This is a genomic window from Methylophaga marina, from assembly GCF_030296755.1.
In the GTDB taxonomy this organism is placed as follows: domain Bacteria; phylum Pseudomonadota; class Gammaproteobacteria; order Nitrosococcales; family Methylophagaceae; genus Methylophaga; species Methylophaga marina.
Window position 1 is genome coordinate 2,710,344 of record NZ_AP027741.1, and the last position, 57,671, is coordinate 2,768,014.

Annotated in this window: 54 protein-coding genes and 2 pseudogenes (2 of these 56 cut by a window edge); 39 read left to right on the forward strand and 17 right to left on the reverse strand. The window is 43.4% G+C overall.

What is annotated here, in order from left to right:
- A protein-coding gene (gmtY, locus tag QUE24_RS13720; protein ID WP_286304360.1) for a gamma-mobile-trio recombinase GmtY crosses the window boundary here: on the reverse strand, window positions 1-246 show its beginning. Its footprint begins 1,071 nt before the window's first position; 246 of the gene's 1,317 nt are visible here — the first part of the coding sequence; it begins with the start codon at window positions 244-246; its stop codon lies off the left edge, out of view.
- A 277-nt stretch (window positions 247-523) separates the two neighbouring features.
- On the opposite strand from gmtY, the gene QUE24_RS13725 reads away from it, so the two are divergent.
- The 13 genes from QUE24_RS13725 (at window position 524) to QUE24_RS13785 (ending at window position 12,224) form a co-directional block, all read left to right on the forward strand.
- Window positions 524-682: a GreA/GreB family elongation factor gene (locus QUE24_RS13725; RefSeq protein WP_286306126.1), complete on the forward strand. Its 159-nt coding sequence runs from the start codon at window positions 524-526 to the stop codon at window positions 680-682.
- Between the two features lie 111 nt (window positions 683-793).
- Window positions 794-1,171, forward strand: a complete 378-nt coding sequence (locus QUE24_RS13730) for a MerC domain-containing protein (RefSeq protein WP_286304361.1) — start codon at window positions 794-796, stop codon at window positions 1,169-1,171.
- Window positions 1,164-1,568, forward strand: a complete 405-nt coding sequence (locus QUE24_RS13735; RefSeq protein ID WP_286304362.1) for a TraR/DksA C4-type zinc finger protein — start codon at window positions 1,164-1,166, stop codon at window positions 1,566-1,568. Before QUE24_RS13730 ends, QUE24_RS13735 begins: the two co-directional genes overlap by 8 nt.
- Window positions 1,552-2,760 carry a zinc metallochaperone GTPase ZigA gene (gene zigA, locus QUE24_RS13740; RefSeq protein WP_286304363.1) on the forward strand — a complete coding sequence of 403 codons (1,209 nt, stop codon included), beginning with the start codon at window positions 1,552-1,554 and terminating at the stop codon, window positions 2,758-2,760. Before QUE24_RS13735 ends, zigA begins: the two co-directional genes overlap by 17 nt.
- On the forward strand, window positions 2,757-3,413 hold the full coding sequence (locus QUE24_RS13745; protein WP_286304364.1) for a DUF1826 domain-containing protein: 657 nt from the start codon (window positions 2,757-2,759) through the stop codon (window positions 3,411-3,413). Before zigA ends, QUE24_RS13745 begins: the two co-directional genes overlap by 4 nt.
- A 128-nt stretch (window positions 3,414-3,541) precedes the next feature.
- A complete protein-coding gene (locus QUE24_RS13750) occupies window positions 3,542-3,994 on the forward strand; it encodes a Fur family transcriptional regulator (RefSeq protein WP_286304365.1) in 453 nt (150 codons plus the stop codon).
- Window positions 3,995-4,097: 103 nt separating this feature from the next.
- Entirely contained in the window at window positions 4,098-4,799 is a 702-nt protein-coding gene (locus tag QUE24_RS13755) for an ABC transporter ATP-binding protein (protein WP_286304366.1), read from the forward strand.
- Window positions 4,800-4,865: 66 nt separating this feature from the next.
- Window positions 4,866-5,825 carry a TonB-dependent receptor plug domain-containing protein gene (locus QUE24_RS13760; RefSeq protein WP_286304367.1) on the forward strand — a complete coding sequence of 320 codons (960 nt, stop codon included), beginning with the start codon at window positions 4,866-4,868 and terminating at the stop codon, window positions 5,823-5,825.
- Window positions 5,822-6,778: a TonB-dependent receptor domain-containing protein gene (locus tag QUE24_RS13765; RefSeq protein WP_286304368.1), complete on the forward strand. Its 957-nt coding sequence runs from the start codon at window positions 5,822-5,824 to the stop codon at window positions 6,776-6,778. Before QUE24_RS13760 ends, QUE24_RS13765 begins: the two co-directional genes overlap by 4 nt.
- An 11-nt stretch (window positions 6,779-6,789) precedes the next feature.
- On the forward strand, window positions 6,790-8,202 hold the full coding sequence (locus QUE24_RS13770; RefSeq protein WP_286304369.1) for an ABC transporter permease: 1,413 nt from the start codon (window positions 6,790-6,792) through the stop codon (window positions 8,200-8,202).
- Window positions 8,199-9,563, forward strand: a complete 1,365-nt coding sequence (locus QUE24_RS13775; protein WP_286304370.1) for a DUF3526 domain-containing protein — start codon at window positions 8,199-8,201, stop codon at window positions 9,561-9,563. The genes QUE24_RS13770 and QUE24_RS13775 overlap by 4 nt, the downstream gene beginning before the upstream one ends.
- Window positions 9,553-10,368: a CobW family GTP-binding protein gene (locus QUE24_RS13780; RefSeq protein WP_286304371.1), complete on the forward strand. Its 816-nt coding sequence runs from the start codon at window positions 9,553-9,555 to the stop codon at window positions 10,366-10,368. Before QUE24_RS13775 ends, QUE24_RS13780 begins: the two co-directional genes overlap by 11 nt.
- A 194-nt stretch (window positions 10,369-10,562) precedes the next feature.
- Window positions 10,563-12,224 carry a formylmethanofuran dehydrogenase subunit A gene (locus tag QUE24_RS13785; protein ID WP_286304372.1) on the forward strand — a complete coding sequence of 554 codons (1,662 nt, stop codon included), beginning with the start codon at window positions 10,563-10,565 and terminating at the stop codon, window positions 12,222-12,224.
- A gap of 49 nt (window positions 12,225-12,273) precedes the next feature.
- On the opposite strand, the gene QUE24_RS13790 is transcribed toward QUE24_RS13785, so the two are convergent.
- The 7 genes from QUE24_RS13790 to QUE24_RS13820 form a co-directional block, all read right to left on the reverse strand.
- Window positions 12,274-12,924: a TonB-dependent siderophore receptor gene (locus tag QUE24_RS13790; RefSeq protein ID WP_286304373.1), complete on the reverse strand. Its 651-nt coding sequence runs from the start codon at window positions 12,922-12,924 to the stop codon at window positions 12,274-12,276.
- Between the two features lie 7 nt (window positions 12,925-12,931).
- On the reverse strand, window positions 12,932-14,716 hold the full coding sequence (locus QUE24_RS13795; RefSeq protein ID WP_286304374.1) for a TonB-dependent receptor: 1,785 nt from the start codon (window positions 14,714-14,716) through the stop codon (window positions 12,932-12,934).
- Between the two features lie 77 nt (window positions 14,717-14,793).
- Window positions 14,794-15,777, reverse strand: coding sequence for a FecR domain-containing protein (locus QUE24_RS13800; protein ID WP_286304375.1), 984 nt, complete (start codon window positions 15,775-15,777; stop codon window positions 14,794-14,796).
- A gap of 1 nt (window position 15,778) precedes the next feature.
- Entirely contained in the window at window positions 15,779-16,297 is a 519-nt protein-coding gene (locus QUE24_RS13805) for a sigma-70 family RNA polymerase sigma factor (protein WP_286304376.1), read from the reverse strand.
- An 83-nt stretch (window positions 16,298-16,380) separates the two neighbouring features.
- Window positions 16,381-17,505, reverse strand: a complete 1,125-nt coding sequence (locus tag QUE24_RS13810; protein ID WP_286304377.1) for a PQQ-dependent sugar dehydrogenase — start codon at window positions 17,503-17,505, stop codon at window positions 16,381-16,383.
- Between the two features lie 21 nt (window positions 17,506-17,526).
- The gene (locus tag QUE24_RS13815; protein WP_286304378.1) at window positions 17,527-19,143 is read right to left on the reverse strand and encodes a protein adenylyltransferase SelO; all 1,617 of its coding nucleotides are present in this window, start codon (window positions 19,141-19,143) and stop codon (window positions 17,527-17,529) included.
- 66 nt (window positions 19,144-19,209) lie between these two features.
- Window positions 19,210-20,229 carry a metal-dependent hydrolase gene (locus QUE24_RS13820; RefSeq protein ID WP_286304379.1) on the reverse strand — a complete coding sequence of 340 codons (1,020 nt, stop codon included), beginning with the start codon at window positions 20,227-20,229 and terminating at the stop codon, window positions 19,210-19,212.
- 145 nt (window positions 20,230-20,374) lie between these two features.
- On the opposite strand from QUE24_RS13820, the gene QUE24_RS13825 reads away from it, so the two are divergent.
- The 3 genes from QUE24_RS13825 (at window position 20,375) to QUE24_RS13835 (ending at window position 24,290) form a co-directional block, all read left to right on the forward strand.
- Window positions 20,375-21,967, forward strand: a complete 1,593-nt coding sequence (locus QUE24_RS13825; protein ID WP_286304380.1) for a tetratricopeptide repeat protein — start codon at window positions 20,375-20,377, stop codon at window positions 21,965-21,967.
- 258 nt (window positions 21,968-22,225) lie between these two features.
- Complete coding sequence (locus QUE24_RS13830) at window positions 22,226-23,659, forward strand: PglL family O-oligosaccharyltransferase (RefSeq protein ID WP_286304381.1); 1,434 nt, start codon at window positions 22,226-22,228, stop codon at window positions 23,657-23,659.
- Between the two features lie 220 nt (window positions 23,660-23,879).
- A complete protein-coding gene (locus QUE24_RS13835; protein ID WP_286304382.1) occupies window positions 23,880-24,290 on the forward strand; it encodes a pilin in 411 nt (136 codons plus the stop codon).
- 66 nt (window positions 24,291-24,356) lie between these two features.
- On the opposite strand, the pseudogene metG reads toward QUE24_RS13835, so the two are convergent.
- Window positions 24,357-26,383 (reverse strand): annotated as a pseudogene (metG, locus tag QUE24_RS13840) (methionine--tRNA ligase).
- A 176-nt stretch (window positions 26,384-26,559) separates the two neighbouring features.
- On the opposite strand from metG, the gene QUE24_RS13845 reads away from it, so the two are divergent.
- The 22 genes from QUE24_RS13845 (at window position 26,560) to QUE24_RS13955 (ending at window position 46,864) form a co-directional block, all read left to right on the forward strand.
- Window positions 26,560-27,063, forward strand: a complete 504-nt coding sequence (locus QUE24_RS13845; RefSeq protein WP_286304383.1) for a hypothetical protein — start codon at window positions 26,560-26,562, stop codon at window positions 27,061-27,063.
- 2 nt (window positions 27,064-27,065) lie between these two features.
- Window positions 27,066-27,650, forward strand: a complete 585-nt coding sequence (locus QUE24_RS13850; RefSeq protein ID WP_286304384.1) for a succinate dehydrogenase/fumarate reductase transmembrane subunit — start codon at window positions 27,066-27,068, stop codon at window positions 27,648-27,650.
- Complete coding sequence (locus QUE24_RS13855) at window positions 27,650-29,590, forward strand: fumarate reductase/succinate dehydrogenase flavoprotein subunit (RefSeq protein WP_286304385.1); 1,941 nt, start codon at window positions 27,650-27,652, stop codon at window positions 29,588-29,590. Before QUE24_RS13850 ends, QUE24_RS13855 begins: the two co-directional genes overlap by 1 nt.
- Entirely contained in the window at window positions 29,587-30,315 is a 729-nt protein-coding gene (locus QUE24_RS13860; RefSeq protein ID WP_286304386.1) for a succinate dehydrogenase/fumarate reductase iron-sulfur subunit, read from the forward strand. Before QUE24_RS13855 ends, QUE24_RS13860 begins: the two co-directional genes overlap by 4 nt.
- A 54-nt stretch (window positions 30,316-30,369) precedes the next feature.
- Window positions 30,370-30,882 carry an ATP-dependent zinc protease family protein gene (locus tag QUE24_RS13865; RefSeq protein ID WP_286304387.1) on the forward strand — a complete coding sequence of 171 codons (513 nt, stop codon included), beginning with the start codon at window positions 30,370-30,372 and terminating at the stop codon, window positions 30,880-30,882.
- Complete coding sequence (gene rimK, locus QUE24_RS13870; protein ID WP_286304388.1) at window positions 30,882-31,787, forward strand: 30S ribosomal protein S6--L-glutamate ligase; 906 nt, start codon at window positions 30,882-30,884, stop codon at window positions 31,785-31,787. Before QUE24_RS13865 ends, rimK begins: the two co-directional genes overlap by 1 nt.
- Before the next feature lie 4 nt (window positions 31,788-31,791).
- Window positions 31,792-32,844, forward strand: a complete 1,053-nt coding sequence (locus QUE24_RS13875) for a succinylglutamate desuccinylase/aspartoacylase family protein (RefSeq protein ID WP_286304389.1) — start codon at window positions 31,792-31,794, stop codon at window positions 32,842-32,844.
- Window positions 32,845-32,961: 117 nt separating this feature from the next.
- Entirely contained in the window at window positions 32,962-34,911 is a 1,950-nt protein-coding gene (gene speA, locus QUE24_RS13880) for a biosynthetic arginine decarboxylase (RefSeq protein WP_286304390.1), read from the forward strand.
- 22 nt (window positions 34,912-34,933) lie between these two features.
- Window positions 34,934-35,635 carry a saccharopine dehydrogenase family protein gene (locus QUE24_RS15960; RefSeq protein ID WP_286304391.1) on the forward strand — a complete coding sequence of 234 codons (702 nt, stop codon included), beginning with the start codon at window positions 34,934-34,936 and terminating at the stop codon, window positions 35,633-35,635.
- Window positions 35,608-36,132, forward strand: a complete 525-nt coding sequence (locus QUE24_RS15965; RefSeq protein WP_286304392.1) for a saccharopine dehydrogenase family protein — start codon at window positions 35,608-35,610, stop codon at window positions 36,130-36,132. Before QUE24_RS15960 ends, QUE24_RS15965 begins: the two co-directional genes overlap by 28 nt.
- Before the next feature lie 5 nt (window positions 36,133-36,137).
- Window positions 36,138-37,304 carry a carboxynorspermidine decarboxylase gene (gene nspC / locus QUE24_RS13895; protein ID WP_286304393.1) on the forward strand — a complete coding sequence of 389 codons (1,167 nt, stop codon included), beginning with the start codon at window positions 36,138-36,140 and terminating at the stop codon, window positions 37,302-37,304.
- Window positions 37,305-37,314: 10 nt separating this feature from the next.
- Entirely contained in the window at window positions 37,315-38,181 is an 867-nt protein-coding gene (speB, locus tag QUE24_RS13900; RefSeq protein WP_286304394.1) for an agmatinase, read from the forward strand.
- A gap of 151 nt (window positions 38,182-38,332) precedes the next feature.
- A complete protein-coding gene (locus QUE24_RS13905; protein WP_286304395.1) occupies window positions 38,333-38,740 on the forward strand; it encodes a ketosteroid isomerase-related protein in 408 nt (135 codons plus the stop codon).
- A 10-nt stretch (window positions 38,741-38,750) separates the two neighbouring features.
- Window positions 38,751-39,338: a GNAT family N-acetyltransferase gene (locus tag QUE24_RS13910; RefSeq protein ID WP_286304396.1), complete on the forward strand. Its 588-nt coding sequence runs from the start codon at window positions 38,751-38,753 to the stop codon at window positions 39,336-39,338.
- A gap of 65 nt (window positions 39,339-39,403) precedes the next feature.
- On the forward strand, window positions 39,404-39,676 hold the full coding sequence (locus QUE24_RS13915; protein ID WP_286304397.1) for a hypothetical protein: 273 nt from the start codon (window positions 39,404-39,406) through the stop codon (window positions 39,674-39,676).
- Window positions 39,610-40,284: a carbon-nitrogen hydrolase family protein gene (locus QUE24_RS13920; protein ID WP_286304398.1), complete on the forward strand. Its 675-nt coding sequence runs from the start codon at window positions 39,610-39,612 to the stop codon at window positions 40,282-40,284. Before QUE24_RS13915 ends, QUE24_RS13920 begins: the two co-directional genes overlap by 67 nt.
- A gap of 225 nt (window positions 40,285-40,509) precedes the next feature.
- The gene (gene apbC, locus QUE24_RS13925; RefSeq protein WP_286304399.1) at window positions 40,510-41,502 is read left to right on the forward strand and encodes an iron-sulfur cluster carrier protein ApbC; all 993 of its coding nucleotides are present in this window, start codon (window positions 40,510-40,512) and stop codon (window positions 41,500-41,502) included.
- A gap of 86 nt (window positions 41,503-41,588) precedes the next feature.
- Window positions 41,589-42,152 (forward strand): dCTP deaminase, encoded by a 564-nt coding sequence (gene dcd / locus QUE24_RS13930; protein WP_286306127.1) that lies wholly within the window; start codon window positions 41,589-41,591, stop codon window positions 42,150-42,152.
- A gap of 5 nt (window positions 42,153-42,157) precedes the next feature.
- A complete protein-coding gene (locus tag QUE24_RS13935) occupies window positions 42,158-43,207 on the forward strand; it encodes a WD40 repeat domain-containing protein (RefSeq protein ID WP_286304400.1) in 1,050 nt (349 codons plus the stop codon).
- Between the two features lie 347 nt (window positions 43,208-43,554).
- Window positions 43,555-46,215, forward strand: a complete 2,661-nt coding sequence (pepN, locus tag QUE24_RS13945; protein ID WP_286306129.1) for an aminopeptidase N — start codon at window positions 43,555-43,557, stop codon at window positions 46,213-46,215.
- Entirely contained in the window at window positions 46,215-46,628 is a 414-nt protein-coding gene (locus QUE24_RS13950; RefSeq protein ID WP_286304401.1) for an HIT domain-containing protein, read from the forward strand. Before pepN ends, QUE24_RS13950 begins: the two co-directional genes overlap by 1 nt.
- 11 nt (window positions 46,629-46,639) lie before the next feature.
- On the forward strand, window positions 46,640-46,864 hold the full coding sequence (locus QUE24_RS13955; protein WP_286304402.1) for a DUF2835 domain-containing protein: 225 nt from the start codon (window positions 46,640-46,642) through the stop codon (window positions 46,862-46,864).
- On the opposite strand, the gene QUE24_RS13960 is transcribed toward QUE24_RS13955, so the two are convergent.
- The 7 genes from QUE24_RS13960 to QUE24_RS13990 form a co-directional block, all read right to left on the reverse strand.
- Window positions 46,861-48,099, reverse strand: a complete 1,239-nt coding sequence (locus tag QUE24_RS13960; protein ID WP_286306130.1) for a putative bifunctional diguanylate cyclase/phosphodiesterase — start codon at window positions 48,097-48,099, stop codon at window positions 46,861-46,863. The two genes, QUE24_RS13955 and QUE24_RS13960, sit on opposite strands and share 4 nt — an antisense overlap.
- A 23-nt stretch (window positions 48,100-48,122) precedes the next feature.
- Window positions 48,123-48,707 (reverse strand): PAS domain S-box protein, encoded by a 585-nt coding sequence (locus QUE24_RS15880; RefSeq protein WP_350226618.1) that lies wholly within the window; start codon window positions 48,705-48,707, stop codon window positions 48,123-48,125.
- The gene (locus tag QUE24_RS13970; protein ID WP_286304403.1) at window positions 48,668-49,687 is read right to left on the reverse strand and encodes a cache domain-containing protein; all 1,020 of its coding nucleotides are present in this window, start codon (window positions 49,685-49,687) and stop codon (window positions 48,668-48,670) included. Before QUE24_RS13970 ends, QUE24_RS15880 begins: the two co-directional genes overlap by 40 nt.
- An 8-nt stretch (window positions 49,688-49,695) precedes the next feature.
- Window positions 49,696-49,833: a hypothetical protein gene (locus tag QUE24_RS13975; protein ID WP_286304404.1), complete on the reverse strand. Its 138-nt coding sequence runs from the start codon at window positions 49,831-49,833 to the stop codon at window positions 49,696-49,698.
- Entirely contained in the window at window positions 49,830-50,939 is a 1,110-nt protein-coding gene (locus QUE24_RS13980; protein ID WP_286304405.1) for a hypothetical protein, read from the reverse strand. Before QUE24_RS13980 ends, QUE24_RS13975 begins: the two co-directional genes overlap by 4 nt.
- On the reverse strand, window positions 50,936-51,364 hold the full coding sequence (locus QUE24_RS13985) for a type 2 periplasmic-binding domain-containing protein (protein ID WP_286304406.1): 429 nt from the start codon (window positions 51,362-51,364) through the stop codon (window positions 50,936-50,938). Before QUE24_RS13985 ends, QUE24_RS13980 begins: the two co-directional genes overlap by 4 nt.
- An 88-nt stretch (window positions 51,365-51,452) precedes the next feature.
- A complete protein-coding gene (locus QUE24_RS13990; protein WP_286304407.1) occupies window positions 51,453-51,878 on the reverse strand; it encodes an RDD family protein in 426 nt (141 codons plus the stop codon).
- 86 nt (window positions 51,879-51,964) lie between these two features.
- Here QUE24_RS13990 and purL point away from each other — a divergent pair.
- Window positions 51,965-55,848 (forward strand): annotated as a pseudogene (gene purL, locus QUE24_RS13995) (phosphoribosylformylglycinamidine synthase).
- A 57-nt stretch (window positions 55,849-55,905) separates the two neighbouring features.
- On the opposite strand, the gene QUE24_RS14000 reads toward purL, so the two are convergent.
- Window positions 55,906-57,671: the 3' portion of a methyl-accepting chemotaxis protein gene (locus tag QUE24_RS14000; RefSeq protein WP_286304408.1), read on the reverse strand. The gene runs 247 nt beyond the window's last position; the window shows 1,766 of its 2,013 coding nt (coding positions 248-2,013); its start codon lies beyond the right edge, outside the window; the stop codon is at window positions 55,906-55,908.

Genomic DNA, 57,671 nt, shown 5'->3' on the forward strand with positions numbered 1-57,671 from the left:
CTCTGTGAAACTCTTTAGAAGCTTTGTTGCTTTATCAATATCTGGTGCTGCTTCAATGTAATCAATTAGCAGTCTTACTGCATAAATGGACTTTTCTCTCCATGAGTCACTTTTTTCTGAGAACCAGGCCAAATATCTCAGATGTGAAATCAGAATACCATTACGAGTGTAAATAGCAGGAAGATGATGGCTGTTACCGCTTGTTATGTCTGTATATGTGGTGGCAAGTTTTATAGTGTGCTTCATTAATATGATACTTAGTACGGGGTCTTTTTCATAATATTTAGTATAAAACCTATCAAGTTAAAGGGTAATTTACTACTGAAATAGTATATTTAATAGTAGGGTTCTAATATATCTATCGTAAAAAAGAACTACGTGAGATCGATCGCCGTATTCGTTATCTGCAAAAAAGGCTGCCTGATTTAAAAGTCGTGGATGAAGCACCGGATAATCAGTCACAGATTTTTTTGCCGCTTGGGTAACGGTCGAGACAGAGGCCGGTGATGAAAAAGAATATCGCATTGTTGGGCCCGATGAGATTGATGCCTCAAAAGGTTATATCAGTATCGACTCGCCATTAGCTCGTCAGTTATTGGGTAAAACGCTGGATGATGAAGTCGTGATAGAGGTCGCAGGCCAGAAAAAAGTCTACTTTGTCTTAGCTATCCGTTATTCCTAATATTCGCTGTTTTATCTGAATCTATGATTCGTTATTAGAGGTTTTTGTTTTTTCTTGCATCATTCAATCTTTGGTAATATGATACGATATATCATTAATTGTGAGGTTAAGATGAAAGATAATATCGCTATCGCCTGTTCAGGATTGTGTCTGCTGCATTGCTTAGCGACACCGATAATCATCAGTTTGGCTTTATTTGGTGCTGCAAGTAGTGCATTTGAATCACCTTGGGTGCATTTAGTGTTATTGATCCCCGTCATCATTTTAGCGCTATTGAGTTTGCCTTTTTCATACATACAGCACGGTAGTTATTTACCCATGACTTTAGTGAGCTTGGGCATTAGCGCCTTAGTTTCAACCTTTTTCTTACCAGAACAATATGAGTTCTGGATCACCGTTCCGGCAGCACTTTTCATTATGAGTGGGCACTTCTGGAATCGCCAATTAATCACAAAAAACGTGCAGATGATGGAGCCTAGCAATGGATGAGAAAGCACTACTGGCTATGTCAGATGATGACTATATGAATGAAGAGCAATTAGCTTTCTTTGATGCCAGATTGGTTGAATTACGACAAGAGACATTAGACGAAATTGAAGCCTCAAAACAAGAGATTAACTATGGCAGAGTCAGCGATGTGTCTGATAGAGCCACACTCGAAGAAGAGGCGCAGATAGCATTAAGACTGGCAGACCGTAAACGTCAGCTTATTCCTAAAATTGATAAAGCCCGGCAGCGAATACGTCAAGGAGAGTATGGCTATTGTCTGGAAAGCGGTGATCCTATTGGTATAAAACGCTTACTGATTAGGCCCACAGCGGAATACAGCACGGATATCAAGAACATAAATGAAAAAAGAGAACGACGTTATGAAGACAAACGATAATCGACTGCCGGTAACTGTTTTATCTGGTTTTTTAGGGGCAGGTAAAACGACCGTACTCAACCACATTCTGAATAATCGTGAAGGTAGAAAAGTGGCGGTTATTGTGAATGATATGAGTGAAATCAATATTGATGCACAACAGCTTAACAATGAAGTTGATTTCAATCGTGCTGAAGAAAAGCTGGTGGAAATGAGTAACGGCTGCATTTGCTGCACTTTGCGTGAAGATTTGTTAATTGAAGTCAAACGTCTGGCAGATGAAGGCCGTTTTGATTATCTCGTGATTGAATCAACTGGCATTTCAGAACCCTTACCCATAGCAGAAACGTTCACGTTTGCGGATGAAGAGGGTGAGAGTCTCTCTACCATAGCTCGTCTGGATACCATGGTCACGGTGGTCGATGCTATCAACTTTTTGAAAGATTTTCGTGAAGCTGAACTTCTTCAAGATAAAGGTGAGCATCTCGGTGAGGAAGACATGCGAAGTGTGGCCGATCTGCTGATTGAGCAGGTTGAGTTTTGTGATGTCATTCTTGTTAGCAAGACTGACTTATGCAAAAAAGAGGATCTGGAAGAGTTGACTTCAATATTGAGAAGTCTGAATACACTAGCAGACATTATTCCCTTAGAACACGGAAAAGTGTCGCTGGACAAAGTCTTGGCTACGCATAAGTTTGATTTTGAGAAAGCCTCACAAGCACCAGGCTGGTTAAAAGAGGCCAGGGGTGAGCACGTACCTGAAACCGAAGAATATGGCATCAGTAGTTTTTCATATGTCGCACGTAAGCCATTTCATCCTGAGAAGTTTTATCACTTTTTGCATCAGGATTGGCCTGACGGTAAGTTGATTCGTTCCAAAGGCTATTTCTGGTTAGCCAGCCGTCCACAATTTGCTGGTCACTGGAGTCAAGCTGGTGGTATTGCTCATCACGGTTTTGCTGGCATGTTTTGGAAAGCCGTGCCAGAAGATCGCTGGCCTGAAGATGAAGAGTCTAGAGAAGTCATCATGGAACATTGGCAAGAACCATTTGGTGACATGCGTCAGGAGTTAGTCTTTATTGGCCAGAACCTGAATGAGTCACAAGTTAAAGAGCAGCTTGATGCCTGCTTATTAACAGATGAGGAACTGCTCGCAGGCAAAGCTCTATGGCAGACATTACCTGATCCTTTTCCTTCATGGCAATCACAATGACAGCATTAGCAATCAACAAAACCGAATCAATTAATCACATTAAGTATGCATCAGATACCATTGATTTAGCAGATATTTATGATCAGTTCGTGAATCTGGTTGTTTGGCAAAGACAACTGAATGCGGCCATAACAGAAGATGTGTCCGCTTTACTCAATACCCACACCAGCTTTGCATTCCGAGCGGTACTTAAACCCTCTGAAGTTCATGAATGGTTGAGAGGCTCTTTAAAGCAGCAGGCATACACTGCTTTAGAAAATGACATCGCCTCCATAGCGGAAATCTTTGCAGACTTATTTGATTTGAGTCATGTAGGCTTGCGACTGGAGTTATTGAATAAAACAATGTGTCCACGCTTTCATGTCGATAAATTAATGTGTCGGTTGGTTTCTACCTATGCGGGAAATACCACGCAATGGTTAACTGAAGATAATGTTGACAGAACCAAGCTGGGTGCTGGAGCCAATGGTCTGCCAGATGAAACGTCGGGCATATATATCAACGAAGAAGCGATTCAACAGGCTTCTCCTGGTGATGTTTTATTGATGAAAGGGCAGGCATGGCCGAACTCATCATTGCCAGCACTGGTGCATCGATCGCCATCGGCTTCGGCCCTTTCACCACGTTTACTGCTCGGTATAGACTTTGCCTGAGCGAGGAATACTAGTGATTTTATATGGTGCATTACAGAGTGGATGGGTTAACTGTTAAAATTCCGTTATCATTAGTCGCTCATCAATGATGATAGCGAGTGATGAACCTTACTCTCCAAAGTGACGATATGGATACAAAAAAAGCAATTAATCAAGCCGAAAAAAGTTGTATTGAACATGGAGGCAAGCTAACACCCAAGCGTAAGGTGGTCCTGGAGCTTTTACTAGAAAACGCTCAGCCACAGTCAGCCTATGAACTTGCTGATTTGTATCAACGTAAAATGGGTGAAAAAATACCAGCTATGTCAGTGTACAGAATGCTGGAATTTCTTATTGAGCAAGGCTTAGTGCATAAGTTGGCTTCAACGAATAAGTTTCTGGCCTGCTCACACATCACGTGTAATCACAAACACGAAACACCGCAGTTTCTGATTTGTGACAATTGCCAATCCGTGAGTGAAGTGGGTATTGATACCAAGCTGATAGAAGCCTTGGAAAAAAGCATTCAACAGAATCATTTCCAGCTTAATAGCCCACAGTTAGAACTTCACGGCTTGTGTGAAAACTGCCAAACCAAATAAAACCCAGAAAGACTGGGTTTTATTTGGTGTACATAATGATATGATACATCACTATTTTACGATTGATTCTCATTAAAAACTGCCTCGAGGAACCGAATTAGACATGCTAGAAGTCAGTAATTTAAACAAGTTTTATGGAAAAAATCATGCGGTTAATGATTTAAATTTTACTGTCGCTTCAGGTGAAATTCTATGTCTTCTTGGAGCAAACGGTGCAGGAAAAACAACTACACTCAATATGTTACTGGGTTTTATTAAACCTGATTCTGGAAGCGCGATTTTAGATGGGTTGGATATGTATTACCAGCGTTCGGCTTGCCGCGAACAGATGATGTATATCCCAGAAAATGTGCATCTCTATCCTAGTTTCACTGCAATAGAAAATATCGCCTATCTAGCTGAACTCGCCAAAATGCGTGTCAGTGATGGTGAGATTAAAGATGTTTTAATCAGAACTGGCATCACAGAAAATCAACTTGATCGCAAAGTTGGCAGCTTCTCTAAAGGCATGCGCCAAAAAGTGGCTATTGCCTTTGCTTTACTCAAGCACGCCAAACTGGTGTTGATGGACGAACCCACTTCAGGCCTTGATCCTGTCGCAACACAAGAGTTTATCGATGTGGTTAACACCATTAAAGAACGGGGCACAGCGGTATTGATTGTGACGCATGACTTGCTCTGTGCACATCAGCTATCTGATCACATCGGCATTATGAGTCAGGGGCAGTTAAAACAATTCATAAAAAACGAACAACTGACGTTACCTGATCTAACAGAACACTATTTCAACCAATTTTCAGCTTAAAGGTTTTACTGTGAAAAAAACCTTATAACCAGCCTCGTCTTATCAGCATTATTTCCTGTCGGAGTCTTGGCTGATGAGAGCTCATCGGCAACAATTTCTCCCATGATTGTGGTGGGCGATGCGCCAGATTATAGCGATACGAATTTAGCAGGATCTGTCGATAGTATTTCACGTGAGGAATTGGCTCAAAGTCACATCAATAACACGATGGAATTATTCACCAAAGTCCCCGGCGTTTATTTTGCTCGTTATAACCAAGGCATTATTAATACCGATATCGGTATACGTGGATTTGCTGCTGAAGGTTCATCACCACATGCTAAGTTACTGATTGATGGTATCCCTACCAATTTACACAATGGTTACAGTGAAATGGATCAGTTATTTCCTGGAGATATCAGTAATATCACCGTCTTCAAAGGCACCAGTGATCCACGTTATGGTTTGTTGAATGTTGCTGGTAATTACAACATCGAAACACGTTCAGATTTAGGGCGTGAAGTACAAGTTACTGCAGGCAGTTATAACGCGCGTGAAGTACAAGCCTATGTGGGAGAACAAACCGGAAAGTTGAGACATAATTATTTCTTTGGTTACCGTCAATCTGATGGTTATCGTGATAATTTTGAGCTGGATAAATATTCTGTCTCTGGTCGTTGGTTTTATGATTTTTCAGATGATACCTCCTTAGGCTTGATTGTTCGTGCGTCAGACTATGATGCCGATGCCCCAGGCTACTTAACGCAAGAAGAGGCTAGAAAACACCCAACTCGCTCAGCAAGCTATGCCAGACAAGATGGTGGTGATAAAAACACACAATCCTATAGTTTGCACTTTGACCATGCTTTTTCCGATAGTGTGGACTGGTCGTTAAAGTCCTACTTTAATCATTATGAAAGAGAGCGTTGGGTCAGATTTACTGCAGGTGACTCCTTACAAAATCGTTATGATGATCAAGATCATTATGGCGTTATTTCTTCTCTTAACTGGCAGTTAAACCGTGATTGGACACTGAACTGGGAGTGAATGTAGAGAAACAGAAGGTCATCGAGCAACGATTTGGCACAGTTAATAACGCTCGGCAACGTGATAACTCAAATGTACTCAGAGATTATGAGTTCGATTTTATCAACTACGGTAGTTATTTAGAGCTAGCCAATACACCATTAGATTGGTTTGCCTGGAATGTGGCAATTCGAGCAGACAGATTTACTGGTGATGGTAAATTTGCCGGTACGAAGAGAGATATTTATGATTTTGGCACCATAATGCAGCCAAAATTAAACTTGTTCTTTTACCCATCAGACAGCGTTACCGTATTTGCAAACTATGGCAGAAGTTTCCAAACGCCAACGAGTGCAGCAGCCTATACCGCAGGTGATCGCTCGGAGCGTGATGTTTCGTTGAATGATGGCTGGGAAGTGGGCACTAAATGGTTGGCACTCGATAGTCTGGAATTACGTTTATCGTATTGGCAACAGAAAGCCAGTGATGAATATGTCACTATTGACAATACCTCACAAAATGTTGGTGAAACCATGCGAAAAGGTCTGGACTTTGGCTTTAATTGGGGAGTAACTGACCTCGTCACGCTTTGGGGTAATTTTACTACTGCGGATTCTGAGATTCGTACAGAAGGTGAGAATAAGGGGAATGAATTACGTAGTATTCCTTCTTACACTGCCTCGATGGGAGTGAGTTATCAAGTGACCCCAGCCGTTACTTGGCGAGTGCATTATGATGCTCAGGCTAGTGCTTATGTAAATAAAGCCAATGATGGAGGCAAGTACGGTAAGTTTAATCTGGTTAATACCAGTGTTTACTACGATGCTGGCTGGGGAACGATTAATCTGCAAGTAAATAACTTGTTCAACGAATATTATGAATATGTCTATGATAATTCTCAGAATGGTTCAGACATTAATTATTCTCCTGGTGATGGTATCAATGCCTCTGTTTCTGTCCTGTATCGCTTTTAATGGGTGTGGACATGCTTTTTACGATAGCGCGTCACGAGTTAGTGGAGCAATGGCGTCATAAAACGCTGAAAATTTTATTACCCCTGATGCTTATGTTGACTGTGCTAGTGGCTTTTAGCCACTGGCAACAGCAGCAAGATTTTATTGCGGTACAACAACAATGGCAGGAAACCAATGATGCCAAGTGGGAAGCTCAGCCGGACCGTCACCCGCACCGAGCTGCACATTATGGTGCCATGGTGTTTCGTGTTATCTCACCATTAAGTTTCATTGATGCTGGAGTAAACCCATTTGTGGGTAATGTGTTGTTTTTAGAAGCACATCGACAAAACAGCAGTCAGTTTAAGCAATATCTAAGTAGCCATAGCTATATGCAGTTGGGTTATTTATCTGGCGCAACACTGATATTGGTCGTCTGGCCTTTAGTGTTGATTGCCTTAGCTTATAAAAGTATCAGTGGTGAGCGTCAGCAGGGCACATTACGACAGGTAATTGCGCTTGGCGTCAGTTTTCGTCAACTGATTGTCGGCAAAGCATTAGCGTTCTTATTTATTTCACTACTCTTTCTGGCACTGGTCTTTTCTGTGGCCGCAATGTTTTTGGTGCTGGGCGAGGCAAGTGGCGATGTTTATGCACGCTTTGCCATGTTATTTTCACTGTATTTTCTGTATTGCATGATATGGATCGGTCTGACTTTATTGGTATCGACCTTAGCACAAGGGAATAATCAGAGCCTATCCTCATCTCTATTACTGTGGCTGGTGATGGTAGTGGTGTTACCAAAGCTGGCTTATGCGGTAGCAGAGTGGCGTTATCCTTTACCGGATAAAGCAGTGTTTGATATTCAAACAACACAAGCTGTTGCCAAAGTCGGGGACTCTCACGATCCTGATGATCCGTATTTCAATGATTTCCGAGAGAAAACACTACAAGCGTATGGCGTTGATCGTGTTGAAGACTTGCCTGTGAATTGGAAGGGATTGTTGATGCAGGAAGGTGAGAGAATTACCAGTGAAGTCTTTGAGCAGCAATATGAGCAGCTTTTAGCTCAGATAGCCAAACAAAATGCCTGGGTTTCTGGTTTGTCCCTAATATCGCCTTACCTGGTAACGAGTCGACTATCCAACCAACTCAGTGGTACCAGTTATGAGCATATCAGAGAGTTCGAACAAGCAGCTGAAGCCTACCGTTATCAATTAATTCAGTCTTTGAATGATATCCATATCCATGAAGTCGATCTGGCTAAGGACCGTGAGACACGTATATCTCAGTCACATTGGTCTGAACTGGCCAAGTTTGATTATGAAGCGACGAAGTTAAAACAAGAATGGCCAACCATGGCCGCTTCTGTTGCCGTTATTATGGTTTGGTTCCTGTGTTTGTTGGCGGCCATTACTCTTACCAGACCGAAGGTGAGTCTATGAATCTGTTTGCTATTGAAATGAAACTGTTTTGGGCGAACAGGCTAAATAAATGGTTGTTGTTGACCTATCTTGTTGCAGGCGTTGTTGCCATTAGTCTAAGTCAGGTCACCTATGAGCGTGAATTAGAGCATTATCAGTTGGCTGAAACTTTTTATCAGAATGAGATTGAGCACTATCAAGAGCAGTTTGATAAACAACAATTACAGCTTGGCTATATGGGCTATTACTTATTTCATCCTGTTGCTCAGCTACCGCAGGCATGGTCAGCCTTGTTTCGGGGGCAACGTGATGAGTCTGCCAATCATTTACGTGTCAGATTGTTAGGTCTACAGAGTCAGGTGAATGCTAACGCGCTTGGCAATACTGACGCTCAGCGTTTTGGTCAATTTGATTTATCCTTTTTATGGTTATACCTGATGCCACTATTGATTGGCGCAATGACTATCAATCTATTGGCCGATGAAAAAAGTAGTGGTCGTTGGCCAATGTTAGTGGCTCAGGTATCGAAGGGTACACAGTTAATTTTCAGAAAGATGGCTGTACCCGCTTTGATGGTATTGACCGTCAATGTGACTTTATTGGTGTTAGCCACATGGATGACATCGGTCACAATAGATAGCAGTTGGTTGGCAGTCTTACTACAAGTTGTTTTGTATCAACTGTGTTGGTGGCTGATTTGTGGCTGGATTGTATTTTTGAATAAAGAAGCCAGTTTCAATTATCTGTCACTCATTAGTATTTGGCTGGTGTTTACATTTATTGTGCCGGGTATGGCTTATCTCTATCAAATTCAACAACAAGAAGCTGGGAAAGATGCAGCGATCGTGTTTGAGCAGCGTCAATATATGAATGATAGCTGGGATAAAGATAAGAAAGCTGACTTTGAGGCTTATCTCGCGAAGTTTCCACAATGGACGCCTACCGCCCCGTTGGGTGATGAATTTGACTGGCGTTGGTATTACGGGCAGCAGCAGATGAGTGATGTCGTGGTTAGTGATCTAGTCGAAAAACGTTACCAGAGTCAGTTAGCCAGTCACCAGCAAGGCCAGGCTTTTTCATGGTTTTCCCCAGTAATGACAATGCAATACAGTTTTAATCGCTTGGCGAATAGCGATATGTTGGCGAATGTTGATTTCAATCAGCAAGTTGCAGAGTATCAACAGTCATTACGTGATTTCTTCTGGTCATTTTATTTCTTCGATACCGCTTTTGAAAAAACAGATTTTGCTGATATCCCCAGTTTTAATTACCAGCCTGATAATGCTGCATTTATCTGGCAGGGTTCTCTGAAACTGTTGTTACTGAGTTTGGTGTTTGGGGTGTTACTGTGGCGCAAGGTAAGCGCTTTTCATGAACGCTGACACCATGCAGCCAATTCCGACAAATATCATCACCGGTTTTTTGGGAGTAGGGAAAACAACGGCGATTATGTCCTTACTCAAGAAAAAGCCAGAAACTGAGAGGTGGGCCGTTCTGGTGAATGAGTTTGGCGAGGTGGGGCTGGATAAAGCGTTGCTATCGTCAGATTCTTCAGAATCTGATGGCTTAATTATCAAAGAAGTACCGGGCGGATGCATGTGCTGCACGGCAGGCTTACCTGTCACCGTAGCGTTAAATCAGATCCTACGGGAAGTGCAGCCAGATAGGTTATTGATTGAACCTAGTGGCCTCGGTCATCCTAAAGAAGTATTGGATATCCTCACAAGCAGGCAATATCGAGACTGGATTGATTTAGCGGCGACCATTACCTTAGTCGATGCTCGTCATTTTAGTGATGAGCGTTACATCACTCATGAGATATTTTTGCAGCAATTAGAAGTGGCCGATCTGATTGTCGTGAATAAGTATGATGATCAGCAACAAGCAGACTTAGTATCAATGCAGAATTTTCTCCATCAGTTCGATTCTCATTGCACACCTACGCATCATACAGAATGGGGGAGCTACCACTTTCATTTCTGGATAAGCCTTCTTCATTCAAACGCGCTGTTTGGCAAAAGGTGCCCGAGCCCAAACAGGATCAGAAAAGTAATCAACAGGCTGAAAGTGGCCCGGATATTTATGAACATCAGGATGATGGTTGGCAAAGCCTTGGTTTTCGTTTCGACAATACGTATCAATTTGATGAGTCGGCTTTATTACAGTTTTGCCGTGAATCGGAAGTAGAACGGCTCAAAGCGGTTGTCAGTACCGAGATGGGCACACTTTTTATCAATCAGGTCTACACTGAGCTTCATTTTAGCCAAAATTCGGTGCCAGTGAAGGAGAGCCTGATCGAGTTTATTAGTGCGACACCGTTTTCATCAGTGGCCATCCAAGCTGCTTTATCAGACTGTGTTATCAAGCGTCAGTGAGGTTTTATGTATTCTTGTATCAAAAACGCCCGTGCCTTTGACCCTGTTCAGAATTGGAATGGCGAGATTCGTGATATCTGGTTCAAAGAGGACAGAATTTCTGACACACCAGACTTAGAGCAACAGCAGAAAGCCAGCATTTATGATGTGAAGGGTGATATTGTGATGGCCGGTGGCATTGATATACACAGTCATATTGCTGGAGGTAACGTCAACACAGCTCGGTTATTGCTGCCAGAGCAGCATCGTAATCATTTGATGCGACAAGCTGTCACACCTTTCTCTAATGCGCGCTGGTCGTCGTTCGAAACCGGTTATAAATACACTGAGATGGGCTATAGCATGGTTGTTGAACCAGCGATGTTGCCTGTTAATGCACCACAAGTGCATGCCGAATTTGCTGATATTCCCATTATTGATACGGCGGCTTTAGCCATCCTAGGTAGTGATGATTTATTGGTGAGTTTAATCCGTGCTGGTGCGGGCCAGTCACAAATTAATGATTATGTGGCCTGGACGCTACATAAAACAAAAGCCCTAGGCTTAAAAGTGATTAACGCCGGTGGATCACAAGCATTTAAAGAGGGTGCAGAAACCTTTGATTTAGATGATGTTTTAAGTGATTACGGCATTTCGTCACGTCAGTTATTACAAACCTTGCAGACTGCTGCTGTACAGACTGGATTACCACATCCTGTTCACGTTCATTGTAATAATTTGGGAACGCCAGGCAACATCCAGACGATTGTCGATACGATGGAAGCGGCGCAAGGATTGCCAATGCATTTAGCGCATGTGCAGTTTTATGGCTATGGCAATGAAGGTAAGTTTGGTTTTTCTTCCGCTGCAGCTCAGTTGATGGCAGCATTTAATCGTTATCCGAATATTACGATGGATGTCGGGCAGGTGCTATTTGGTCAAACGGTGACTTTGTCAGCTGACGTCATGGCACAGTTTGCTCGTCGTGGCGATGCCAGTCCCAATAAATGGCACGTCTGGCATGCAGAGAATGAGGGCAGTGGTGGTATCGTGCCTTATCAATACAAACAAACCAGCTTTGTGAATGGCTTGCAGTGGGCGATTGGCCTGGAGATATTTTTACTATCAGAAGATCCATGGCGATTATTTTTTACTACTGATCATCCAAATGGTGCGCCATTTACCCGTTATCCAGACTTATTACATTTATTAATGAGTTATGAGTATCGCATGGCTTGTTTGGAAAATCTGCATCCTGAAATCACCGAAATGACCTTATTAAAAGATCTGAAAAAAGAATTCAGTTTGTATGAGATAGCGATTATGACCCGAGCGGCGCCTGCCCGTTTACTGGGGCAGAATGACAGAGGGACGTTACAACCAGGGTCAAGAGCTGACATTGCTGTTTATCGTGAACAAGACGACAAATCGATTATGTTCCGCCATGCTGAAAAAGTGTTTAAAAATGGTGAGCTTGTACTGAATGATGGTCGAGTAACACAACGCACTAATGGCAGTACTGTCACCGCTTCTGTTGGTTTTAATCAGGAAATTGAACAGACGGTGCAAGATTATTTTGATCGTTTCTACACAATGAAACTCAGTCATTACGGTATCACTGATGCCTTTATGGAAGAGCAGCGCAGAGATTATTTAGCAACTCAGTTATCAGGCCAACATTCAGCCTGAGCTGAATAAAAAGGGCATGGTGTGATGCCATGCCCTTTGATTTTTGTCTTTAGAAGTCTAAACGCAAGCCAGCAAATACCGTTCTTGGTGCACCGACAGAGATGCGGTAATCACCACCAGAAGCGGTGTAATACTCTTCATCGGTGATATTCTTCACACCTAAATCCACTCTGAGCGTTGAATTGCCAATCGCTGGGAAGTAATACCAAATCCCTGCATCAACCAATGTGTAGTCGCCCAAGTCGAAGCTGTGCTCGCTATCACCATAGCGATTACCCACATGAGTAATACCACCCCCCATACCAAAACCACTCAGAGGATGATCGGCTCCCTGGAATTCATAACTCGTCCATAGATTGGCGGTATGCTCTGGTACATTTCTAGGACGGTTACCATTGGTGTCAGTGTCTTCACTGACAATCTCAGCATCCAGTAAGCCAAGTGATGCCCGGATATTCCAGCCACGGACGGGGCTACCAGCAAGGCTGAATTCGACACCATTGGTCTCAATGCCTCCGGTTAATTCGGCTTCACCATTGACACTTTCATAGACATTGTCTTGTTTTATATCAAAATATGCCATCGTCAGCAGTAGTCTGTCATCAAACGTTGACCATTTCACACCGGCTTCATATTGTCGGCCTTGCTGTGGTGACAACTCAGTTTGTTGCTGCTGACCGGTATAAATATTTTGCGCCATGAACGTATCAGCATAAGAGGTATATTAAAGAGACTTCTGGAATAACATTCCAGACAATTCCGGCACTTTTGGTAAATTTGCTATCACGTGGAGTATCTGCTGTGATGACGGCACCGGAACTGAGTATGCGACGTTCAAAGTCTGCAGAATAAAATTCTTCGCGTAAGCCTAGGGTGATGGTGATGTCATCAGATGGTTTCATATCAAGTTGAGCAAAGGGGCCATATGACTTCATATTGACATCACGATCATCTCGACTTGCTGTCGTAATATCATTGATTAAGCCATAACTGTTTGGATTGGTGACGGTACCACCAGTTTGATCGCTACCGGCAAAGTTGATCCATTCTTCGTCTTGCTTGTGATATTCAACACCCGTTACAAGCTTCATTGGCAGGAATAAATCAAATTCTCCCCGGGCCTGTAAACGAGCGAAGAAAGTATTTAACTCACGGTCTATGTTGCCTTGAACCCCTCGTGTTATTGTTCCATCGCTTGCTACACCCCCTACTTCAACATGAGTATCGTCCGCTTTTTCACTGTTGTAAAACAGTTTAGACTCAATATTCCAGCCGCTTTGTTTGATAGGAAAAACGGTATCAATTTCTATGAGGTTGGATTCCACTTCATTAAAGCTGAAGCCGGCATCATAGCTTGTATCACTTGAAACATCCGCAATGGTTCGTTTGCCATTGGCCAGCGGAACCGTAATAACACCACGGTCAAATGATCGTTTTTCTTTGCTGTATTCATAATTTACATTGATATATTCGCCTTGATCACCAAACCAAGAAAGCGAGGTGGATAAAAAGCGTCTGTCGATATCTGAGTTGTCGCGAAAAGTCTCACTGTCTTCCCATGAACCGGTGACGCGGTATGCCAGATTATCGCTATCAGCGATTGCCCCTGTAGAGTCAAACACTGCACGGCGCTGACCATGCTCATCAAAGCTGGTAGAAAGATGATGTTCATTCTCTAACTGGGGTTTTTTAGTGATAATGTTAACAAGACCACCGGGCATCATTTGTCCTATATCTGCCACGGGGCCTTTGATAATTTGAATATTGTCCACAGTTGCCGGATCAATACGTCTGTTTGTTTTGAGGCGAACGCCATTACGATAAATATCAGCAGGCCGTCTGAATCCTCTAATCAGATAGTCTTCTCGTGTGCCACCATAACCATCGGAGTTGACCACATTAGGTGCCAGCTTATAGACATCTTCCATTTCACGTGCTTGTGAATCCAAAAGTAATTGTTCTGGAATAATATCGACACTGCGGGCCACTTCGGTGATATCTTTAGCTGTGCGAACTCCTGTTTTTACTTCACGACTGTCATAACGAAATTGTGGTGTGCCCATGACCATTAAGGCATCTAACTCCACTGATTGAGAATGATTATCTAGCGTGACATTTTGTTGTTGCTTTGGCGACGGGATTTTTTGTAAATAATAGCTATTATCGGCAGATTTGATATACCTTAATCCCGTACCGGCCAGAATTATTTCTAAGCCTTGTTCAGTATTGAAATCACCAGATAAGCCTGAGCTATATTTTCCAGTCGTCAGGGTGGCATCTGCTGAGAGTAAAATACCTGAACGGCTGGCAAACTGGGTTAATACAGTGGCTAAATTTCCTTGTTGAATTTCATAATGCTGTTCAATATTGTTGGCATAAACGGTAAGGGGCTGATAGAGCAAACTACTACTCAGCACAATTGAACTTAATAATAGTTGGCGAGTTTTACGTCGTTTGTTCAATAGTGCTTTTGTGCTTTGTTGATTTCTCATTTTTTCCTCATCTGCTTTAGTGTCTTTACTAGCTATGCCGGATAGCAGAAGGAAAAGGGAAGTAAATCGTAAAAAAGTTAATGTCTTTTATCGATACGCCATACTTTTTTGTTGACCTGCCAGATATGAACGGGCAGAGACGTTTCAACCGCTGTTAATACTCTAGGTATATTGTTGATGGGATAACTGCCCATGAGTCGAAAGCTATTGAGTTCGTCTGGACAGATTATCACCGGCTCTTGATAACGATTTATCTCAGCAATAAACTCACATAAAGGTATGTCATTGGCGAGTAAAATGCCTTTGGTCCAAGCTTCCTTGATTGGATCCACAGGTAATGTATCTTTGAGTATGGTTTGTTGATTAAATAGGGTTTGTTTGCCTGCGGGCGTAATGGTCGATGTCGTTTGATGGTTGGGCTCTGTTTTCACTGCACCGTCGAAGACACTCAACGTGGTTTTCTGATTGTCATATTGCACGTTAAAGCGTGTTCCTAATGCAGTGAGCCGGCCATCTTCTGTATCAACCAGCAGGGGACGGTGTTGGTAGGCCGTATCGGGGCCACTACTAATGAATACCTCACCTTGCAGCAAATTGATTTGACGTAAATCAACACTGAACTGTGTTTCCACTTTACTATTGGTGTTAAGCCAAAGTTGAGTGCCATCGGCAAGTGTAATCTGACGTGTTTCCCCAATGGCTGTTGCGTACTGTGTTTTATCGCTTGTTACAGGATAAAGTGTAAAAACAGACAGCGTGATCAATGAGACGATGACCAGAATAGCGATACTAAAAATAGACGTTGTTCTAGAGGTTCCTGACTTGGCAGTTGTCCGCCTTAGAACGTAATGAGATGTGGATGAGTTTGCTGCCTGATTAAAACCGGTCTGAATCGCTTCTATCTGTTCCCAAGCAAGTTGATGGGCAGGATCGAGGGATAACCAATCACGCCAGTTTTGTTGTTCTTCGGCACTGACATTTTCACCCTGTAAAATCGCAAACCACTGAGAGGCTTGCTGTAATACCTTATCTTCAAGCAAGAGCTGACTTTCTGGGCGCATTTTACGGTTTGGCGTTTTTAAGGCGTAAGCACTGGAACATGGCCTCTGCCATATAGGTTTTGATTGTTCGTTCAGACACGGCCAGTTTTTCAGCGATTTGTCGGTAAGTGCAACCTTCTAACTGAGACAAAATAAAAGTATCGCGGACTGGCTTTTTCATACTATCCAGTAAGGCGATTAATTCCAGTAATGTATCTATTGTAATGGCCCGATGTTCTTCTGACGGACTGAACTCTTCCGGATATAAAGCCAGTGCTTCAAGATAAGTTTGTTCGACCCGTTTTCGGCGCCAGTAATCATTCAGCAGACCATGTGCGATGGTAGTTAAATATGCACGAGGTTGTTTCAAATCTGTTATTTTCTCAGGTTTGAGAATCAATCTGACAAAAGTGGATTGCACTAAATCAAGAGCTAGATCATCACATTGCAGCTTGTTTTTTAACCAACGATGTAACCAGCTTTTATGTTCTGTGTATAAAGCGGTGACATCCTTATCTTGTTGATAGGTGAGATTGCTCAAAATCGGCCTTAATGTAAATGTGAATTATTATCATTATTTAATAAGGCGCGATGACTGTCAAACAGGAAATGTTTTCATGCGTTCTAGTGTTTTGTGGATGTTGCAGGTGAAATTCGATATACAGCACCAGCATCAGTGCTGATGATTAAAGCGCCATCGGGTGCTTCAATGACGTTGCGAATTCTGCTGGAGAGCGTGTCTAATAAACGCTGTTCGTCAACAACTTGATTGTTCTCATTAAGGCTGACAATATTTAAATGTTGTAAGCTGAGTGCGCCTGAAATGAGTTTACCTTGCCATTCAGGAAACAAGGTACTCTGATATTGAATAAGGCTGCTGGGGGCGATAGATGGAATATAGGTTTTCACTGGTTGTTCCATACCATCCTGATGTGTGCCATGGCCGACGGAAAGTGGCGCCCAGTATTCTTTGCCGTAAGAAATTTCTGGCCATCCGTAGTTTTTACCGGCTTCGATTAAATTGATCTCATCACCACCGCGTGGTCCATGTTCAATTTCCCACAGTTGTTGAGTTTGTTGGTTATAAAATAAACCTTGAGGATTGCGGTGGCCATAGCTCCAAATTTCAGGCAGAGCCTTGTCTTGACCGACAAATGGATTATCAGATGCTGCAGTGCCATCCATATTCAATCGTAAAATGCTGCCGGCATGAGTCATTAAATTTTGCCCGTTTGGACGCTCACCACGATCACCCACAGACAGGAAAATATGACCTTGACCATCAAAAGTAATACGACCACCATAATGGACGTCGTTGCCTGTACGAGATTGAGTCACCAGCAATTCTTGCCAGTCGATGAGTTTATTGTTATCCAGTTTAGCTCTGGCGAGGGTAGTAGCGCCTTTGCCATCGACATCTTTGGCATAACTGAAATAAATCCAGCCTGTTTTATCAAAGTCTGGCGCGTGTTTAACATCAAACAGACCGCCTTGACCCTCTACCAAAATATCCTCAGGTAAGCCTTGGATTTCCGTTGTTTGGTGTGTGTCAAAATCGTATTGAAATAACTGACCCTCGCGACTGGTAATAAGTAGGGTTTTGTTATTCAGATAATCCATTCCCCAACCAAGAGAAATATCTGTTGTTAACTTTTCGATGGTCAGGTCTTTATCCCGAGTGATATCTGCAGCAATAAACTGGCTACTGAAAACAAGGGCAAACGCGGAGAGTGTCTTGGCGAGTTTCACTGTCATTTCCTTATTAATTGACTATGAACTACATGAGAGCATTGAACAGCCGGGTTTGTTCCTGGCCCAGTCAGGGCGTTTAGCAGCGTATTGTTCATATTGAGGTTGCTCATCATAGGGATGGCGCATCACATCTAATAGTTCGTTTATGAGACTGGGATCACCTTGCTCAGCCTTATCAATGGCCAGCTGTGACAAATAATTACGCAACACATATTTCGGGTTGATCGCATTCATTTTGCTCTGTCGCTTGTCATCGCTGATACCGTCTTCCTCAACACGACCAAGATAGGTTCTTAGCCATTGTGCGATATCTTCTTTGTCTGCTTGAGTCAATGCATCCGGTGAGTAAAAAGCCACCATGATAGGCGAAAGAATCTCATCATCGGTTTTGTCTTTATCTTCGATGCGGACATCAGCTAAATGCCTATAGAATAGGGTCATATCGGTTTCGGTGAGCTGCATGATACGATTCAGTTCTTGATGTAACTCTTCATCAGCTGCGTTAAACGCAGCTAAGCCTAATTTATCTGCCCGCATTTGTTGCCATTTATCCGTGTAGAGCGTGACATAGTCGTTCAGAATGTTTCTCAAGGCTTCAGCATCCTCTATTAAAGGATAGATAGCGTTGGCCATTTGTAATAGGTTCCACTGAGCAATTTGTGGCTGAGCACCAAAGCGATAACGTTTGCCGGTAGCATCAGTGGTATTTGGGGTCCAGTTAGGATCGTAGTCATCAATCCAACCATAAGGGCCATAGTCAATGGTGAGACCAAGAACAGACGTGTTATCAGTATTAAAAACACCATGCACAAAACCGACTCGCATCCAGTCCACCACCATATCGGCTGTGCGTTCACACACTTCTTGGAACCAGTCTAAATAGGTTTGCTTACCTGGTGCACCTAAGTGGGGGAAAAAAGACTCGATGGTGTAATCAACCAGTGTTTTTAAGGTTTTAATATCGCTTTGGGCACTGAAGATTTCGTAACTGCCGAGACGTAGAAACGATGGGGCAACCCGACACACCACAGCACCGGGTTCGCTTTGTGGCCGTCCATCGTAAAACATATCCCGAATGACTTCGTCACCAGTCGTTATCAGGCTTAATGCACGAGTGGTCGGCACGCCAAGATGGTACATGGCTTCACTACATAAAAATTCTCGCACCGAAGAACGTAACACAGCAAGACCATCAGCAGAGCGTGAGTAAGGGGTTTCACCAGAGCCTTTAAGTTGTATGCTCCAACGTTGACCCGACTCACCGATGATTTCACCAAGATTGATCGCTCGACCATCACCCAGTTGACCAGCCCAATTGCCAAATTGGTGACCACCATAACATTGGGCATGAGGCTGCATGCCTCTGAGTTTCTGATTGCCTACAAAGACGTTTGTAAATAACCCACTTTGACAATCCTCATAACTCAAGCCAAGTTCCTGAGCCATCTCAGTTGAATAAGCCAGCAGCGTAGGGGATGTGGCTGTCCTTGGTGTGACGTATGAATAACAAGCTCCCAACACTTGTCGCCGGAAATTTTTTGTTTCTGGATCGGCGGGTAAACGCTGAACAAATTGATTATCAAACTGCCAGTTCAGCAGACCATTAGTAAAGTTGGTTTCAGTTGTCTGTGTCATGACACCATTACATCAAAATTAGCCGATACAGAAAACCTGTTAAAAGTATTGTTAATAGACGTTTATCTAATTCAGCTGTGGATTGAATTCTACAGCCGGATTCCAGATACGTTGCCACACCCAACGCACGCCATCCCGTCGATAACTCTGGCTTGGAAACCGGTTTGGCGTAACGGGCATAAACCGTTGCTGTTGTTTTTCGGCAATTTGAAAGCGGAAAAAATAACTCGGCTCCATACCCATACGTAAATCTGAAGCAATCACTTGATTACCTTGCAACTCAAGTTTGAATAAACCACGGGTGAACCAGTTGATGCGTTTATAGCTTGGATAATGATCTACCTTATCGATGAGTTCGGCACCACGTGGGTATGTCTTCAAAATGATGGGCTGATTCCCTTCTAATAAAGAGTGGAACCCTTCGTAGTAATGAGCATCATTGACAGCAATAACTCGCCACAAAAGCGTGTTAAAGGCCGTTGCTGAAACTTGCATGTGGTCAATCTCGATACCTTGTTCTTTGAAAGCCGTTTCAGCTTCGTGTTCCACCCACTGCTGAGCAAATATTCCCCACGTCAGATATAAGCAACTAAAGCCAAAAGCATAATGCATCAGTTTTTGACTAAATGTTTTATCAGGAGAAAGTAACACCGTCAAAATACCTATCAATAGGGGGATAGAGTAAGCGGGGTCGATAATAAACACGCTGCCGCCAGAGACCGGGCTTGGCATGAGCGGCCAGAATAACTGTGTGCCATAGACGGTGAGGCCATCAAGAGCGGAATGAGTTGTCAAAGCTAACCAGGTAAGGAGAAACCATGTAAGGTAGCTAAACGTTTTATTACGGTCGAAACGATGGAATAACATGGCTAGTAAAGGGGCAACAGCTGTCTGTACAAACCAGGAATGTGTCCAGCTACGATGTAAAGTCATGGACGCTAAATCGTTTTCATGAGGAATGAAAATATCTAAATCAGGTAATACAGCTATTGCTGCTCCCCATAACACCGCTTTTCGTGGGGCTTTTTTGCCCGCGACCATATATCCTACGGCGCTACCGAGTAAAGCTTGTGTTACTGTATCCATCTGATTTCTTTAACCTTAAAGTAAATGAGTCAATGACTGTGTGATTTGATGCTTAATCAAGTGTTGCGGGAAGAAATTCCCTACGCTACATTCAACTGCTTTAAATGATATCTCTAACCGCTGAATTCAAGACCCTGAGCTCAACATGAAAAAAAACGCCCCTTTAAGACCAGTCTCTCAAGCAGAAATTCAACCCATTGTGAATGCATTAAACGCTGGTCAGTTAGCTATAGCAGAATCCATGTCGAAGAAATTGTTAAAGCAGTTTCCCAATGCGTTTGTTTTACATAACCTCTATGGCAATGCGCTTGCGGGACAAAATAAAACCAAAGAGGCTGTCGACGCTTTTCGCAAAGCGATAAAAATTGATCCAAGTATTGCTGAGATGCATTTTAATGTGGCAGCGCTGCTGACCAATATGAATCGTCATGAAGAAGCCATTCAAAGTTATAAAAAAGCCGTTAGTATCAAGCCTGGTTTGGTCGACGCTTATTATAATATGGGCATAGCTCATCAAGCCTTAAAACAATATCCCCAAGCAAGCCAGAATTATCAAAAAGCGATCGATCTGGAACCTGGCTTTTATGAAGCCATAGTGAACTTGGGGGTTGTTTTACAAGAGCAGGGCATGTTGGTAGAAGCTATCGACTCATACAAGCGGGCATTGACTATTCATTCGGATGCTCAGATTTATTTCAACCTAGGCACAGCCTACAAAAACCAAGGCAAATTAGGTGAAGCCATTACTGCGTATAACAAAGCATTAGAACTTAACCCGAATTATGCTGATGTGCATCGTAGTGTGGGTGAAGTTTTACGTGATCAAGGCCGCTATGAAGAATCCGTTGCTGCCTATAAACGGGCCTTAGAACTCAATCCTGATTTACCGATGGCAAACTATAGTTTGGCGGTTTACCTTTATGATAGTGGTGATTTGCAGGGTGCCTTGGAGCATTTTCAGCGCTCACAATATGCTGACTGGCAGGAGCGATCCTTATATTGTCTGTATAAAACAGGGCAATTTGAGGAGTTTAAAAACGGGCTTGATGCATTAAAACGCAGTAAAGATAACTCGCCATTTTTAGCCACACTGGCTGGTCATTATGCTGAAAACTTCGGCACCGAGAACGATTACAACTTCTGTAAAAACCCATTGGATTTTGTCTTTCATACCGAAATCCCGGAGTTGAAAAACAATAGTGAATTTCTGAATCAACTCCTGAATGATATTGATACTTGTGATGTGGATGAAAAGTCGCAGGGAAGACTCTATAACGGTGTGCAGTCTTCTGGGAATTTATTTAAACGCCCTGAAGCTTCCTTCCGACAATTGGCTGAATATGTCGCTCAAGCAGTGGAACGGTATCGTCAAACATTTGCAGGTGAAAACTGCCAGTTTGTGAAAGGGTTTCCTAAAACTACCGAGTTCGCCAGCTCCTGGTATGTGAAAATGAAAAGTGGTGGTCATCTCACTTCTCATATTCACGAAGAAGGCTGGGTCAGCGGTTCGCTGTATTTGTCATTACCAAAAAATAAACAGCACGAACATGAAGGTAGTATTGAGCTAAGCACGCATGGCGACGACTACCCCAAAAAACACGACAATTTCCCCACCAAAACCATTGCCCCGGAAGTCGGCGACCTGGTGATGTTTCCCTCATCCTGTTTCCATCGCACCATTCCATTCAGCTCAGATGAAGAACGTATTTGTATTGCGTTTGATTTGAAGCCAATGTGAATTGAATAAATAAAGCCAAAAGGATATTGCGCAATGCAAAAACAACTACTATCACCTAGCAGAATCCTTGAAGGTCTTCTGTTTTTACTTTTTGTTGTTTCGCCTTTCTATATTACGTCGAGTATAGGCGGTACCGGGTTTGACTTACCTTTTAATATTACGGTCTGGTTGGCTGCAACGTTGGTTATTGGGTTTATGCTCTGGCATGTTTCCAGTAGTGACACCATCACCTTACCCAAAAATTATCTTTACCTGTTGATGCTGCCAGCCGGCATTTTATTATCGGCTGTCATAGCAGGTGTGGTTGAGCCTGTGACATGGTTGTTTAGAGTTTTATACATCCTTGCTGGTGTTATTTTTCTATTTGGTTTGTTTCAGTTCAAAAGCTTGTCTGTTGAGCGGGGGTTGTTTTTTATCGTTCTATCGGGTTTGCTCATTTCTCTGTATGGAATAGTTCAAATACACCCCTTGCAAGCTAGTGACGAAAACTTGATAACAAGCACCAAAACTCTATTGCCTACGACGATTTTCCAACAGGTGAATGTGACAGCTAGCTATCTAGCTACAACAGTATTAATTGCTATTTATCTACTGTTTACATCACTAGAAAATACAAAAAAAACAATCCAAGCACTTCTCTATGTATCTATGACATTGAGTACCTATGTCTTAGTATCATCGGGCTCTAGAATTGGGTTACTTTCTTTAGCATTGGGGGTGATTTTCCTCACTATAGGATTGGCAAAAACACTAAGGAAAAATAAAACAAAACTCCTTGGCGTGATTGTCTTGTTGTCAGTGGGCTCAGTAACATCATATGTATTGTTTTCTGGTCCGTCTGGCTTGAATAAAACTGTTGATAAGACATATGGCTTAGTTAAGGCAAACAACTCAGAAGCTAGGGTGGTTATCTATGGTGCTGCTCTGGATTCCATTCAATCATCACCTGTTTTTGGGCATGGTATCGGGAGTTATAAAAGTGAGTGGTTAAATCATTCAGCTGAGTTGTATCCAAAGTATCCAAATGTTGAGCATATGCCATACACGCTTGGCCACCCACACAATGAAATTTTGATGTGGGCGATTGAGGGTGGTGTGATAGCCGTTATTGGTATTCTGATAGCGTTAGTTTCAACACTATCGTCTGTAGCAAGGTTTTATGGGTTAACAAGTTTCGCCTATTTTTCATTGTTGTTACCTATATCTATGCATAACATGCTTGAACTGCCATTTTATATTTCATCATTACACTGGTTCGTGTGGTTATTTCTTATTTTTGTTGCACTAAAAGCCATATCTACTGATAAAAGTAATCAACTTAGTCAGATGGCAAAGCTTTCTATTCGGGGTATTACATTTGTATTTGGCCTTACTTCATTAATATTTTTATTACAAACAGCCTCGGCACAAAAAGATATCACTGATTATGTCTATGGTCGCTCAACTGATAAGCCACTTCAGCAGGCATTGATAAATCCTTATTTTCAAGCTGATGCCAGAGCGATGGCGAACCGTAGCGTGCTTTACCACGCGATTAAAAATGGCGATAAACAGAAAATTAGCCAAATGATTGAACAGTTGCAGCAACAACTGGATACGACTCCAAACTTAAAGTTATTTGAAGATGTGATCAACGGTTATGAGGCTCTAGCCGAAAAAAACAAAGCTGTACTGTCGCTGAAAAAGCATTAAAAGTGTATCCATGGAATGGCGGTTTGAATAAATATTTAGCAACATGCTCAGATAGGTGACACAGATTGTCACTTATTGACATTATGTACCATGCGTGAAATATCTGGTGTTGCTTCTATATTGGTAAGCGTTTGAAAGTATTGGGTATTTATACATGGCACAATAACTGTATTAGTCTTGATGAAGCTAAGTGCTTAAATCAGAAATATGGAGATAAAAAATGAAAAAAGTCCAACAAGGTTTTACTTTAATCGAGCTGATGATTGTAGTAGCAATCATTGGTATATTAGCCGCGATTGCATTGCCCGCTTATCAAGACTATACACAAAGAGCACAGTATTCTGAAGTAGTCTCAGTAGCGAATGGATATAAAACAGCCGTTGCTGTATGTGTACAAACACGCGGTGGAACTGCTGGTTGTAACGACGGAAGTAATGGTGTTCCTGTCAGTCGAACTACTGACTTTGTTGCATCTGTTGATGTAACTAACGGTGCTATTACAGTAACACCACAAGGTTTTACAAACACTACACCTAACAACCCTACATATATACTGACTCCTGATGCTAATGGTGTGGAATGGACAATTGGTGGAACTTGTCAAACAAGTGATCCAATCCTTTGCCCATAAACTGTATCAACTATCTGAAAAAAAGCCCTGCAATGCCGGGCTTTTTTTCGTCTGTACTAAATGAAGTTATTTCACTTTCATTCCCGGTTGAGCACCATCATCAGGATTCAAGATAAACAAATCTTTCCCCCTGGTCCAGCAGCCAAGACCATCCCTTCTGATAAACCAAAACGCATTTTACGTGGTGCTAGATTGGCGACCATCACGGTTAATTTACCGATAAGGTCTTCTGGAGAATAGGCTGATTTAATGCCTGCAAACACCTGACGCTCACCTAAGCCAATATCCAAGGTCAGTTTAAGTAGTTTATCTGCCCCTTCTACATGTTCAGCATTGACGATTCTGGCAATGCGTAAATCAATCTTAGCGAAGTCATCAAACTGGATTTCATCGGCTATGGGGTCAATATTCGTATTGCCTGCTGTTTGTTTCTCTGCTGGTTTTGTTTCTGTCATATTTTCTTTCGATTCATCAATGATGGCATCGATTTTTTCTTTTTCGATACGTGTCATCAGTGGTGTAAATTTATTAATGGCATGACCTAAAAGTGGTGAAGCGATATCAGCCCAATTCAATGCTTCGATATTGAGGAAGGCTTCAGCTTGTTCAGCTGTTTTTGGCAATACTGGTTTTAAATAAGCGATCAATACACGGAATAAATTAACACCCATGCTGTAAATAGCCTGGACTTCTTGTTCTTTGCCTTCTTCTTTTGCCAAAGCCCAAGGTTTCATTTCGTCGATGTATTGGTTAGCCCGATCAGCTAAAGCCATAATTTCACGCATGGCCTGGCCAAACTCACGCTTTTCATAGCGTTCAGCTACCGCCTCGGCTTGATTAACAAAGTTATCAAACAAGGCCGAATCAGCTAATGTGTCACTTAACTGACCATCACATTTTTTGCTCAGGTAACCGGCACAGCGGCTGGCAATATTAACGACTTTACCGACCAAGTCAGCATTAATTCGGGTTTGGAAGTCCTCCAGGCTTAAGTCAATATCATCGATACCACTGCCAAGTTTGGCTGCAAAATAATAACGTAAATATTCTGGATCCAGATGATTCAAATAGGTACGTGCTTTAATGAAGGTACCCCGAGATTTCGACATTTTTTTGCCATCGACAGTCAGGAACCCATGCGCATAGATATTATCCGGCTGACGGAAACCCGCGCCTTCTAACATGGCAGGCCAGAATAGGGCGTGGAAATAGATAATATCTTTACCAATGAAGTGCACCATCTCAGTGTTGTTGCCGGGCTTCATAAACTCATCAAAATCCACACCTGTACGATCACAGAAGTTTTTGAAACTGGCTAAATAACCAATCGGTGCATCCATCCATACGTAAAAGAATTTATTATCCGTATCTGGAATTTCAAAACCGAAGTAGGGGGCATCACGTGAAATGTCCCAGTCTTGCAAACCACTATCAAACCATTCGCTGAGTTTATGTGTGACTTCAGGCTGTAGATGGTCGCTATTAGTCCATTCTTTTAATGTTTTTTCAAAGTTACCGAGCTTGAAAAAATAATGCTCTGATTCTTTGGTAATGGGCGTAGCACCAGAAACCGCTGATACAGGGTTTTTGAGTTCAGTGGGTTCATAAGTAGCACCGCATACTTCGCAGTTATCGCCATATTGATCCGCTGCGCCACATTTCGGGCATTCACCGCGAATGAAACGATCCGGCAGAAACATTTCTTTTTCAGGATCGTAGGCCTGGCTGATAGTTCTGGCTTCTATATGACCGGCATCACGGTTAGCAAGGTAGATCTGGCTGGCTAATGCCCGGTTTTCATCACTGTGAGTACTATGAAAGTTATCAAAACCGATATTGAACTCAGCAAAGTCGGCTTGGTGCTCTTTGCTCACATCGCTGATGAGTTGTTCAGGTGTGATGCCTTCATTTTGAGCACGCAGCATAATCGGTGTGCCATGCGCATCATCTGCGCAGACGTAATAACATTGATTGCCACGCATTTTCTGGAAACGAACCCAGACGTCAGTTTGGATGTATTCCACCATGTGGCCCAGATGAATTGAACCATTGGCGTAGGGAAGAGCGCTGGTGACCAGAATTTTTCTTTGCATGAGTGAACCGAAATTAACTGTGATAAAAGCCATAAAAGATACCAGAATTAGGGTGTTTACACCATGTAAACATCGGCTTTCTCTCGCTGTTTCATCGTAATATTGAAATGCTTCAGTGTTTGCATTAGATTGGAGTTAACACTGCTTGTGTTACGTCTGCCATTTCGGGGTAATTAATGGATCTTCATCTACATAATATTCATGCTGATTCGGTTGAGCTGGCACTGGAAAAAGCACGCCAATATCGTTCGCTAGCCGAGCCTGAGATTGCCGAAAGTATTTGTCTGGATATTTTGCATATCGAGCCTGATAACCAAAAAGCCATCGTGCTCTACATACTGGCCTTAAGTGACCAGCTGCATCATGCCGGTAAAAAGACGCAAGTAAAGTCGATTGAAGAAGCCATTGAAAAGTTACAAAGTCGCTATCAACAGTTTTATTACACGGGGCTGCTTCATGAGCGCCGCGCCAGGTTTATGCTGACTCAAAGTATGGCTAGAGTGTTTGCTTATGATTATTTTATCGAAGCGCTACAGTTTTATCAGAAGGCGGAAAAAATACGTCCCGAACATAATGATGAGGCTACACTACGTTGGAATAGCTGTATCCGTACCATTGAAAAAGAAAACCTGAAACCGCGACCTGACAGCAAGGATGCCAGACTGGATATGGAAAGCTAAGCATGACGTTATTACAGATACAAAAACGCACCATGACCATTGCAGGAACCGTTTTAAGCGTTTATCTCCTGTTTCATATGTTGTCCAATCTCAGTTTCTTTTTTGGTGATAGATTTAACCAGTTTTATCAGATTTATAATTCAGCCTGGATACGTTGGCCAGTGTTAGCCATCGTACTGATTTGTTTGTGGGTTCATGTTCGGGCAGCAGTCAATATACGCCGAAAAAACAGTCATGCCAGGCAAGTTGCTTATAAAAAACACGATAAGTTTCATATACACGCTTCCTTGGTGACCTTGAGCATTATCCTATTATTCCTATTTATTATCGTTCACATTCTGCAGTCTTTGTATGTGAATCCATTTGATGTCAGAGCGTCTTTGCTCGACTGGTTCAGCTCTCCATTCATCACACTGTTTTATCTGATGGGCGTGTTTATATTAACGATGCATTTACAGCATTCATTGATTAATGTTCTTCAAACCTTAGGGATTTCATCCAAAATGCACCATATAGCTATTCATTCGGCAGTGGCTGTGTTGGCACTGGGGTTTGTTTCTATTCCTGTTTATGTGTGGTTAGTGTGATGAATGAGTTCGAATTAGATAGTCATGCACCCAAAGGGCCATTACAGGACAGATGGAAGCAACATAAATATAACTCTCGCGTTGTTAGTCCGGCCAACCGAAAAAAATATACAGTCATCGTGGTTGGAACGGGATTGGCAGGGGCTTCTGCTTCTGCCTCATTAGGCGAAATGGGTTTTAATGTAAAAACCTTTTGTTTTCAGGATAGCCCGCGTCGTGCTCATAGTATTGCTGCTCAGGGTGGTATTAATGCGGCCAAAAATTATCAGAATGATGGCGACAGTGTCTGGCGTCTGTTCTACGACACCATTAAAGGCGGCGACTTCAGAGCCAGAGAATCCAACGTTTTTCGTCTAGCCGAATTGAGCACGGCGATCATTGATCAAGCCGTGGCTCAAGGCGTACCGTTTGCACGTGAATATTCGGGTTATTTAGCCAATCGTTCCTTTGGTGGCGCTCAGGTCTCGCGAACATTCTATGCCAGAGGACAAACGGGTCAGCAGCTCTTACTCGGTGCTTATCAGGCGATGAGTAGACAGATTGCAGAAGGAACGATTACTCACCGTTCACGCTGCGAAATGCAGGAGCTCATTATGGATGGTGACAGAGCGATTGGTATCGTGACCCGTGATTTGGTGACAGGTGAATTGGAAAGTCATATTGCTGATTGTGTGGTGCTCTGTACCGGTGGCTATAGTAATGCTTTTTATTTATCCACTAATGCCAAAGGTTGTAACACATCGGCGATTTGGCGAGCCCATAAAAAAGGCGCTTTGTTCGCTAATCCTTGTTTTACTCAGATTCATCCCACCTGTATTCCACAACATGGTGAGTTACAGTCCAAACTGACATTGATGAGTGAATCGCTACGCAATGATGGTCGTGTGTGGGCACCAAAAAACAAAGCGGACTGTGATAAACGGCCAGAAGATATTCCTGAAGAGGACCGTGATTACTTTCTTGAACGAATGTATCCGTCGTTTGGTAATTTGGTACCACGGGACATTGCCTCTCGTGCAGTGAAGTTAATCTGCGATGAAGGTCGTGGCGTCGGCTTTGAAATTGAAGGGAAAAAACTGGGTGTCTATCTTGATTTTGCTCAGGCAATCAAGAAACAGGGACTAGCCGCAGTTGAAGAAAAATACGGCAATCTGTTTGAAATGTATCAGCGTATAACCGCTGAAAATCCCTATGAAACCCCGATGCGTATCTATCCCGCCGTGCACTACACAATGGGCGGATTGTGGGTGGACTATAACTTAATGACAACGGTTAATGGCTTGTTTGCCGGTGGCGAAGCGAATTTCTCAGATCACGGTGCGAACAGGTTGGGCGCAAGCGCACTGATGCAGGGGTTGGCGGATGGTTATTTTATTTTGCCGACCACGGTAGCGGATTTTTTAGCGAAACAGAAACCCATCAAGGCAGAGCAGTATTCCAGTCAGATAGATGAAGCGATGGCGTCAGCCAAAACTCGTATCAACCGTTTGATGAATGCGCCGGAACCATCAATCACGCCTGATGAATTTCATCGACAACTTGGTCAGATTCTCTGGCATGCCTGTGGCATGGCGCGAACCAAGTCTTCACTGGAACAAGCGATTAGAGCCATACAAGCTCTGCGTCAGCAATTCTGGCAAAAAGTCAAAATATCAGGCTCGGAAGAGGGGTTAAACCAAACCTTGGAGCGTGCAGGCCGTGTGGCCGACTTTTTTGAGTTGACGGAATTGATGTGTATTGATGCACTGGACAGGGAAGAATCCTGTGGCTGCCACGCGCGTGAAGAGCATCTGACAGAGGAAGGTGAGGCCAAACGAAATGATATGGACTATTCCTATGTGGCCGCCTGGCAGTACAGTGGTGATGTCAGTCACCCAACGCTTTATCGTGAATATCTGCATTTTGATTTTGTTCGACCCAGCATAAGAAATTACCAATGATTTTTAAACTGAATATCTGGCGACAATCCGGACCCGATAAAAAGGGTGATTTCAAAGCGTATGAAATTGAGGCGAGTGAAGATTCCTCGTTTCTGGAAATGATGGATGCACTAAATGATAAGCTGACACTACAAGGTGAAGATCCGGTGGCATTCGACTTTGATTGCAGGGAAGGGATTTGTGGATCCTGCAATCTTGTTATCAATGGCACACCGCATGGTAAACAACAGGCAACAACAACCTGTCAGCAATACATGCGGGATTACAAAGATGAAAAAGAACTGTGGATTGAGCCCTGGCGAGCCACTGCTTTTCCCATTATCAAAGATCTCATCGTCGATAGAAGTGCCTTTGATCGTATTATTCAAGCTGGCGGTTATATTCCCATCCGGACAGGTTCGGCCTGTGAAGCGAATACTTTACCGATAGAGAAGCACGTTGCCGATGAGGCATTTGATGCAGCTACCTGCATTGGCTGTGGTGCTTGTGTCGCAGTCTGTCCAAATGCCTCAGCTACATTATTTGTAGCAGCAAAAATTGCACATTTGTCGGTTTTGCCTCAAGGACAAATGGACAAACAACGTCCCGCAAAATTATTGCAGGCAATGGAAGAAGAAGGTTTTGGTAGTTGTAGTAACTATCGAGAATGTGAGCGTGTTTGCCCTAAAGAGATCAAGGTCAGCGCTATTACCACAATGAACCGTCTGCTTTATCAGAGTCGTTGACGCATTCTGCCCAGTGCTATCATTAATCCTCGCAAAACAAATGGCTGATATCTGATGACAGAAGATAAAAACGAACCTATCGCCAACGACCCTATCATTGTAGGTTGGCGAGAGTGGCTTAGTTTACCTCAACTTGGTTTGAATCGAATTAAAGCGAAAGTGGACACGGGGGCCAGAACTTCTGCCATCCACGCCTTCTCAGTAGAAGAATTTGAGCAAGAGCAGCAACTGTGGGTGCGATTTGGCGTTCATCCTAATCAAGGTGATACTGACACTATTAAATGGTGTGAAGCGATAGTCATTGATCAGCGCAATGTGACGGATTCTGGAGGGCATACTGAAAAACGTTATGTGATTCAGACTGAGGTATCTCTGGGCAATCAACAATGGCCTATAGAAGTCACTCTGACAAACCGCGATAATATGCTGTTTAGAATGCTGTTGGGTCGAACCGCTATGACCGCCGGCAATCTTATTGTCAATCCTGCCATGTCATTTATGACTGGCCAAAGTGTTCAGGAGCATGATGAACAGCCTGTTAAAGAATTTTTTGATGGAGAAAGCTGATGAAAATCGCCGTTCTTTCTCGTAACCCCAAGTTATATTCAACGCGTAGACTGGTTGAGGCAGCAGAGGCGCGAGGTCATGAAGTACATGTATTGGACGTACTTCGATGCTACATGAACATTACCTCGCTAAAACCTGAAGTGCATTACAAAGGGGAAATTCTGACAGGTTATGATGCTGTCATTCCACGAATTGGTGCATCCGTCACTTTTTATGGCACAGCGGTGCTTCGTCAATTTGAAATGATGAATGTTTATCCGCTTAATGAGTCAGTGGCTATCAGCCGCTCACGAGATAAATTGCGCGCGCTTCAATTATTATCCAGAAAAGGCATTGGTTTGCCAGTGACAGGCTTTGCGCATCGTCCGGATGATGTAGACGACTTAATAAAAATGGTCGGTGGCGCGCCTTTGGTGATTAAGTTGCTGGAGGGGACACAAGGTATTGGTGTGGTACTGGCCGAAACTGAAAAAGCCGCGGAAAGTGTTATTGAAGCCTTCATGGGCATGAAAGCCAATATCCTGGTGCAGGAATTTATCAAGGAAGCGGGCGGCGCCGATATTCGCTGTTTTGTGGTGGGGGATAAAGTCGTTGCATCCATGAAACGCCAGGGTAAGGAAGGCGAGTTTCGTTCTAATCTGCATCGTGGTGGTAGTGCTAACTTGATCCGTATTTCACCCTTAGAGCGAGCCACGGCTGTGCGTGCTGCGAAAACTATGGGCTTGAATGTCTGTGGTGTCGATTTACTGCGTTCAAATCACGGTCCGGTTGTGATGGAAGTGAATTCATCACCGGGACTGGAAGGTATTGAGAACGCAACCGGTAAAGATATTGCCAGCATGATCATCGATTTTATCGAGAGAAATGCCCGTTCTGGTAAAACAAAAACCCGGGGTCGAGGCTAAGCGCATGTCTGACGTTTTAGTTCTGGCTGGCGAGGAAGTCAGATTAGGGCAAAGTAAGATTATCGATGTGCCTTTGCCTGACCTTTATATGCAGACTGCGTTGAGCATGCCTGTGCACGTCATACGTGGGCGTCGCAAAGGCCCGATTCTGTTTGTATCAGCCGCCGTGCATGGTGACGAAATCAATGGCGTTGAAATTATTCGCAGGTTGGTGAAAAGTAAGAGTTTAAAAGGTCTGAAAGGCACCATCATCGCGATTCCCGTGGTCAATGTGTATGGCTTTCTCAATCAATCCCGCTACTTACCTGACAGACGCGATCTTAATCGCTGTTTTCCTGGTTCGGATGAAGGCTCGCTGGCTGCCCGGTTAGCCGACTCATTTATGAAAGAAGTTGTGAGTCAGTGTACGCATGGTATCGATCTCCATACCGCTGCCATTCATCGCGATAATTTACCTCAGATACGAGCTGACTTATCCAATCCTGACGTAGAAATGATGGCTCATGCTTTTGATGCACCTGTGGTAGTGAACTCGAGTCTGATTCAGGGGTCACTACGTTATGCGGCCGCTTCATATGATGTGCCAGTCATCGTGTATGAAGCTGGTGAAGCTTTACGATTTAATGAAATGGCAATCAGGGCTGGCGTGAAAGGCGTCTTGGCTATGATGCGTCACATTGGTATGTTGGCAACGACTCGACACAAAAAACGTCAACACGAGCCATTTGTCGCTCGAAGCAGTGTTTGGGTCAGAGCGCCGGAAAGTGGCATCTTCAGAATGCTGGTGCCCATGGGCGCCAGTGTGAACAAAGGAGATTTACTAGGCATGGTGGCTGCTCCCTATGGTAAAGGGGATTCTGAAACAGAGGTGCTGGCGAGCAGTTCAGGTATCGTCATCGGCCGTACCAATATTCCACTAGTGAATGAGGGAGAGGCCTTGTTTCATATCGCAAGGTTTAACAAACCGGACGAAGTGGCTGATAGTGTGCTGGCTTTTCATACGGATTTGGATCCAGCAACAGATACCGCAGTGCCTGATGAATTACCGATAATTTGAGCAGGTGTCACTTTGATGTCATCTCGCCAATGTAATAATTGAAATAATTCTTTGCTTTTTCATTGCAAACTAGTGAAAATCGCGCCCTTTAACTAACCAAGACGGGAATAATCGTCAATGCAGAAAACGCCTTTTCCTACTATCGATAACGAGCTGGATTTAAGTACTGAATGGAGTGCTGAACATAGTGCTCGTTTATATGGAGTCAGGGACTGGGGAAGTGACTATTTTGATGTGTCTGAAGATGGCAATGCGGTTGTCAGCGTGCAGTTTGGTGAGAAAACCATACAAGTGCCCATCATCGATATCGTCAATGGCATGCGTGAACGTGGGCTGGATATGCCGGCCGTTTTACGCATTGAAAATCTGCTCGATCAGCGTATTACTCAGCTTAATGAAGCCTTTTCACGTGCAATAGAAGAAGCAGATTATAAAAATCATTACCGTGGTGTTTTTCCAATCAAGGTTAATCAGCAATGTCACGTTATTGAAGAGATTGCAGATTACGGTAGCCGTTATCATCATGGTCTGGAGGCCGGCAGTAAGGCTGAATTAATTATCGCTCTCTCACAGCTACGTGATCACGACAGTCTGATTGTTTGTAATGGTTACAAAGACGAAGAGTTCATCGAGCTTGGTTTGTATGCCCGTCAAATGGGGATCAAGTGTTTCTTTGTTTTGGAAACGGCGATGGAGCTGGATATTATCCTTGAGCGTAGTCGTGCTCTGGGGATTGACCCTCTGATTGGGGTTCGCATTCGTTTGGCTTCTATGGTGGAAGGTCACTGGAATGAAGACAGTGGTGATCGATCTATCTTTGGTTTATCCACCAGTGCTTTATTAGGTGTGGTTGATAAACTCAAGCAAGCGAATATGCTGCATTGCTTGCAGTTATTGCACAGCCATCTCGGTTCTCAAATCCCTAACATTCGTAATATCCGTACCGGTGTTATGGAAGCATGTCGGTTTTACGCGGGCCTAATCGAAGAAGGTGCCCCAATGGGCTACATCGATATGGGCGGTGGTCTGGCTGTTGACTATGAAGGGGCCAGAAGTAACAGCACACACAGCATGAACTATGGTTTGGATGAATATTGCTACAACATCGTTGAAGCTTTACAGGAAAGCCTGGATCCACTCGATATTCCGCATCCGGTCATTATTTCTGAGTCTGGTCGTGCGTTGGTGGCGTACTCATCTATGCTGCTGTTTAATGTATTGGAAGTGCGAGAGCATAAAGCGGAACCGCTCCCAGCTGAAGCGCCTGAAGACAGTCACGATCACATTATTAACTTATTCAGTGTGCTTGACTATGTGAGTCCAGAAAACTTACAAGAGTGCTATAACGACTCTTTGTATTACCGTGATGAAATGCGTGAGTTATTTCATCATGGTCAAGCGACCATTCGTGAACGTGCTTTGGCTGAAAATCTGGCATTGGCCATTCTGGAAAAGATTTCGAATTTGCTGCCACAGGCAAGACGTGTGTCTCAGGAGCTGGAAGCGTTACCAGAACTTTTGTCTGATATTTATTATGGTAACTTCAGTTTGTTCCAGTCCTTGCCGGATATCTGGGCCATAGATCAGTTATTCCCGATTATGCCCATTCACCGCTTAAATGAAGCACCCGTCAGAGATGCTGTGTTGGCAGACATGACCTGTGATTGTGACGGTAAGATTGATAACTTTATTTCACCAACCGGCGTGAAGAAAACCTTGCCATTGCATGAGCTTAAAGATGGTGAAGAATATTACTTAAGTGTTTTCCTTGTTGGCGCTTATCAGGAAACGCTAGGGGATTTACACAATCTGTTTGGCGATACTAATGTCGTCAGTGTGCATATCAACGAAGAAGGCGGCTTTGATTTCCGCCGCGAGTTCCACGGCGACAGTATTGCCGATGTACTGAGTTATGTTGAGTACGACCCTAAACACATGTTAGAACAATTCCGTCGTATCGCTGAAGAAGCTGTGCGAGACGGACGTATTTCGGTGCCTATGCGCCAAAAAATGTTGCATGCTTTTAAAGAAAGTATGCATGGCTATACTTTTTTGAACGTTAATTGAGACGAGTTAAAGGAATTCAGCAATGTCTAAAGTCCTGATTATTGGTGCCGGCGGTGTCGGTGGCGTAGTCACACATAAATGTGCACAGTTACCAGAAGTATTTTCTGAAATTGTATTGGCAAGCCGAACAGAAGAAAAATGCAAAGCGATCGCAGCCCAGTTAGACCGACCTATCAAAACAGCGAAGGTTGATGCGGATAATGTCGCTGAATTGACCACGTTATTGGAACAAGAGAAACCCGATTTAGTGATTAATGTGGCCTTGCCATATCAGGATTTAACCATTATGGATGCCTGTCTGGCAGCCGGGGTGGATTATCTGGATACGGCTAACTATGAACCACTGGATACAGCCAAGTTTGAATACAAATGGCAATGGGCTTATCAGGATAAATTTAAAGAAGCGGGCTTAACAGCATTGCTAGGTAGTGGTTTTGATCCAGGTGCGACCAATGTGTTCACGGCCTATATTGCCAAGCATTACTTTGATGAAATCCACGAGTTAGACATTATCGATGTCAATGGTGGCGATCACGGTTATCCATTTGCTACCAACTTTAATCCGGAAATTAATATCCGCGAAGTGACTGCTGAGTGTCGTCACTGGGAAAATGGCGAGTTTGTTGAAACGCCTGCGATGTCAAAAAAGCGACATTTACCTGCCCAGAAGAAGTCGGTACCTACAATATTTACCGTATGTATCATGAAGAACTGGAATCATTAACTAAAAATTTCCCGACTCTGAAACGCGCTCAGTTCTGGATGAGCTTTGGTGACAGCTACCTGAAGCATCTGGAAGTATTGGGTAATGTCGGTATGACCGGTATTGAGCCGATTGACTATAACGGCCAGAAAATAGTACCGATTCAGTTTTTAAAAGCTTTACTCCCTGACCCTTCAACTTTAGGCCCAAGAACCAAAGGTAAAACCTGTATTGGTTGCGTGGTGAAAGGCATTAAAGACGGCAAAGAAAAAATTGTTTACCTGTATAACATCAAAGATCATCAGGATTGTTATCAGGAAGTGCAATCTCAAGCTATTTCTTACACCACAGGTGTGCCAGCCATGATTGGTGCCAAAATGATGTTAGAAGGTAAATGGAAACAGTCGGGCGTTTGGAATATTGAACAGTTTGATCCTGATCCATTTATGGAAGACATGAATAAATATGGCTTGCCGTGGAATGTGATTGAACTTGATAACTTTAATCTGGACGACTAATTTCGATGCAGTTTACTGATTTTGGCAAACTGGATTTATCTCGTTTGCCATCACCGTGTTTTGTGGTTGATGAAGTTGCCGTAGAACGTAATCTACGCATTCTGCATGGTGTGGCGGTCGCGAGTGGTGCAAAAGTACTTGGTGCCCTAAAAGCCTTTTCTATGTGGTCACTGGGTGACTTAACACAAAAATATCTCAATGGCACTTGCGCCAGTGGCTTGCATGAAGCTCGTTTGGGATATGAAGAGTACGGTGGCGAAGTACATGTGTTTGCTGCTGCTTTTAGTCAAGCGGATATTGATGAGCTGCTCACATTCGCTAATCACATCGTGTTTAACTCTTGCAGCCAGTGGTTACGGTTTCGGGAGCAATGTCTTGCTGCGCAGACACAACGACCTGATCTGGAGTTTGGGCTGAGGATTAATCCAGAACACTCTGAAGGGGCTGTGCCAATTTATGACCCTTGTTCACCGGGATCACGCTTGGGCATCACGCTGTCTCAGCTTGATGAAAGCGCATTAGCAGGCATTAGCGGGCTACATTTTCATACCTTATGTGAACAAGGCTTTGAGCCACTTGAGCGAACAGTGGCAGCAGTTGAATCAAAGTTTGGTCATATCTTGCCACAAATGAAATGGGTCAACTTTGGCGGTGGTCATCATATTACCGCTGATGGCTATGATATTAATGGGTTGGTCGAATTAATCCAGGCATTCCAATCTCGTCACGATGTGCAGGTCTATCTTGAGCCAGGTGAAGCCATGGCGATCGGTACTGGTATTTTGAGCTGTGAAGTGCTGGATATCACCTGGAATAAACTGAACCAGGCGATTCTTGATACGTCCGCCACTTGTCATATGCCGGATACGCTGGAAATGCCATATCGTCCCGATATTCATGGTGCGGGTGAAGCGGATGAGTTTGAATATACCTATCGTCTAGGCGGTTTAACTTGTCTGGCTGGGGATGTGATTGATGATTACAGCTTCAAACAACCATTGGAAGTCGGACAACGGCTGATTTTTGAAGATATGGCACATTACACCATGGTCAAAACCACAACGTTTAATGGCACAAAATTACCAGCCATTGCGTTGTGGAACTCAGAAACCGATGCCTTACGCATTGTGAAAGAGTTCGGCTACGACGATTTTAAACACAGATTATCTTGAGTTGATTCAAATGGAAGAGTATCCAATTTTTCTCGGTTCAGAAATTGAACAGCCAGAACCACACAACGCCATGTTTCATGTATTACCCGTGCCCTATGAAAAGAGCGTGTCATATGGCGGAGGTACTGCCCTGGGCCCCAACGCTATCTTGCAAGCTTCCTGGCAACTGGAAGAATGGGATGGCAAAAGCAAACCCTGCGATGAAGGTATTTATACCTGTGAACCAGTGGATTGCAGTGTCGCCCCTCAGCAAGTTATTGATAATATTGCTAAAGCGACAGCCGATATCATCAAATCTGGGGCTATGCCCGTCGTTCTCGGTGGTGAGCATACGGTGACGTATGGTGTTATCAAAGGATTGCGAGACGCAGGTATCGATGATTTTGGCATTGTACAGATTGATGCGCATGCCGATTTACGTCAGGCCTATGAAGGCGATTTTCTCAGTCATGCCTCTGTGATGAAGCGGGCTGTGGATATGGGTATTCCTCTTTACCAACTCGGTATACGTGCTTATTGTGAAGAAGAAATGGCATTTCGTGACGAATTCGGTGTGTTATATCAGGATGCGGATGAGTTAGTACCCAACCGCATTCAGTCAATCGAGTTGCCAGAGGATTTTCCACAAAAAGTGTTTTTCACACTGGATATTGATGGCATGGATCCTTCTGTTTTTCCTTCAACAGGAACGCCAGTGCCAGGTGGACTGGACTGGTATCAGACACTCAATTTATTCGAGTCGGTAGCCAAACAGCGTGAAATTATCGGTTTTGACATCATGGAATTTGCGCCCATTGAAGGGTTCCATGCTTATGATTTTTCAGCGTCTTTACTCACGTATAAATTAATGGGCATCGTACAACGAAACCGTTATTAATCAACGGAGCTAGAGCGCGATTCAAAAAACAAATAAATCAAATGGCCTGTTTGTAGGCTAAGGATATGAGGTAATGAAGAAATTAAGTCTTTTCCTCATTCCATGAAACAGATAAAATTCGGCCTTTTTCTACTCTTTGGGATTTTTCATCATGAATCAAGCTACAGTAAAACTGTTGGAAGACTACTACAATGCATTTAACCGCGGTGATATGGATGCATTTCTTAATATGCTGACAGACGACGTGATTCATGATGTAAACCAAAGTGGTCGTGAAATTGGTAAAGAAGCATTCAAGAAGTTTATGGATCGTATGAATGCGCACTACAAAGAAAACATCGTTGATATTTCTATCACCACCAATGATGCTGGCGATCGTGCAGCGGTTGAGTTCACAGTATTAGGTGAATATATGTCAACTGATGAAGGTCTGCCAGAAGCCGCTGGTCAAACATACCGTTTACCCGCAGGCGCATTTTTCGTGGTGCGTGACGGTAAAGTCGCTCGTATTACTAATTACTACAACTTAGAAGACTGGATCGCCCAAGTCGCAGGCTAAGAGGTGTGCGATGTTAAGACTGGAAAGACTGTCTGGCGATAAGCTCAATCAATACATTCCGGAGCTTGCTGAGCTCCGGATTCGTGTTTTTCGTGACTTTCCTTATCTTTATGATGGGGATCTGACATACGAAGAAAAGTATCTTCAAACTTATATTGAAGCGCCTGATAGCGTGATTGTGCTGGCTTTTGATGGTGACCATGTAGTGGGTGCCTCTACCGGTATTCCGCTGAAATATGAAACCGACGAAGTCAAAGCGCCTTTTATCGCCGCTGGCTATGATATTGACAAGATCTTTTACTGCGGTGAATCCGTTTTATTGTCTCAATACCGTGGGCAAGGTGCAGGTGTGGCATTTTTCGATGAGCGTGAAGCCCATGCTCATGAGATAGGTGGCTTCGATTACAGCTGTTTTTGTGGGGTTCAACGCCCTGAGGATCATCCATTGAGACCCGCTGACTATCAGCCTCTTGATAATTTTTGGCGTAAACGCGGCTATGAAAAACATCCAGAATTGAATACCACATTCAGTTGGAAAGAAGTGGATGAAGCGCTTGAGTCACCAAAGCCAATGACATTCTGGATGAAAAAAATCTAATCTTTTTGTGCGAAGAGAGTGCTGACTTGCGTGACTCTTTTTGTGCAATGCCCGTGGAAAAATAAATGAGCAAAGTGAAAGCAGCGGTAGCCCAATATGATATTGGCTTTTTCGCACAGTGGTTTGAGTTTGAAGATAAGTTGACCCAATGGGTAAGTCAGGCAGCTAAAAATGGTGCCAAACTACTGGTCTTCCCTGAATATGGCAGTATGGAACTCGCTTCACTTTTTGGGAGTCGGTTTATAAAGACTTGGGCAAGCAGTTGCATTCCATGCAAGATATATATGCCGACTACGAGGCTTTATACGCCCAGCTGGCGAAGCAATTTGATGTCATGATTCTGGCGAGCTCTTTCCCAGTAATACAGTCGGATGGTAGCTTTAGAAATCGAGCTAATCTATACGGTGTTGAGGGACTGATTGATTATCAGGATAAACTCATCATGACTCGCTTCGAGAACGAACAGTGGCTGATTCATGCTGGTCAGGATATTAAGGTGATTGATACCGATATTGGTCGTCTTGCTATTAATATTTGTTATGACAGCGAGTTTCCATTGATTGCCCATCAACAAGTGCAGGCGGGTGCTGATGTGGTCTTAGTACCAAGTTGTACTGATACACAAGCCGGCTTTTATCGTGTCCGAATTGGTTGTCAGGCTAGGGCGTTGGAAAACCAGTGTTATGTCCTACAATCGCCGACATTTGGTGAAGCCTTATGGTCAGAAGCCGTTGATGTGAACACAGGTCGTGCCAGTATTTACACCCCGGTTGACTACGGTTTTCCTGATAATGGTATTTTGGCTGAAGGTTCAGCTGATACAGCACAATGGGTGTATGCAGATTTGGATGTGAATGAGATAGCTCGTGTACGCCAACAGGGACAAGTATTTAATTATCGCGATTGGCCCTTGCAAAATACGTTGCGAGGCCCCAAATTAGATTGATAACGAACGCCGTCTTACAGATGGCGTTTTTTTTAGTTATCAGTTTAGTCAGACCATACGAATTTAGCGTCTGATACAAAAAACAGAAAAAGTGCGAGTCTGTGTCGATTACGCACTGAATAGACCGGAGTGAGCCATGTTAGATAACGCACAGATTAAGCAGATTATTAATGACTTTCAGGACCCATCAACCGAGATAAAACTGGGGAGACCAATCCAGGGATTATGGTCGCAGAGGAGTCTGGAAAACAAATCGTCTCTGTGGTTCTGCGTTATCCGGTCAAAGGTTACATCGATGAACTTAATCAATCATTAACAGCAGCTCTACAGCAAGCCGGGGCTGACAATGTCAATGTTGTTGTCTCAAGTGAAATCATTAAGCACAAGGTTCAGCAGGGTGTGCAGGCACTGGATAATATCAAAAACATCATTGCTGTTGGATCAGGCAAAGGTGGTGTGGGTAAATCCACAACCTCAGCCAATCTGGCGCTGGCGCTCGCTGCAGAAGGCGCATCCGTGGGGGTGCTGGATGCTGATATTTACGGACCTAGCCAACCTCGCATGCTCGGTGCCAATCGTCGGCCAGAATCGCCTGATGGCAAGAGTATGAACCCAGTAGACAGTTATGGCATTCAAACTATGTCGATTGGATTCCTTATTGATGAAGAGGAGCCGATGATTTGGCGTGGACCGATGGTGACACAAGCCTTACAACAGTTGCTCGGTGAAACTAACTGGAAAGATCTGGATTACCTGATTATTGACCTGCCACCGGGCACAGGTGATATTCAATTAACCTTGTCACAAAAAGTGCCAGTGAGTGGTGCTGTCATTGTCACCACGCCACAAGACATATCACTGCTTGATGCGCGTAAAGCCTACAAGATGTTTGAAAAGGTCAAAGTACCTGTTCTAGGCATTGTCGAAAATATGAGTACACATATTTGTAGCAAATGCGGTCATGAAGAGCATATTTTTGGTGAAGGTGGCGGCAAGCGCATGGCCGAGCAGTACAATCTTAATTTGCTGGGTAGTTTACCTCTGGATATAAAAATTCGTGAGGATGCTGACTCTGGTAAACCAAGTGTTGTCACTGATCCTGACGCTGATATTTCAATGGCTTATCGCCACATTGCTCGCCGAGTTGGCGCCAGATTAGCCATGCAAAGTAAGGATTATTCTGCCGCGTTTCCGAACATTGTGATTAAAAATGACTAATGTTTAGTCAACACATAATCAAGCTTATTCAAGATGTGTTTTAATAGGCTTGTGATTGAACAATTATAAAAAGGTATGACCGAGCAATTATGATTAAGTCAGATAAATGGATTCGTCGTATGGCGGAGCAGGGCATGATTTCACCTTTCGAGCCGGGACAAGTTCGATATCGTGATGATAACCGCATTATCTCTTATGGCACGTCAAGTTATGGTTACGATGTTCGCTGCTCAAATGAATTTAAAATATTCACCAATATTAATTCAGCCGTTGTTGACCCGAAGAATTTCGATGAAAGCAGTTTTGTGGATGTGACGTCTGATGTGTGTATCATTCCACCGAATTCATTTGCACTGGCCAGAACAGTCGAAACCTTCAGAATTCCACGAAATGTTCTGACAGTGTGTCTTGGCAAATCCACTTATGCTCGCTGTGGCATTATTGTGAATGTCACCCCATTGGAACCTGAATGGGAAGGTCAGGTGACATTAGAGTTTTCCAACACCACTCCCTTACCGGCAAAAATCTACGCGAATGAAGGTGTGGCACAAATGTTGTTCTTCGAGTCTGATGAAGTGTGTGAGACATCTTACGCCGATCGCGGTGGTAAATATCAAGGCCAGTCTGGTGTAACTCTTCCTCGTTCCTGATGCCGATGTCTGTATTCTCCCGCCATGTAATCCGAACGCTCAGTGCTGCATTGGTATTGCTTTCATTGTCAGCCTGTACAGAAGAAAGAACACCGACAGAATCCTGGAAACACAGCGAAAATGGCAGCTATGCTTCCAGCTTTTCACCTGATGGTCGTTACGTGCTGGTCGGCGATATTGATTTGCCAGCAAAACTCTGGGACCTTCAAACGAATAAGGTGAAATATACCTGGCAAAACACACCAAATGATGCCGGTACGACGACAGATGTGGCTTTTTCTGACGATAGTAAAGTGGCCGCCACGGTAGAATCCAAAGTTATCGTTTTATGGAATATGGAAAACGGTGAACCGATGATTCGTCTTGAGTTTCCAGTTACGATAAAAGATATTGCTTTATCGCCTAAAGGTGACCACCTGCTATTAGCGTTGCAAGACAGATCAGCGGTGTATTTTGATGTGATAGGTAATCGCGTCGTCCAAATTCTGAAACATGATGGTAAAGCCGTTAATTCACCTATCGATCAGCTTATTAACACAGTTGATATTTCACCTAATGGTAAATATGGCTTAACGGGCGGAGATGACCATACAGCAAGAATGTGGAACCTGGAAACCGGACAACAACTTCGGATATGGCAACATAATAATGGTGTTAGTTTGGTTTCTTTTGATCCCATGGGTGGGTTTGTGATCAGTTCGGCTGGCAATGCACAAACACGTATCTGGAATGTCAAAAGTGGTAAACAAGTCGCGGTACTCACGACATCACCTGTAGACGTAGACGGTATATGGGGTGACTTTCCTGTATTTAAAACCACAACCAGCGCGATTGCCTATTCTTCTGATGGTAAATATGTCGTGACTGGCCATCCCAACCGTGAGCTGTGTGTCTGGCGTGCACAAAATGGACAGGATCTGGGCTGTTGGTTAACACCACGAAAAGACGCTTTAAAACCTGGTGTCGTTATACAAGCGTTAGCGTTTAGTCGTGATGGTCGTTACATCTACAGTGAATTAGGTAATGGTTTAGGCCAAAAATGGCGTATTAGATAAGGTATGGCTGATAGCTTATTAAAATTGGTTTTTTTGTTCCTGAATCACATAAAGAAGCCGTAAAACAGGCCATTTTCGCTGCCGGTGCCGGCCGTTATGATGGTTATGACAGTTGTTGTTGGGAGTCACAAGGAACAGGGCAATTCCGCCCATTAGATGGCAGTCAGCCTTATATTGGGCAGCAGGGCCAGGTGGAATATGTAGCTGAGTACCGGGTAGAAACGGTTTGTCCCACCCAACAAATAAAGCCTGTCTTAAACGCGTTACTTTCTTCACACCCTTATGAAACCCCTGCGTATGAAGTCTGGTCTGTATTGACACTGGATGACTTTAAATAGAGAAATATGATGGATCTTGCGAGCACAGAACAATCACCCAAAATGACTTTACTGGCTAACTATCAGGTGCCTCGTTACCTGGTGGATGAAGCCTTGCTTCATTTTGATCTGGATAAATCAAAAACACGTGTTATCAGTACATTAAAAATGCGGCTAAATCCCGAATCATCTGCAGGAGAATGTGTATTAGATGGTGAGTCACTGGACTTAGTCAGCATCAAATTAAATGGAAAAGAACTCGAAGAGACGGATTATCAGCTTAGTGATAAGTCTCTAGTTATTTCCGAAGTGCCAGACAAGTTCGAACTTGAAGTCATTACGGAGATTCATCCTGATCAGAATACTGCTCTGGAAGGGCTTTATCATTCAGGCCGACTTTTATGTACGCAATGCGAAGCACAAGGGTTTAGACGTATCACCTATTACCCTGATCGTCCTGATGTGATGTCTATCTTCACTGTAACGATTGTGGCTGATGCGAAAGCATGGCCGGTCATGCTCTCAAACGGCAACCTGGAAGAACAAGGCCAGTTCAATGATGGCCGTCATTGGGTACGCTGGCATGATCCACACCCAAAACCCAGCTATTTATTTGCCTTAGTGGCGGGTGATTTATATTGCCAGCAGGATCAGTTCACCACCATGAGTGGACGTGAAGTCAGCCTACGTATTTATGTGGATCCTGAAAACAAACATAAATGTGATCATGCTCTGGTGTCCTTAAAACAATCTATGAAGTGGGACGAAGCAGTCTATGGTCGTGAATACGATCTGGATGTCTTTATGATTGTTGCCGTCAATGACTTCAATATGGGGGCAATGGAAAATAAAGGGCTAAATATTTTCAATGCTGCCTGTGTTTTAGCTACGCCTGAAACAGCCACAGATGATGATTTTTATACGATTCAAAGTATCGTCGCTCATGAATATTTCCATAACTGGTCTGGCAACCGTGTGACTTGTCGGGATTGGTTTCAGCTCAGCCTGAAAGAGGGCTTCACCGTCATGCGTGATCAGAGCTTTAGTGCTGATCTCAATTCAGCCGCTGTTCAACGTATTGATGATGTAAATGGTTTACGCAGTATGCAATTTGCAGAAGATGCTGGCCCGATGGCGCATCCTGTGCGACCAGACTCGTATATTGAGATCAGTAATTTCTACACAGTCACCATATACGAGAAAGGTGCAGAAGTCGTGCGCATGATCAAGACGTTGGTTGGCGAGGAAGGCTTTAGAAAAGGCACGGATCTCTATTTTGACAGACATGATGGTCAGGCTGTTACCACGGATGATTTCGTTAAAGCGATTGAGGATGCCAATAATGTTGATTTGAGTCAGTTCAAACTTTGGTATGAGCAGGCTGGCACTCCCGAGCTTTCTGTTAAAACGCACTATGATCCCATCAATCAACGTTTTACACTGACTCTCAGTCAATTTTGTCCTGCTACGCCTGGTCAGGATAACAAGGCAGATTTTCATATTCCTGTTGCTGTCGGTTTATTAGATAGTCAAGGGAAAAATATGCCTATGCAATTGCAGGGAGAGAGCACTGTCTATGACGGTGACACGCGTGTTTTATCTTTGACCGATTCTCAGCAACAGTTTGAGTTTATTCATGTGAGCGAAGAGCCTGTTGCTTCAGTTTTACGTGGGTTTTCAGCACCGGTGAAACTGAAATATGATCTTAGTAATACCCAACTGGCCTTTTTAATGGCCCACGACACTGACAGTTTTAATCGTTGGGATGCTGGCCAGCAACTGATGATTAATGTGTTGCTAGACATTGTTGATGACATTCAGAAGCAAAATAAACTGGCTATGTCACCATTGCTGCTGTCACAACTGGAAGCTATTTTGCAGGATAAGCAACTTGATCCAGCGCTTATCGCAAAAATGCTGACATTACCAAGTGAAAACTACCTGGCTGCCCAGATGCAAGTTGCTGATGTCGATGCGATTCATCAGGCTCGTGAATTTGCAAAACAGCAGATAGCGATTTCTTTGAAACGCTTATTTAACGAGCGGTATGAAAGCCTGAGTCAGACCAAAAAATATCAGTTCAATGCCGATGATATGGCGGCACGTAGTTTGAAAAATTTGTGTTTGTCCTATCTGGTGGCAAGTCATGATCCCCTTCAGATTCAGCGCTGTCTGCGTCAGATGAAAGTGACTGACAATATGACCGAGTTATTAGCCGGTTTACGTTTGATGGTCGATCAAGCCGGGCCAGAACGTGAACATGCATTACGTGCGTTCTATGAGCAATGGAAACATGATCGTCAGGTAGTTGATAAATGGTTATCAGTGCAGGCGGTATCTAAGCTTCCTGATACCTTGCTGCGCGTTAAGGCCTTGATGACACATGAAGCTTTCAGTATCAAAAATCCTAATAACGTGCGAGCTTTAATTGGTCAGTTTTGCCGTAATAACCCCGTACATTTTCATGCTAAAGATGGTTCGGGTTATCGTTTCCTGGCAGAGCAAATACTGAAACTTGATAAGCTCAATCCACAAGTCGCAGCAAGAATGTTAGGAGCACTTAACTCATGGCGTCGTTATGATGCTGATCGACAAAAACTCATGAAAGCATCGCTGGAACATATTGCTGCTGAAAAAGAATTGTCAGCAGATGTGTATGAAATTGTCACTAAATACCTGGCTGAAAAATAATGTTCGCGCTTCATCCTCAACTTAAACAAGATACTATTCATATTGGTGAATTTGAATTGTGTAATGTTTTATTAATGAATGATGTCCGCTATCCATGGATTATTCTTGTGCCCAAGCGTGAAAATAAAACCGAGATTTATCAGCTGACTGAGTCTGAGCAGCAACGATTACTCAACGAGTCCAGTTTTCTTAGTGACGCTATGTCAACTCTATTTTCAGCCGATAAGATGAACATTGCTGCATTAGGTAATATGGTTGAGCAGTTACATATTCACCATATTGCCCGATTCAAAACAGATGCGACCTGGCCAAAACCCGTGTGGGGAGTAGGCCAAGCAGAGCCTTACTCGGAAATAGCAAAAAAAGCGATGATGTCACAGTTGACCCACGCTTTAGGTGATTATTTGATCTAGAAAGACGACGCATGACACGATTACGCTTTCGAATGACTCTTTCTCCTGAACAAGCGCTTCGTTATTATCAAGGCATGGCGAGAACGGTCATTGTGACGGCTGAAACAGGGCAAAGGGTCAGTTTTCCCGCTGAACATATTCGTCGCTTTATTGATAGCTCCGGTGTCAATGGCCTGTTTTCTATCGAATTTGATAACAATAACAAACTGATCGGCATAACGCGTTTATCCGATTAGTCTAATTGAAGCGGACTATCAAGCAATCTATCTTGCGGCTTTCCAATATAATACCCTTGAGCATAGTCCACACCTAGTTCAGCTAAAACGGCGAGAATCTCAGCACTTTCAACAAATTCTGCTACTGTGCTCTTGCCCATGCCTTTCGCAACAGAAACTAAGGCTTCCACAAATAATTTATCGTCATTATTTTCTGTGATATGGGTGATAAACATGCCATCGATTTTCACCACATCAACAGGTAATTCTCGTAAATAACGAAACGAGGCAAAGCCAGAACCAAAGTCATCAATCGAGAAGCGACAGCCTAAATCACGCATTTCTCGCATCAATTGTCGTGCCTGATTAATATCAGCGACGGCTGCTGTTTCTGTTAACTCAAACAGTAGATGTTCCGGAATGGCACGATAATGTTTTAAAAGACGTTTGAGTAGCGGGATGAGCTCAGCATCCAGCATGGCATGTGCAGATAAATTCAATGATAAGGTGATGGTTTGTTCTTGTTGCTCGAGTTCAGCAAGTTTGGCAATGCCTTTCTCTAATACATAATGATCAATCCGATGAATCAAGCCCGACTGTTCAGCCACTTCTATAAACATCGCTGGGCTATGTATTTGACCATCCTCATCCTGCATACGCAGCAGTACTTCATAGTGACTCACGGTCTGCTTTTGAATCTGCATGATGGGTTGGAAATACAGGACAAAGCGATCCTCTGACAGAGCATCTTCTATTTTCTGTTTCCAACGCATACGTTCTTGCAGCTGTTTGCCAAGCATGTCGTCAAAAGTAAAGAGATGCCAGGTATCCTTACCATGTGACTTGGCCTGATACATCGCCAAATCGGCGCTGCTTAGAAGACGATCTACACTGAATTCATTCAGTGGGAAGGGCACGATACCAATGCTGGAAGAAATGCTGTAGCGAACCTGCTCAAATTCAAAATGCAAAGCATGTAATCGATCACTGATTTTTTCACAGACATCTATGGCTACATTTAAGTCGGTTTCTGGAAGAATAATGGCAAATTCATCACCACCTAATCGGGCTAATACATCATTGTCACGACTGATTTCTATCAGTGCTTTTGCCACGTTTTTCAGTAACTGGTCACCGACGTTATGACCGCAACTGTCATTGATATCTTTAAAATGGTCTAAATCCAGCACCAGTAAAATACCTTGCTGATCATTGAAAGTAGCCTGTTTTAGAATGTGTTCAAACTGGCTCTTCAGTTTCTTTCTGTTATAGAGTTCGGTTAATGGATCATGGCTGGCAAGCCAACGTAATTCGGTTTCATTTTGTTTTTTTCTGTGATATCGATACCGACAGAGAGAATCACAGCATTATTGGTGGGTATTTGGAAACTCGAATGTATCCATGAGATGGTATGAATTTGACCATCAGCTGAAAGAATATCTGACTCCATATGAACAATATTTTCATCATAATGAGATAGTCGTTGTAATGATTGATGAATATTTTGCCAGTCAGAAGGATGAAAAAATTGCTCGAATGGTTGACTGATAACGTTATTGGCCTCATAGCCTGTGATATTTGTGGCAAGCTCATTAAAGCTGGAAATACAGTAGTTCTTATCCAGTGTGATAATAATTAATTGGGCGGTCTCTATCAGATTACTGACAAAATCTCTTTCTTGTATTAGTTCTTGTGTCCGTTTGTTAAGTGAATCTGTTTGTTTGCTGACCGAATTCTCAAGACCTTCTAGCTGTTCCGATAAGACTACAGCCGATTGTTCAAGGATATTCAGCTCGTCAAGATAATGCTTCGGGGAGGCATGATTCAGAGTATTTCTGACTTGCAGGTATTTTTTTCGGCTAATAAGGGCAGCGCTTTAGAGACTTTGGATAAACGTTTGAGTGGTGCTGATAATAATAAAAACAGACTGCCACCAATCACAATCAAGCCAATGAGTGACCAGATAATTGTTCTGTATGTGAGGCTGTTAAGCTCTTGTTGCTGTTTGGCAATGTTATCTATGATAACCAGCACCACATTATCGACTTGTCTTAGCTTAATAAATTGAAATTCAACGGGTAAATTTGAATCACGTAATATCAGCTTATCATGGTCAATGTCTTGAAAACGGTAGTGTTTTGCTAAGAATTGCAAATAAGCGATATTGTTATTAAATGACGTGAGCACATTGAGATGACGATCCCAGAGTGATGAGTCGGCTTGACGTAACTCTTGTGTGTTGGATTGATCGGAAATGATGGCAATGTCGGCGCCAGTTTGTGCCTGAAAATCTAATAATGATTGTGTCAGATTATAGCCAAGCACCAATACATAGTTTGTCTCACTATCAGCCAAAATAGGTAACAGTTGATATTGCTTACAACTAACTTCACAATTTAGCTGACTCTGGGCGAGTTCAGTTTCTGCGGTCAGCGTAATATTATCTTTAATGACTTTTGGAGTGGGCGGGCCCCAGCCACCTAGGTTCCGACCACTACTATCAAACAACTGCACTTGGGATACATCCCAATTCAACTCTAGATCGCTGCGGTAGCGATGAATACGATCTAATATCTCATTTTGTTTAAGTGCTGAACCTTGCTGTGTGGCGTCCGGTGAGATGAGTAATTCAGCAAGACGTTGTAGTTGATCTCGTGTGGTCGTGATTTGTCCGAGTAGTTGTTGATGATATTGCTCTTGTAATTGAGAACGGAACAAAACAAATTTTTGTTGGACGTTCCAGTAAATAATGACATGAAAGATCAATAGAAAAATTAACAGAATGAAACTAAAAAATAAGCCCGCTTTCCAGCGGATACTTAAAAATGGGGTCTGAATACTCATCGTCAGAACTAAAACCGATAAGACAGGGACATAGCGAACATATCCCATCTTTTGCTGGTGTCAGTAACGGTGTTTTCACGCGGTGATAATGTGGCCACACCCTCGACGATATGATATTCGGCACGAAGCATTACATTATGTGTCACATGCCAGCGCCCCCTAACACCCAGCTTTTAGAATAATATTCATGAGCCGGCACGGGGGCTTGATTAACTCCCAATGAGGCGAGCTGCTGACTATTGATGCGATTTTGTCTGGCGGCTTCTTTTCCATTCCAGTCGTGTTTGTTTAACTGGAACTCTTCATAACGGATGAATGCTTGCCAGGCCGGTGTGAAATTATAATTCGCCTGTAAGTAATAACCGATCGAATTAATATTCATCTGTGAGACGGGCCCACCGATGTCAACATAATCAACATTTTCAAAAGCCACTTCGCCTGTAAACTGCCATTTCTCACCGTTATATTGGGCAGATAAAACGGTGTAATCGATATCAATTTCACCCGAATTCATTCCTGGACCAAAAGGGAAGGGCACACGGTCACTTGCTCCTGCATCAAAATCAAGTGTGACTCTTGTTCCAGTTATGGAGTAAATCCACTCTCCACCGTTATGCTCGTATAGAATTTTTCCGAATATCCCTAGCTTATCGTTATGAATGGCGCCTGCCCAGTCATCACCCAGATAGGCATATTCAACATTTTTATCGGCCAGGGTATAACCAGTACCCACTTCCATAAACAGTGTGCCACTGTCTAAGTTAATATTGTTGTAAAGGTGTATACCATCAGCGGCCATAATGGTATTTCTGACTTTATCAAAGTAAATCACCTGAGGAAGAAAGTTGGCGCTTCTGGTGTGGGCGACGTCACGAGTTTCGTTATATAAGCCGATTTCATTTTTGATTCTGCCAATGTACATACCCGTAGCGTAACGCGCATCGGCATAGAGAGAAACATCCACTAAGCCATAATCGAGTCTTGGTGATCCGTTATCAAATCTGCCGGCTTGTCTGGATAATAGTTGTGCAGAAAGCCTGAACTTAGGGCTGATTCTGAAACTACCATTAATGCCGACTTCAGTAAATTCGAAACTGCCATCATCACTTGGCCCATAAAAATGATTGTCAGTAGTATGTATGTAAGCTTGAGATGCAAAACCATGCAGGGCGATGCGTTCATACCATGCTTTGTCTTCGGCCAATGCCATTGTTGGAATAACAAGTAAGATGGAAAGTAAACTCGCTCTCATAAATCCACCTTAATAATTTGAATACGTTTGTGTGTATCAGCATCATCTTTACTGATGTACCCAATCGCCCCTTTGGTGTTGGCGACAGCATCAAGCATTTCTTGCTCCGAGTTAACGACGATAGGGGCAGTACCTGTGCCAGAGAAGACCTGTCTGTCCCAGATCCGTCTTAGCTGGTATGGAAACATACCCAATACAGACTTACAAAACTGATTATGCGTAGGGTCTTGATCTTGAAGAACATAGACGGTGATTGGCGTGCCATTTGGCCACTCATGAACTCGCATAGCAAAGATAGAGCGAGCAGTGGTTTTGCTTAATTGCTTTATCTCAACCTGTTCGTTGGCAATGAGAGTTTGAGCTGGTAAATCTTGCGATACCAGGAGCAATAAAGTGATGAGGACTCTGATGCTTATCCATGTCATCAGCCTTGTTCCTTAAGCCGTGTTAAGCTCAATTCTAGGCATGAATTCAAAAAAAAGCCACGTTAAAACTTTCTTTATGTTGAATAAGTTATTCTTTGACAAAAACAAGCTGGGTTTTTGCTGCCTGGTTGTACCAACTTTGTTTGTTTTTACTGAGCCACTGCCACCAGAATCCTAAACCGAGACAAAGCCAGGAAATAAGCCCAAAGATAAATCGCACAGCCGCCTGTTTCCATGAGATAGTCGGCGAGGTTGAGCTAATCAGCTTTATTTTCCATGCTCTCATCCCCAGCGTTTGTCCACCATGGGTCCAGAACCAGCCGTAAAATAAAAAACACACTGACAGTAAATAAAGTAGAAAAAACACATTGCCTGGTGTAATAGCTTCTCCGCCATTTAGCGCAACCGGAATAATGGCAGCAAATAATAAGGCGGACAGTAAAAGTAAAAAGTCATAAATCATCGCCATTATCTGGCGAATTGGACTAGGTTGCTTGTGAACAACTACACTCATTATCAATTTCCAATGGATTTTATTTGGGCGTTAAACCTTACATAAAGTATCATTATCGCTTTAGTTTATCTTGAATTGGGATCCGCATGCTGCAATTGATTGGCCGTCCGGCTTTTTCTGCTTTCCGTCTGGAGAAATTACTAAACAGCATTCAGGCCGAAGTGCCTGCTGTTACAGCTGTTAGAACAGAGTTTCGTTATTTTGTTGAAATAGAAGGTGAGTGTGTTTTGCCAGCAGCAGAACACCAGGTTATTGAAACACTACTTGAAGCAGAAATGCGTGATAGTGACGCCAAAGAAAACGAAACCTTTTTCTTAGTCACACCCAGGCCGGGAACGATTTCACCTTGGTCAAGCAAAGCCACCGATATCGCGGTCAATAGTGGTGTAAAAGACATCGAACGTGTTGAGCGTGGCGTAGCTTTTTTATTGAAGCCAACGAAGCACTGACTCAGCATCAGAAATCCATTGTTCGTAGTTTATTACATGACCGTATGATTGAAACTGTGTTTGAAACAGTGGATGAGACAGACCGTTTATTCATGCATGGTAAATCACGTGAACTGGTGAGTGTGGATATCCTCAACGGTGGACGTGAAGCCTTAGTCACGGCCAATCAGCAAATGGGGCTGGCACTGGCTGAAGACGAAATTGATTATCTTTTTGAGAATTTCAGTTTGCTTGAGCGTAACCCAAATGACATTGAGTTAATGATGTTTGCTCAGGCTAACTCGGAGCATTGCCGTCATAAAATTTTCCGTGCCGACTGGATTATTGATGGTGAAACGCAGTCTCACACGCTGTTTAACATGATTCGTAATACGCATGACCTCAACCCTGATGGGGTCGTCAAAGCTTATAGTGATAACTCATCAGTGATTGAAGGTCCGAGAAGTCATCGATTCCAGGTGGATATGGCGACAGGGCAATATCACTATGAAGGTGAAATCCAGCATATCCTGATGAAGGTGGAAACCCATAACCATCCAACAGCGATTTCTCCCTTTCCTGGCGCTTCAACTGGGGCTGGTGGCGAAATTCGTGACGAAGGTGCAACTGGACGTGGTTCAAAACCAAAAGCGGGTTTAACGGGGTTTTCTGTGTCGAATCTGGAAATCCCAGGGTTTGAACAACCTTGGGAAACACCTTATGGCAAACCAGCGCGTATGGCATCTGCTCGTGAGATTATGATCGATGGCCCTCTCGGTGGTGCGGCCTTCAATAATGAATTTGGTCGTCCGAATTTATGCGGTTATTTCCGTACTTTTGAAGTGCAAGTCCCAGCAGATAATGGCTTTGAAGTGCGGGGCTATCACAAACCTATCATGGTAGCCGGCGGCATGGGTTCTATCCGTCCACAACACGTTGAAAAAGGCATCATGGATCCAGGCGTGCAGTTAATAGTCCTGGGTGGTCCAGCAATGTTAATTGGTCTGGGTGGAAGTGCTGCGTCTTCAGTCAATTCTGGTGCCAGTGATGAGGGACTGGATTTTGCTTCTGTGCAACGTGGTAATCCCGAAATGGAACGCCGCTGTCAGGAAGTGATTGACCGCTGTGTGGCCTTAGGTGATCAAAACCCGATTATTGCCATTCACGATGTCGGTGCCGGTGGGCTCTCCAATGCTTTCCCTGAACTGGTCGATGACAGTGGTCGTGGTGGGCGTTTTGAACTGCGTGTGATTCCTAATGATGAACCCAGTATGTCACCCATGGAAATCTGGTGTAATGAGTCTCAAGAGCGTTATGTGTTGGGTGTACACCCTGACCGTATTGATGAATTCAAAGCCATTTGTGAACGTGAGCGTTGCCCGTGGGCTGTTGTGGGGGAAACCACTGAAGAAGAACATTTATTACTCGGTGATGCCGATAATGAAACATCACCGATCGACATGCCACTGTCATTATTATTAGGTAAACCACCTAAAATGCTGCGTGACGTGAAACATACACAACATGAGCATCCAGATCTTGATTTTGCCGGTGTTTCACCCAGAATGGCTCTGGAACGTGTACTTAAATTGCCAACGGTAGCCAGTAAGAACTTCCTAATTACCATCGGTGATAGAAGTGTCACAGGTTTGGTCGCACGTGATCAGATGGTAGGTCCATGGCAAGTGCCGGTAGCGGATTGTGCTGTCACTTTAGCCGATCATCATGATGTATTAGGCGAAGCGATGTCGATGGGTGAGCGTGCACCGATTGCACTGGTCAACGCACCTGCCTCAGGTCGTATGGCAGTGGGTGAGGCCATCACCAATATTGCCGCTGCCAAAATTGAAAAGTTGGGCGACATTAAATTATCAGCTAACTGGATGGCAGCATGTGGTCACCCTGGTGAAGATGCACTGTTATACGATACCGTCAAAGCGATTGGTATGGATCTCTGTCCTGAGTTAGGTATTGCTATTCCCGTCGGTAAGGACTCTTTGTCCATGAAAACGGTATGGGAAGATAAGGGCGAAACCAAAGCGGTGACTTCACCTTTATCTCTGATTATCAGCGCCTTTGCGCCTGTCACTGATGCCAGCGCAACGTCCACACCGCAATTACGTACTGATCGTGGTGATACTGATTTGATTTATATCGATCTGGGGCAAAATCACAACCGTTTGGGTGCTTCCGCTTTAGCTCAAGTATTCAAACAAGTGGGTAACACAGCTCCGGATATCGAAGATGCGACACATTTAAAAAACTTCTTTAACGCTATCCAACGACTGAAGAATGAAGATTTATTGCTGGCCTATCATGACAGAAGTGATGGTGGCCTCGCTGTTACCTTAGCTGAGATGGCTTTTGCCGGTCATTGTGGTCTGGATATTCACTTGAATGGTCTCGGTGAAGCCTTGCCGGTATTGTTCAATGAAGAATTAGGCGCGGTTATCCAAGTGCCTCATGCTGATTTGAATCATGTCATGAATATTCTTAAAGACTATAATTTGACCTCCATGTCATTTGCCATTGGTAAAGTGACTGAGCAGCAGCAAATACGCATCCATGTTGAGCAGGAACTGGTTATTGATGAGTCTCGTGTAACGTTGCAACGTTTCTGGGCTGAGACCAGTTACCAGATGCAGTCAATGCGTGATAATCCTGATTGTGCAAAACAAGAGTTTGATGCGTTATTGGATGAAAAAGATCCTGGTTTATTTGCCAAACCATCATTTAATCCGGCAGAAAATATTGCCAGCTCTCTGATCGTGAGTGGTCATCGTCCCAAGGTTGCCATTCTGCGTGAGCAAGGGGTGAATGGTCAGGTTGAAATGGCAGCGTCATTTGATCATGCAGGCTTTAATGCTATTGATGTGCACATGAGTGATGTGCTGGAAGGGCGTATTGATCTGAATGATTTTGTTGGCTTGGTTGCGTGTGGTGGGTTCTCATATGGTGATGTTTTGGGTGCAGGACGCGGTTGGGCCAGCACCATTTTGCATAATGAGACTGCCCGTCAACAGTTCTCAGCATTTTTCCATCGTGAAGATACGTTTGCGTTGGGTGTCTGTAATGGCTGTCAGATGTTGTCGCAGTTAAAAGAGTTGATACCTGGCAGTGAGCATTGGCCTCGATTCTCTCGTAACCTGTCTGAACAGTTTGAAGCACGTTTCTCACTGGTAGAGATTGTAGAGTCACCTTCAGTGTTATTGAGAGGAATGGCCGGTTCTGTGATGCCTATCGTTGTGGCTCACGGCGAAGGACGTGTTGACTATGCCGAGACGGGTTCTGAAGAGCAGGCGCTAGTGGCCATGCGTTATGTTGATAATTATGGTCAAGCTACGGAAGCTTACCCAATGAACCCAAATGGATCGATTAATGGCGTGACGGCACTGACAACAACCGATGGTCGGGTAACGATCATGATGCCTCACCCTGAGCGTGTAACGCGCACAGTTCAGCATTCATGGCACCCTGATGACTGGGGCAAAGATGGTCCGTGGGCAAGATTGTTCCAAAATGCGCGATGCTGGGTGAACTAACCTTGTATGTAAAAAAAGGACCGAAAGGTCCTTTTTTTATGGCTAACGTAAAGAGAGTTATACTTTAAAACGTTGTGCAATCATATTGAGCTGCGTGGCGAGTGTCGCCAAGTTTTGACTAGCAGTAGCAATTTCTTCGCTACTATGCATGTTATTTTCAGATAAGTCTGAGACGCGTGTAATGTTACGATTGATTTCTTCTGACACCAAACCTTGCTCTTCAGCAGCACTGGCAACATGTGTACTCATATCAGCGATTTGTGTCATCGAATTAACAATGTTTAATATCGATTGTGTGGCTGAGTCAGTGTAACCAACCATACCAGCGGCATTGGCTTTTTCTTTTTCCATCACGGCGACAGCTTCTTTTGTTTTCTGTTGTAAATTGTCGACCATGATTTGAATTTGTTCTGCCGATTCCTGAGTACGGTTGGCCAGTGAGCGAACTTCATCAGCTACTACCGCAAAACCGCGACCATGATCTCCTGCTCGTGCAGCTTCTATAGCCGCATTTAAGGCTAATAAATTGGTCTGCTCAGCCACCCCTTTAATAACGGTTAACACGGAACCGATTTGCTCACTACTTTGACTGAGTTCTTCAATGGTGCGCGCTGCATTTCCAACATCTTCAGTTAGAGAGTTAATGGATTTTACCGTTTCACTTATGACGTCTTGTCCCGATTTTGACTCACTGTTCGCATTACGTACTTCTTCTGCTAACAGTTCAGCATTACGGGCGATTTCTTTAATCGTACTCGACATCTCATTCATCGCTGTGGCTATTTGCTCAGATTGCGATTGTTGTTCTTGTGAGTTGGATTGAGATTGCACAGTATTAGTAGATAACTCTTCAGATGCGGCTGCTAATTCAGTTGAGTTTTGTTTCAATTGATTCACTACGCCGTTTAAATGTTGTGTCATTGAGTTAAGTGCAATAAAGATATCAGCGGTTTCATCTTTGGCTGGACTGGTGATTGTGACGGTCAGATCACCTTCGGCGATCCGCTTGGTAGCGGTAATAATATTGTTGATTACCTGGATGATAGACCGATAAAAACCAATGAATAAATAGAGTGCCAGCGATAGGGCAATTAATATCACGGCAATCACCACGTTTTTTTCAAGCTGTAGCATGGATAGACGATTATCTAGTAGTTCAGCCAATGCGTCAGCAAGATAATGATATACCACATAATTTGTGTCTATAGCTTCAGTACCCAGACTGAAAATAAATGCTGCTTCGGTGTTAATTTTCTCACTCTCGAGCATATCCTTTTCAATGACAGTGAGAAATTCTGTGAGTGCATTTTCTCTATCCAGCTCGAGCTTATTTAAAACGTCTGCCAACTGCGGATTGTGAGTAATAATATGTTCGATAGCTTGTTGAGTGGTATCCGCTTCATGTTTTACCTTGCTAAATGATGAAGCCAGTTTAATACGTTGACTGGTAGTCAATGATTCATTGGCAGCAATGCCCGAAGCAAGTCCGCGAGTTTGTCCGATACTCTCAGCGAGTACTGGGATATAACTGACAATCGTCTCAATAATGAATGTGGTGTTGAGGTCTGGATCGAGTATGAGTCCAGAATTGTGATTCACGGCATTCATGAGTTGTCTAAGTTTTGTAATTAACTCAGTATGCGCGGTAAAAATGGTATTGGGATCTGTTTCTGTTGCTGTATTGATAAGACTGGTCCAGTCACGTTTGATTTCGTCCCATAGTTGATTGGTGTCGAAGTGCTCGCCATATTCAGTATTGATGATATTGATTTGTTGAATACTCTGATCAATCTCTTTCCGTTTACTGAGAATTTTCTCTTCGA

Bases quoted from the DNA above. Each gene is read 5' to 3' on its own strand.
- QUE24_RS13730 (WP_286304361.1), top strand. From the start codon at position 794: ATGAAAGATAATATCGCTATCGCCTGTTCAGGATTGTGTCTGCTGCAT.
- QUE24_RS13735 (WP_286304362.1), top strand. From the start codon at position 1,164: ATGGATGAGAAAGCACTACTGGCTATGTCAGATGATGACTATATGAAT.
- zigA (WP_286304363.1), top strand. From the start codon at position 1,552: ATGAAGACAAACGATAATCGACTGCCGGTAACTGTTTTATCTGGTTTT.
- QUE24_RS13745 (WP_286304364.1), top strand. From the start codon at position 2,757: ATGACAGCATTAGCAATCAACAAAACCGAATCAATTAATCACATTAAG.
- QUE24_RS13750 (WP_286304365.1), top strand. From the start codon at position 3,542: ATGGATACAAAAAAAGCAATTAATCAAGCCGAAAAAAGTTGTATTGAA.
- QUE24_RS13755 (WP_286304366.1), top strand. From the start codon at position 4,098: ATGCTAGAAGTCAGTAATTTAAACAAGTTTTATGGAAAAAATCATGCG.
- QUE24_RS13770 (WP_286304369.1), top strand. From the start codon at position 6,790: ATGCTTTTTACGATAGCGCGTCACGAGTTAGTGGAGCAATGGCGTCAT.
- QUE24_RS13775 (WP_286304370.1), top strand. From the start codon at position 8,199: ATGAATCTGTTTGCTATTGAAATGAAACTGTTTTGGGCGAACAGGCTA.
- QUE24_RS13780 (WP_286304371.1), top strand. From the start codon at position 9,553: ATGAACGCTGACACCATGCAGCCAATTCCGACAAATATCATCACCGGT.
- QUE24_RS13785 (WP_286304372.1), top strand. From the start codon at position 10,563: ATGTATTCTTGTATCAAAAACGCCCGTGCCTTTGACCCTGTTCAGAAT.
- QUE24_RS13790 (WP_286304373.1), bottom strand. From the start codon at position 12,924: ATGGCGCAAAATATTTATACCGGTCAGCAGCAACAAACTGAGTTGTCA.
- QUE24_RS13795 (WP_286304374.1), bottom strand. From the start codon at position 14,716: ATGAGAAATCAACAAAGCACAAAAGCACTATTGAACAAACGACGTAAA.
- QUE24_RS13800 (WP_286304375.1), bottom strand. From the start codon at position 15,777: ATGCGCCCAGAAAGTCAGCTCTTGCTTGAAGATAAGGTATTACAGCAA.
- QUE24_RS13815 (WP_286304378.1), bottom strand. From the start codon at position 19,143: ATGACACAGACAACTGAAACCAACTTTACTAATGGTCTGCTGAACTGG.
- QUE24_RS13820 (WP_286304379.1), bottom strand. From the start codon at position 20,229: ATGGATACAGTAACACAAGCTTTACTCGGTAGCGCCGTAGGATATATG.
- QUE24_RS13825 (WP_286304380.1), top strand. From the start codon at position 20,375: ATGAAAAAAAACGCCCCTTTAAGACCAGTCTCTCAAGCAGAAATTCAA.
- QUE24_RS13830 (WP_286304381.1), top strand. From the start codon at position 22,226: ATGCTGCCAGCCGGCATTTTATTATCGGCTGTCATAGCAGGTGTGGTT.
- QUE24_RS13835 (WP_286304382.1), top strand. From the start codon at position 23,880: ATGAAAAAAGTCCAACAAGGTTTTACTTTAATCGAGCTGATGATTGTA.
- QUE24_RS13845 (WP_286304383.1), top strand. From the start codon at position 26,560: ATGGATCTTCATCTACATAATATTCATGCTGATTCGGTTGAGCTGGCA.
- QUE24_RS13850 (WP_286304384.1), top strand. From the start codon at position 27,066: ATGACGTTATTACAGATACAAAAACGCACCATGACCATTGCAGGAACC.
- QUE24_RS13855 (WP_286304385.1), top strand. From the start codon at position 27,650: ATGAATGAGTTCGAATTAGATAGTCATGCACCCAAAGGGCCATTACAG.
- QUE24_RS13860 (WP_286304386.1), top strand. From the start codon at position 29,587: ATGATTTTTAAACTGAATATCTGGCGACAATCCGGACCCGATAAAAAG.
- QUE24_RS13865 (WP_286304387.1), top strand. From the start codon at position 30,370: ATGACAGAAGATAAAAACGAACCTATCGCCAACGACCCTATCATTGTA.
- rimK (WP_286304388.1), top strand. From the start codon at position 30,882: ATGAAAATCGCCGTTCTTTCTCGTAACCCCAAGTTATATTCAACGCGT.
- QUE24_RS13875 (WP_286304389.1), top strand. From the start codon at position 31,792: ATGTCTGACGTTTTAGTTCTGGCTGGCGAGGAAGTCAGATTAGGGCAA.
- speA (WP_286304390.1), top strand. From the start codon at position 32,962: ATGCAGAAAACGCCTTTTCCTACTATCGATAACGAGCTGGATTTAAGT.
- QUE24_RS15960 (WP_286304391.1), top strand. From the start codon at position 34,934: ATGTCTAAAGTCCTGATTATTGGTGCCGGCGGTGTCGGTGGCGTAGTC.
- QUE24_RS15965 (WP_286304392.1), top strand. From the start codon at position 35,608: ATGTATCATGAAGAACTGGAATCATTAACTAAAAATTTCCCGACTCTG.
- nspC (WP_286304393.1), top strand. From the start codon at position 36,138: ATGCAGTTTACTGATTTTGGCAAACTGGATTTATCTCGTTTGCCATCA.
- speB (WP_286304394.1), top strand. From the start codon at position 37,315: ATGGAAGAGTATCCAATTTTTCTCGGTTCAGAAATTGAACAGCCAGAA.
- QUE24_RS13905 (WP_286304395.1), top strand. From the start codon at position 38,333: ATGAATCAAGCTACAGTAAAACTGTTGGAAGACTACTACAATGCATTT.
- QUE24_RS13910 (WP_286304396.1), top strand. From the start codon at position 38,751: ATGTTAAGACTGGAAAGACTGTCTGGCGATAAGCTCAATCAATACATT.
- QUE24_RS13915 (WP_286304397.1), top strand. From the start codon at position 39,404: ATGAGCAAAGTGAAAGCAGCGGTAGCCCAATATGATATTGGCTTTTTC.
- QUE24_RS13920 (WP_286304398.1), top strand. From the start codon at position 39,610: ATGCAAGATATATATGCCGACTACGAGGCTTTATACGCCCAGCTGGCG.
- apbC (WP_286304399.1), top strand. From the start codon at position 40,510: ATGGTCGCAGAGGAGTCTGGAAAACAAATCGTCTCTGTGGTTCTGCGT.
- QUE24_RS13935 (WP_286304400.1), top strand. From the start codon at position 42,158: ATGTCTGTATTCTCCCGCCATGTAATCCGAACGCTCAGTGCTGCATTG.
- pepN (WP_286306129.1), top strand. From the start codon at position 43,555: ATGGATCTTGCGAGCACAGAACAATCACCCAAAATGACTTTACTGGCT.
- QUE24_RS13950 (WP_286304401.1), top strand. From the start codon at position 46,215: ATGTTCGCGCTTCATCCTCAACTTAAACAAGATACTATTCATATTGGT.
- QUE24_RS13955 (WP_286304402.1), top strand. From the start codon at position 46,640: ATGACACGATTACGCTTTCGAATGACTCTTTCTCCTGAACAAGCGCTT.
- QUE24_RS13970 (WP_286304403.1), bottom strand. From the start codon at position 49,687: ATGAGTATTCAGACCCCATTTTTAAGTATCCGCTGGAAAGCGGGCTTA.
- QUE24_RS13980 (WP_286304405.1), bottom strand. From the start codon at position 50,939: ATGAGAGCGAGTTTACTTTCCATCTTACTTGTTATTCCAACAATGGCA.
- QUE24_RS13985 (WP_286304406.1), bottom strand. From the start codon at position 51,364: ATGACATGGATAAGCATCAGAGTCCTCATCACTTTATTGCTCCTGGTA.
- QUE24_RS13990 (WP_286304407.1), bottom strand. From the start codon at position 51,878: ATGAGTGTAGTTGTTCACAAGCAACCTAGTCCAATTCGCCAGATAATG.